The 57,671-nt window shown below is 39.0% G+C and carries 59 protein-coding genes and 1 tRNA gene (2 of these 60 cut by a window edge); 22 read left to right on the top strand and 38 right to left on the bottom strand.

What is annotated here, in order from left to right; genetic code table 11:
* Positions 1 to 187, top strand: the final stretch of a protein-coding gene (locus HPC41_RS17730; RefSeq protein WP_172395339.1) for a DUF6695 family protein. The gene continues 899 nt to the left of window position 1, outside the view; 187 of the gene's 1,086 nt are visible here — the last part of the coding sequence; the start codon falls outside the window, past its left edge; the stop codon is at positions 185 to 187.
* A gap of 459 nt (positions 188 to 646) precedes the next feature.
* On the top strand, positions 647 to 991 hold the full coding sequence (locus tag HPC41_RS17725; protein ID WP_172395338.1) for a hypothetical protein: 345 nt from the start codon (positions 647 to 649) through the stop codon (positions 989 to 991).
* A 144-nt stretch (positions 992 to 1,135) separates the two neighbouring features.
* Here HPC41_RS17725 and HPC41_RS17720 read toward each other — a convergent pair whose 3' ends face one another.
* The 9 genes from HPC41_RS17720 to HPC41_RS17680 all read right to left on the bottom strand — a co-directional run bounded on the left by HPC41_RS17720 (position 1,136) and on the right by HPC41_RS17680 (position 10,135).
* A complete protein-coding gene (locus HPC41_RS17720) occupies positions 1,136 to 3,289 on the bottom strand; it encodes a mechanosensitive ion channel family protein (protein WP_172395337.1) in 2,154 nt (717 codons plus the stop codon).
* A gap of 29 nt (positions 3,290 to 3,318) precedes the next feature.
* Positions 3,319 to 3,528, bottom strand: a complete 210-nt coding sequence (locus tag HPC41_RS17715) for a hypothetical protein (protein WP_172395336.1) — start codon at positions 3,526 to 3,528, stop codon at positions 3,319 to 3,321.
* A gap of 233 nt (positions 3,529 to 3,761) precedes the next feature.
* On the bottom strand, positions 3,762 to 4,373 hold the full coding sequence (locus HPC41_RS17710) for an alpha-ketoglutarate-dependent dioxygenase AlkB family protein (RefSeq protein WP_172395335.1): 612 nt from the start codon (positions 4,371 to 4,373) through the stop codon (positions 3,762 to 3,764).
* Positions 4,374 to 4,755: 382 nt separating this feature from the next.
* Positions 4,756 to 5,421 carry a sigma-70 family RNA polymerase sigma factor gene (locus HPC41_RS17705; protein WP_172395334.1) on the bottom strand — a complete coding sequence of 222 codons (666 nt, stop codon included), beginning with the start codon at positions 5,419 to 5,421 and terminating at the stop codon, positions 4,756 to 4,758.
* Positions 5,418 to 5,807 carry a hypothetical protein gene (locus HPC41_RS17700; RefSeq protein ID WP_172395333.1) on the bottom strand — a complete coding sequence of 130 codons (390 nt, stop codon included), beginning with the start codon at positions 5,805 to 5,807 and terminating at the stop codon, positions 5,418 to 5,420. Before HPC41_RS17700 ends, HPC41_RS17705 begins: the two co-directional genes overlap by 4 nt.
* A 396-nt stretch (positions 5,808 to 6,203) precedes the next feature.
* The gene (locus HPC41_RS17695; protein ID WP_172395332.1) at positions 6,204 to 7,670 is read right to left on the bottom strand and encodes a sigma 54-interacting transcriptional regulator; all 1,467 of its coding nucleotides are present in this window, start codon (positions 7,668 to 7,670) and stop codon (positions 6,204 to 6,206) included.
* A gap of 65 nt (positions 7,671 to 7,735) precedes the next feature.
* The gene (locus HPC41_RS17690; RefSeq protein WP_172395331.1) at positions 7,736 to 8,857 is read right to left on the bottom strand and encodes a vWA domain-containing protein; all 1,122 of its coding nucleotides are present in this window, start codon (positions 8,855 to 8,857) and stop codon (positions 7,736 to 7,738) included.
* A 151-nt stretch (positions 8,858 to 9,008) separates the two neighbouring features.
* A complete protein-coding gene (locus HPC41_RS17685; protein WP_172395330.1) occupies positions 9,009 to 9,332 on the bottom strand; it encodes a nuclear transport factor 2 family protein in 324 nt (107 codons plus the stop codon).
* Between the two features lie 11 nt (positions 9,333 to 9,343).
* Complete coding sequence (locus HPC41_RS17680; RefSeq protein ID WP_172395329.1) at positions 9,344 to 10,135, bottom strand: SDR family oxidoreductase; 792 nt, start codon at positions 10,133 to 10,135, stop codon at positions 9,344 to 9,346.
* Positions 10,136 to 10,259: 124 nt separating this feature from the next.
* On the opposite strand from HPC41_RS17680, the gene HPC41_RS17675 reads away from it, so the two are divergent.
* A complete protein-coding gene (locus HPC41_RS17675) occupies positions 10,260 to 10,643 on the top strand; it encodes a winged helix-turn-helix transcriptional regulator (protein WP_172395328.1) in 384 nt (127 codons plus the stop codon).
* Between the two features lie 598 nt (positions 10,644 to 11,241).
* On the opposite strand, the gene HPC41_RS17670 is transcribed toward HPC41_RS17675, so the two are convergent.
* From HPC41_RS17670 to HPC41_RS17635, 8 genes are all read right to left on the bottom strand, one after another.
* Positions 11,242 to 11,526, bottom strand: a complete 285-nt coding sequence (locus HPC41_RS17670; protein WP_172395327.1) for a hypothetical protein — start codon at positions 11,524 to 11,526, stop codon at positions 11,242 to 11,244.
* A 560-nt stretch (positions 11,527 to 12,086) separates the two neighbouring features.
* Positions 12,087 to 13,100 carry an alpha/beta hydrolase gene (locus HPC41_RS17665; RefSeq protein WP_172395326.1) on the bottom strand — a complete coding sequence of 338 codons (1,014 nt, stop codon included), beginning with the start codon at positions 13,098 to 13,100 and terminating at the stop codon, positions 12,087 to 12,089.
* A complete protein-coding gene (locus tag HPC41_RS17660; protein WP_172395325.1) occupies positions 13,084 to 14,124 on the bottom strand; it encodes a pectinesterase family protein in 1,041 nt (346 codons plus the stop codon). The genes HPC41_RS17665 and HPC41_RS17660 overlap by 17 nt, the downstream gene beginning before the upstream one ends.
* Before the next feature lie 30 nt (positions 14,125 to 14,154).
* Positions 14,155 to 15,801, bottom strand: coding sequence for a glycoside hydrolase family 43 protein (locus HPC41_RS17655; RefSeq protein WP_172395324.1), 1,647 nt, complete (start codon positions 15,799 to 15,801; stop codon positions 14,155 to 14,157).
* A complete protein-coding gene (locus tag HPC41_RS17650; protein ID WP_172395323.1) occupies positions 15,779 to 15,994 on the bottom strand; it encodes a hypothetical protein in 216 nt (71 codons plus the stop codon). The genes HPC41_RS17655 and HPC41_RS17650 overlap by 23 nt, the downstream gene beginning before the upstream one ends.
* A gap of 189 nt (positions 15,995 to 16,183) precedes the next feature.
* On the bottom strand, positions 16,184 to 17,194 hold the full coding sequence (locus HPC41_RS17645; protein WP_172395322.1) for an NAD-dependent epimerase/dehydratase family protein: 1,011 nt from the start codon (positions 17,192 to 17,194) through the stop codon (positions 16,184 to 16,186).
* A gap of 63 nt (positions 17,195 to 17,257) precedes the next feature.
* Positions 17,258 to 17,830 (bottom strand): Crp/Fnr family transcriptional regulator, encoded by a 573-nt coding sequence (locus tag HPC41_RS17640; RefSeq protein WP_172395321.1) that lies wholly within the window; start codon positions 17,828 to 17,830, stop codon positions 17,258 to 17,260.
* Between the two features lie 377 nt (positions 17,831 to 18,207).
* A complete protein-coding gene (locus tag HPC41_RS17635; protein ID WP_172395320.1) occupies positions 18,208 to 19,863 on the bottom strand; it encodes a carboxylesterase/lipase family protein in 1,656 nt (551 codons plus the stop codon).
* A gap of 584 nt (positions 19,864 to 20,447) precedes the next feature.
* On the opposite strand from HPC41_RS17635, the gene HPC41_RS17630 reads away from it, so the two are divergent.
* On the top strand, positions 20,448 to 20,678 hold the full coding sequence (locus HPC41_RS17630) for a hypothetical protein (RefSeq protein WP_172395319.1): 231 nt from the start codon (positions 20,448 to 20,450) through the stop codon (positions 20,676 to 20,678).
* Positions 20,656 to 20,862, top strand: a complete 207-nt coding sequence (locus HPC41_RS17625) for a hypothetical protein (protein ID WP_246250831.1) — start codon at positions 20,656 to 20,658, stop codon at positions 20,860 to 20,862. Before HPC41_RS17630 ends, HPC41_RS17625 begins: the two co-directional genes overlap by 23 nt.
* Before the next feature lie 141 nt (positions 20,863 to 21,003).
* Here the strand turns inward: HPC41_RS17625 and HPC41_RS17620 are convergent, their stop codons facing one another.
* From HPC41_RS17620 to HPC41_RS17610, 3 genes are all read right to left on the bottom strand, one after another.
* A complete protein-coding gene (locus tag HPC41_RS17620) occupies positions 21,004 to 22,452 on the bottom strand; it encodes an arylsulfatase (protein WP_172395318.1) in 1,449 nt (482 codons plus the stop codon).
* 259 nt (positions 22,453 to 22,711) lie between these two features.
* Positions 22,712 to 23,107 carry a nuclear transport factor 2 family protein gene (locus HPC41_RS17615; protein ID WP_172395317.1) on the bottom strand — a complete coding sequence of 132 codons (396 nt, stop codon included), beginning with the start codon at positions 23,105 to 23,107 and terminating at the stop codon, positions 22,712 to 22,714.
* Position 23,108: 1 nt separating this feature from the next.
* Complete coding sequence (locus tag HPC41_RS17610) at positions 23,109 to 23,477, bottom strand: hypothetical protein (RefSeq protein ID WP_172395316.1); 369 nt, start codon at positions 23,475 to 23,477, stop codon at positions 23,109 to 23,111.
* A gap of 129 nt (positions 23,478 to 23,606) precedes the next feature.
* Between HPC41_RS17610 and HPC41_RS17605 the strand changes: the two genes are divergently transcribed.
* Both HPC41_RS17605 and HPC41_RS17600 read left to right on the top strand, forming a co-directional pair.
* Positions 23,607 to 24,614 carry an AraC family transcriptional regulator gene (locus HPC41_RS17605; protein WP_172395315.1) on the top strand — a complete coding sequence of 336 codons (1,008 nt, stop codon included), beginning with the start codon at positions 23,607 to 23,609 and terminating at the stop codon, positions 24,612 to 24,614.
* A 548-nt stretch (positions 24,615 to 25,162) separates the two neighbouring features.
* Positions 25,163 to 26,266: a 3-oxoacyl-ACP synthase III family protein gene (locus HPC41_RS17600; protein ID WP_246250829.1), complete on the top strand. Its 1,104-nt coding sequence runs from the start codon at positions 25,163 to 25,165 to the stop codon at positions 26,264 to 26,266.
* A gap of 192 nt (positions 26,267 to 26,458) precedes the next feature.
* Here the strand turns inward: HPC41_RS17600 and HPC41_RS25610 are convergent, their stop codons facing one another.
* Positions 26,459 to 26,581: a hypothetical protein gene (locus tag HPC41_RS25610; RefSeq protein WP_281358831.1), complete on the bottom strand. Its 123-nt coding sequence runs from the start codon at positions 26,579 to 26,581 to the stop codon at positions 26,459 to 26,461.
* A 704-nt stretch (positions 26,582 to 27,285) separates the two neighbouring features.
* Between HPC41_RS25610 and HPC41_RS17595 the strand changes: the two genes are divergently transcribed.
* Positions 27,286 to 27,648: a hypothetical protein gene (locus tag HPC41_RS17595; RefSeq protein WP_172395314.1), complete on the top strand. Its 363-nt coding sequence runs from the start codon at positions 27,286 to 27,288 to the stop codon at positions 27,646 to 27,648.
* 15 nt (positions 27,649 to 27,663) lie between these two features.
* Here HPC41_RS17595 and HPC41_RS17590 read toward each other — a convergent pair whose 3' ends face one another.
* Complete coding sequence (locus HPC41_RS17590) at positions 27,664 to 28,032, bottom strand: VOC family protein (protein WP_172395313.1); 369 nt, start codon at positions 28,030 to 28,032, stop codon at positions 27,664 to 27,666.
* A 228-nt stretch (positions 28,033 to 28,260) separates the two neighbouring features.
* Between HPC41_RS17590 and HPC41_RS17585 the strand changes: the two genes are divergently transcribed.
* Positions 28,261 to 29,532 carry a metallophosphoesterase gene (locus HPC41_RS17585; protein WP_216660812.1) on the top strand — a complete coding sequence of 424 codons (1,272 nt, stop codon included), beginning with the start codon at positions 28,261 to 28,263 and terminating at the stop codon, positions 29,530 to 29,532.
* Positions 29,533 to 29,629: 97 nt separating this feature from the next.
* On the opposite strand, the gene HPC41_RS17580 is transcribed toward HPC41_RS17585, so the two are convergent.
* Positions 29,630 to 30,685: an NAD(P)-dependent alcohol dehydrogenase gene (locus HPC41_RS17580; protein WP_172395311.1), complete on the bottom strand. Its 1,056-nt coding sequence runs from the start codon at positions 30,683 to 30,685 to the stop codon at positions 29,630 to 29,632.
* 356 nt (positions 30,686 to 31,041) lie between these two features.
* Complete coding sequence (arr, locus tag HPC41_RS25830; RefSeq protein WP_420240184.1) at positions 31,042 to 31,455, bottom strand: NAD(+)--rifampin ADP-ribosyltransferase; 414 nt, start codon at positions 31,453 to 31,455, stop codon at positions 31,042 to 31,044.
* 511 nt (positions 31,456 to 31,966) lie between these two features.
* Between arr and HPC41_RS17570 the strand changes: the two genes are divergently transcribed.
* Entirely contained in the window at positions 31,967 to 32,539 is a 573-nt protein-coding gene (locus HPC41_RS17570; RefSeq protein WP_172395309.1) for a dihydrofolate reductase family protein, read from the top strand.
* A 73-nt stretch (positions 32,540 to 32,612) separates the two neighbouring features.
* Positions 32,613 to 33,179: a YceI family protein gene (locus tag HPC41_RS17565; RefSeq protein ID WP_172395308.1), complete on the top strand. Its 567-nt coding sequence runs from the start codon at positions 32,613 to 32,615 to the stop codon at positions 33,177 to 33,179.
* Positions 33,180 to 33,230: 51 nt separating this feature from the next.
* On the opposite strand, the gene HPC41_RS17560 is transcribed toward HPC41_RS17565, so the two are convergent.
* Positions 33,231 to 33,977, bottom strand: coding sequence for a DeoR/GlpR family DNA-binding transcription regulator (locus HPC41_RS17560; RefSeq protein ID WP_120257019.1), 747 nt, complete (start codon positions 33,975 to 33,977; stop codon positions 33,231 to 33,233).
* A 110-nt stretch (positions 33,978 to 34,087) separates the two neighbouring features.
* Between HPC41_RS17560 and HPC41_RS17555 the strand changes: the two genes are divergently transcribed.
* Entirely contained in the window at positions 34,088 to 34,639 is a 552-nt protein-coding gene (locus HPC41_RS17555; RefSeq protein ID WP_172395307.1) for a 5' nucleotidase, NT5C type, read from the top strand.
* A 56-nt stretch (positions 34,640 to 34,695) separates the two neighbouring features.
* Here HPC41_RS17555 and HPC41_RS17550 read toward each other — a convergent pair whose 3' ends face one another.
* Positions 34,696 to 35,895: an MFS transporter gene (locus HPC41_RS17550; protein WP_172395306.1), complete on the bottom strand. Its 1,200-nt coding sequence runs from the start codon at positions 35,893 to 35,895 to the stop codon at positions 34,696 to 34,698.
* Between the two features lie 707 nt (positions 35,896 to 36,602).
* On the opposite strand from HPC41_RS17550, the gene HPC41_RS17545 reads away from it, so the two are divergent.
* On the top strand, positions 36,603 to 37,487 hold the full coding sequence (locus HPC41_RS17545) for an AadS family aminoglycoside 6-adenylyltransferase (protein ID WP_172395305.1): 885 nt from the start codon (positions 36,603 to 36,605) through the stop codon (positions 37,485 to 37,487).
* Positions 37,488 to 37,653: 166 nt separating this feature from the next.
* Positions 37,654 to 38,190 (top strand): hypothetical protein, encoded by a 537-nt coding sequence (locus tag HPC41_RS17540; RefSeq protein WP_172395304.1) that lies wholly within the window; start codon positions 37,654 to 37,656, stop codon positions 38,188 to 38,190.
* Positions 38,191 to 38,211: 21 nt separating this feature from the next.
* On the opposite strand, the gene HPC41_RS17535 is transcribed toward HPC41_RS17540, so the two are convergent.
* The 7 genes from HPC41_RS17535 to HPC41_RS17505 all read right to left on the bottom strand — a co-directional run bounded on the left by HPC41_RS17535 (position 38,212) and on the right by HPC41_RS17505 (position 43,210).
* Positions 38,212 to 38,469 carry a hypothetical protein gene (locus HPC41_RS17535; RefSeq protein ID WP_172395303.1) on the bottom strand — a complete coding sequence of 86 codons (258 nt, stop codon included), beginning with the start codon at positions 38,467 to 38,469 and terminating at the stop codon, positions 38,212 to 38,214.
* A gap of 214 nt (positions 38,470 to 38,683) precedes the next feature.
* On the bottom strand, positions 38,684 to 39,484 hold the full coding sequence (gene dapB, locus HPC41_RS17530; protein WP_172395302.1) for a 4-hydroxy-tetrahydrodipicolinate reductase: 801 nt from the start codon (positions 39,482 to 39,484) through the stop codon (positions 38,684 to 38,686).
* A 30-nt stretch (positions 39,485 to 39,514) separates the two neighbouring features.
* Complete coding sequence (locus tag HPC41_RS17525; protein WP_172395301.1) at positions 39,515 to 40,315, bottom strand: class I SAM-dependent methyltransferase; 801 nt, start codon at positions 40,313 to 40,315, stop codon at positions 39,515 to 39,517.
* A gap of 97 nt (positions 40,316 to 40,412) precedes the next feature.
* Entirely contained in the window at positions 40,413 to 41,207 is a 795-nt protein-coding gene (locus HPC41_RS17520; protein WP_172395300.1) for a hypothetical protein, read from the bottom strand.
* 57 nt (positions 41,208 to 41,264) lie between these two features.
* Positions 41,265 to 41,483 (bottom strand): hypothetical protein, encoded by a 219-nt coding sequence (locus tag HPC41_RS17515; protein ID WP_172395299.1) that lies wholly within the window; start codon positions 41,481 to 41,483, stop codon positions 41,265 to 41,267.
* Positions 41,484 to 41,571: 88 nt separating this feature from the next.
* Positions 41,572 to 41,991 carry a hypothetical protein gene (locus HPC41_RS17510; RefSeq protein WP_172395298.1) on the bottom strand — a complete coding sequence of 140 codons (420 nt, stop codon included), beginning with the start codon at positions 41,989 to 41,991 and terminating at the stop codon, positions 41,572 to 41,574.
* Between the two features lie 334 nt (positions 41,992 to 42,325).
* Positions 42,326 to 43,210, bottom strand: a complete 885-nt coding sequence (locus HPC41_RS17505) for a bestrophin family protein (protein ID WP_172395297.1) — start codon at positions 43,208 to 43,210, stop codon at positions 42,326 to 42,328.
* Between the two features lie 239 nt (positions 43,211 to 43,449).
* Here HPC41_RS17505 and HPC41_RS17500 point away from each other — a divergent pair, with 239 nt between their 5' ends.
* Positions 43,450 to 44,040: a methyltransferase domain-containing protein gene (locus HPC41_RS17500; RefSeq protein WP_172395296.1), complete on the top strand. Its 591-nt coding sequence runs from the start codon at positions 43,450 to 43,452 to the stop codon at positions 44,038 to 44,040.
* Position 44,041: 1 nt separating this feature from the next.
* Here HPC41_RS17500 and HPC41_RS17495 read toward each other — a convergent pair whose 3' ends face one another.
* The gene (locus HPC41_RS17495; protein WP_172395295.1) at positions 44,042 to 45,574 is read right to left on the bottom strand and encodes a SulP family inorganic anion transporter; all 1,533 of its coding nucleotides are present in this window, start codon (positions 45,572 to 45,574) and stop codon (positions 44,042 to 44,044) included.
* Between the two features lie 167 nt (positions 45,575 to 45,741).
* Here HPC41_RS17495 and HPC41_RS17490 point away from each other — a divergent pair, with 167 nt between their 5' ends.
* Positions 45,742 to 47,331: a DUF3943 domain-containing protein gene (locus HPC41_RS17490; RefSeq protein WP_172395294.1), complete on the top strand. Its 1,590-nt coding sequence runs from the start codon at positions 45,742 to 45,744 to the stop codon at positions 47,329 to 47,331.
* On the opposite strand, the gene HPC41_RS17485 is transcribed toward HPC41_RS17490, so the two are convergent.
* Together HPC41_RS17485 and fbp are read right to left on the bottom strand one after the other, a co-directional pair.
* A complete protein-coding gene (locus tag HPC41_RS17485; RefSeq protein ID WP_172395293.1) occupies positions 47,328 to 48,776 on the bottom strand; it encodes a L,D-transpeptidase family protein in 1,449 nt (482 codons plus the stop codon). The two genes, HPC41_RS17490 and HPC41_RS17485, sit on opposite strands and share 4 nt — an antisense overlap.
* A 118-nt stretch (positions 48,777 to 48,894) precedes the next feature.
* Positions 48,895 to 49,902 carry a class 1 fructose-bisphosphatase gene (gene fbp, locus HPC41_RS17480; protein ID WP_172395292.1) on the bottom strand — a complete coding sequence of 336 codons (1,008 nt, stop codon included), beginning with the start codon at positions 49,900 to 49,902 and terminating at the stop codon, positions 48,895 to 48,897.
* Between the two features lie 269 nt (positions 49,903 to 50,171).
* On the opposite strand from fbp, the gene HPC41_RS17475 reads away from it, so the two are divergent.
* The 6 genes from HPC41_RS17475 to HPC41_RS17450 all read left to right on the top strand — a co-directional run bounded on the left by HPC41_RS17475 (position 50,172) and on the right by HPC41_RS17450 (position 56,161).
* The gene (locus HPC41_RS17475) at positions 50,172 to 50,405 is read left to right on the top strand and encodes a hypothetical protein (protein WP_172395291.1); all 234 of its coding nucleotides are present in this window, start codon (positions 50,172 to 50,174) and stop codon (positions 50,403 to 50,405) included.
* A gap of 290 nt (positions 50,406 to 50,695) precedes the next feature.
* Positions 50,696 to 53,527 (top strand): heavy metal translocating P-type ATPase, encoded by a 2,832-nt coding sequence (locus tag HPC41_RS17470; protein WP_172395290.1) that lies wholly within the window; start codon positions 50,696 to 50,698, stop codon positions 53,525 to 53,527.
* Positions 53,528 to 53,609: 82 nt separating this feature from the next.
* Complete coding sequence (locus tag HPC41_RS17465; RefSeq protein WP_172395289.1) at positions 53,610 to 53,888, top strand: LapA family protein; 279 nt, start codon at positions 53,610 to 53,612, stop codon at positions 53,886 to 53,888.
* A gap of 140 nt (positions 53,889 to 54,028) precedes the next feature.
* Positions 54,029 to 54,101 (top strand) — tRNA-Lys (locus HPC41_RS17460).
* A 248-nt stretch (positions 54,102 to 54,349) separates the two neighbouring features.
* Positions 54,350 to 55,570 (top strand): site-specific integrase, encoded by a 1,221-nt coding sequence (locus HPC41_RS17455; RefSeq protein WP_172395288.1) that lies wholly within the window; start codon positions 54,350 to 54,352, stop codon positions 55,568 to 55,570.
* Between the two features lie 54 nt (positions 55,571 to 55,624).
* Positions 55,625 to 56,161 carry an ORF6N domain-containing protein gene (locus HPC41_RS17450; protein ID WP_172395287.1) on the top strand — a complete coding sequence of 179 codons (537 nt, stop codon included), beginning with the start codon at positions 55,625 to 55,627 and terminating at the stop codon, positions 56,159 to 56,161.
* Between the two features lie 194 nt (positions 56,162 to 56,355).
* On the opposite strand, the gene HPC41_RS17445 is transcribed toward HPC41_RS17450, so the two are convergent.
* On the bottom strand, positions 56,356 to 56,586 hold the full coding sequence (locus HPC41_RS17445; RefSeq protein WP_172395286.1) for a hypothetical protein: 231 nt from the start codon (positions 56,584 to 56,586) through the stop codon (positions 56,356 to 56,358).
* Between the two features lie 7 nt (positions 56,587 to 56,593).
* Positions 56,594 to 57,671: the 3' portion of a hypothetical protein gene (locus tag HPC41_RS17440; RefSeq protein ID WP_172395285.1), read on the bottom strand. Its footprint extends 185 nt past the window's final position; only the last 1,078 of its 1,263 coding nucleotides appear in the window; the start codon falls outside the window, past its right edge; it ends in the stop codon at positions 56,594 to 56,596.

Here is a 57,671-nt window from a genome sequence, read left to right as displayed (position 1 = left end):
TGTATTAGGTAAAATAAGCGAACCGATCGAACTATCACAACCGTTTGAAATTTCGTATGATAGCAACTTACTTTTTACTCATGTCAAGCAAAGCGGATGTAAAATTCGTATTAATCACGTACAACGGCTTCCTAACGAACCTTTGTCTAGGCTAAAAGAATTTATTCTTAAAAAGGTTGAAAAGTGAAATTTCCAGTGATTGCCTTCCACCAAATAAGGATACGGCCGTGTATTATTGTTCTTTTTTAAGCTTCAAAGCTATTGAAAACTTCGGATCAATTTCATATTACAGGACAAAGGACATGATTTCCAAAAAAACAAGGCTCACCTAATTGCATATAGTTCATTATCAACTATTTGCTCTCCTAATAGATTCACATACACGCTCCGTGGATATAGCGAAATTGCTTTTAGCGCCCAGGTCTATCTTATGCTCATATTTTTTCATCTTGATTTCAAGATGAGGAGTACAAATGCCCCAAATCAAGCATATATCTTTGCCCCGAAAGTGAGACACATTTATATCCAGCAAATGCAATAATTATCAGCTATTTTATTTCAAGTATAAAATGGCTCGTATTGCGTAGTTAATCAGTTAACTCTAATAGGCTTAGTGAGGTTCTTTATATAAAAAGATTTATAGACTATGAACAAAAACCAAATAACGCAAGATCAGCATCAAGGTATGCAGATCATTGCATTCGCGATTGTATCACCAACGGGTCCTGAGGATCTTCCGAACGATGTACCAAATAGTCCAGAAGAAGAATTTCCTGAAAACGAACCCGATGAAGCTCCCGAAATGCCTGATCAGGATGATTTAGGCTTTGACGAAGAGGTAGGAATTGAGGGCGAAAATGCATTTCCTGAAATTGATGAACAGGAAATTGATGATCAAGAAATTGGCGAACAGGAAGAAGCGAATGACGCAGAGGGGCTTCCAGTCCAGCCTCCGACACCACCCTCAGACTTAGATGAAACAACTATCTAGAGCGACATCGTATTATCTGACACCGCATATGGGCTAACTTTAATATTAGCCCATTGCTTATTCTTTAAATCCATAATCGCTTATATCGCAAGAAAGAAGTGTATTTTGACGTTTGGTTAGCCTTATAATTTTATAGGCAAAACGCTATGCTGAGGTAACTTTAGAATCATGAAGCATCGCTTGAACTTTTACTGCTTCGAGAAATTTACTTCGAAAACGTTCTATTTGCTGTACATTCTGGATGCCAACTTGAATTGATACAACATAGGCATCCGCTGTAATATCTTTTGTAAGGACTTTTATCGGAAGGTTGCGGTCGATCTCCTGAAAATCCACGATTGTGTCTGCCAGCCACTTTTTCCATTCCGCGATGTCGCGCCCTGTAACAATGGTGAGTTGAAGATTCAATCGGATATCTGATTCTTCAAATGTCCAATTGACCAAGCGTCCCGATAGGAGATCTCCATTCGGGATAATCACCTGCGATCCCTGATCAGTAAGTAAGGTGCTAGATCGGATGCCTACCTGCATTACTTGCCCTTTTTTGTCGGCCAGCTCCACATAATCGCCAACTTTAAAAGGACGCTCAAAAACCAAGATCACTCCGGATACAAAATTATTAATAATATTTTGTAAGCCTAAACCTATACCAACACTCAGCGCCCCCAGGATAACAGTGAGTTTATCAACTCCTAGCCCTAAAATACGGATTCCTATTAGAAAACCAACGATAAAAATGAAGACACGCACAAGAGGCAATAGTGCCGTTCGCCGTTGATTTGCCTTTGCTTCTGGCTGATCAAGCAGGTCTTTTAAATTCTTTTGAATCCAGTTGGCTGTCCATACAACAACTAAGGCCAAGAGCACATCGCCATAGGAATAAGTAATACTTCCAATTGTATGATTGCTATGCAGTAAGCGATCAAAAAGTCGGCGGACTTCACTCGTAATATGTAAGGTATTTGCCCAAACGATAATGACTAGAATAGTAGCAAAAAGCCCAATCACGCGATGAAGCGCCGCGATCATCTTTTGCTTATCAAATCGGTTGATAAAACGGCCTTCTTTCGCATTCTCATATGAATTAAGCAAATCATGGGACAACATATTCCGAAAAGCAGGCAAGGATAATGCCTGTAAAAACCCTACTCCAGCAGCTATACTGCATGTACGAGCCAAATTTAAAAATCCGAATACATTAAAAATGACAGCTAATATACTTACGACAACTAGTCCCCAACGGGCAAGGGGGCGAAGATGATCAAATGGGACTTCTCCGTCAGTTTTCTGTCCTAATGTCCACAGTAGACGGACCCCAGCCAAATTGACCAATATGACAGCAGCCCGCGTTATCCAATCGTTATCTAAGACTGAATTAGCGATAAGCAAGGCGATGTAATAAAAGAAGGCAAACTGCATCATTTTGATTTTGGAATCAGATAGCTCAGAACGAATCAGCAGATACAAAAAGCCAAAAATCAGCAAATAACTCAATTCCAGTACAAGTACCGGTACTCTAAAGGATGTGAGCGGCAAAAGAATCAGAAAGAAAACAGCGAATTTAAGAATAGGTATCCACCAAGGTTGGTTTCTATGCAACGGGAGTTTCTCTCCTGCCCCGATTGCGCGCTTGCGCATTTGATAAAGCCAGTAAAAATAAGCTATACCCAAAATCACGAGTAAAAAACGTCCGTCCCATGCGCTATCATAATAACGTTGCGATAGGCCATCCTGCTCCAGATTCTTTTGTATAATATTTTTCCAGCGATACCAAAATACCATACTTTGCTGCGTCTGAACAACTTTTTGCTGTTGCTGCGTTTTGGTACTTAAATCCTCCATATCCAGTAGCAGCGATTCAATATCCCGCTCTAAAGTAGTTACACTATCCTGGACAGTTTTCCACGCCGATGCTGTTGAGTCTTGCGGCACGGTCTGCTTACGAAGAACGTTTACTTTTCCGCGCAAAGTTACGACGGCTGGCTTCATCTTGTGGATATAGCTTTGAACTTGCGCTGGCGCTGCTTTATTCGCCTCACGTCGCTGCCAGGCGACCCCGCGTTTGACGCTGTCAAAAGTTGTATAATATTGATCTAACTCCGTACGCCACTGCTCCAAATAAGTTCTTGTGGTGGCAAGCGGATTGTTGGGCAATGAATCACGGATACTTACCGAATCAGTAGACCTGGAGATAGAATCGGGATGTTGGGCGGAAACAATAGAAAAAAAGAAGCTAAGCTGGAATATCCAACTTAGCCTTAGTACTGGGCAAATTATAGAACTTATATCCTTTAGCATATTCTTTTTTAGCTTCACATCTCTGTTCTTTAATCGGGTTTAGCCGGAGAAGGTTGCCTTTGTAAGGAATCGGTACTATCCCTTCCTAGAGAATCATTGGAAGTTACACCTATATGCCCCTCGTCAACGCTAGTTGAAGAGTCATAGCTACCATTTGCTTCATTCCCTTTGTTGCTACTATTATCACATCCCAACAGTCCAAGGGAGGCGGCTAATATCAATAAACCAATCTTTTTCATATATTTTTCAGTTTAAGTTTTCAAACTATTCGAAGATTGAACAGTATAAAAAAAGGAAAGGTTGTCACAAATTATATTTTGGGTAAAAATAGCTAGTTGCAGTAAAAGTACGTATACTTGATCGGTCGGTTCATTATTTGGGCACGCTCGAGCCTCCTGCCTAATCCAGGCCATTTTGTAATCGAATTTCGGATCTGGGAAAGGGTTGCCATTGGGTAAATAAAGACAGCATATCAATTGGTTTCTGTGATTAAACGAAAGGTTAGGTTAACACGGGCTTTCATTTTTTTTGAAGATTTTGCGATACAATGCTCCCACTTTTCTTGTAGATGGCCTTTCATAAGCAATAATGATCCATGTTTTAAAAGCAGCGAATATTTCTTTGTATGATCGTCGACTTTTCGAAAATCAAAATTGCGGGCCTGTCCAAGGCTTACCGATCCGATGACAGGTTTGTTACCCAGTTCACTCTCTCTGTCGCGGTGCCAGGCAACAGAATCATTGTTGTCACGATATAAATTCAATAGGACTGTATTGAAAGTGCACTGGAATTGTTCTTCAATCTGTACTTTCAATTCCTTTAAAGCCGTAAGCCAAGGGTTCACAAAAATGGTTTTCCCACTTATTTGATAGGTCTTACGCTCGTCACCATACCAAGCAGTCAACCTCGGTGTCAGTATCCTTCGATCGTACATCTTTTTTGAAGTCTGCTGCCAAGGTACTTCCCTCATCAACAAATTAAACAGATCATCTGCTGCTTCTTGCGAAAGGAATGTCGGCTCGAAGTGCAGTAGCTCTTCGGGAAAATTATATCCTTCATTTTCAAATAAGCTTAACTGATCCATTTCTCTTAATGTTTATCGATAACAATTTTATAACATCGATTTATTGATGCCCTTTCTCGCCGAATATTTGTTTTTTTATCACATCCTATTCTGCTTTGATAGAACAACCGGAAACAAAGAGGGTTTGCCCTTTCATCAAGAAAAAAGATCGTACCGGCCAGCAAAAGCTTTACAACAAATTACACATTGATTACCACTATCTAATAATTTCGGCTTCTCGGAAACAACAACATTTTGTCTTGCATCAGCTGATTGAAAGACCAACAATGATGAGCGCTCAGTGTTTCATCATCGATTTAAAACGGCTGTTTAACCGATACGCACGTGATGTCGAAAGGGAGCCAAGAGTAAAAAACGGAGAAATTTCTTTATTTTTTGTTCCTTAAAATTTAACAGAAATAACTGGGGATATTTCCTTAATTTTATGCATCACACGCGATACCATAGCATCACAGTAGATCAGATTAAATCCAAAAATTTCTTCTTTGAGATAAAACTTTTCAATTTCCTTTCGCAAATAGGCTTTAGCCCTATTTACACGGACTTTCACATTACTTTCGCTGATTTCTAAAAGTTCTGCTGTCTCATGAACGCTTAATCCATTGATTTCTCTTAGCGTAAATGCAGTCCTATACTCCTCCGGAATATTGAGCAGACTTTTTTCAATCACTGAATTTAGTTCTCTGTTTATCACAATATTTGACGTTTCGGTATTATGAAAATTTTCAATAACCTGACAGTTATTTTCAAGCGACTCCATGTGTTTTGAATACCATTTTTGGGTCTTACGATAGCATTGATGCAGCATTATTTTGGAGATCCAGGTACGGAAAGTTGACCTGCCTTCAAATTGATGAAGATGAGTAAATGCTTCGATATAGGTATCTTGCATCAGGTCTTGTGTATCTTCATGGTTAAAACGATACATTCTCCCGATCCGGTACAAGTACGGATTATTCCGCCGAATAATTAATTCAAAAATAGCTGTTTCTTTATTCAGAACCTTTTCAATTAATTCCTTATCAGTATATTTTACGTCTGTTTTCATCTATTATCAGTGATCGAAGCTAATCTCGTCATAGAAAAAGCTGAAATTGCCATTACTAAATCCCTCACGGCAATATCCGCAAAATTCCAGCCAGCTAGTAATGTCAATGCAATTAAAATTAGCCATGCTGAGACTATTAAACCTCCTACACTAGGTTTTACAAATACTAAAATCCCAGCGATAATTTCAATAATCCCAACAATTATCATAAATGTCGTCCCTGAAAAAGGTAGCATACCGAGAATAGAAGGATTGATATACTGTGTCCAGTCACACAGTATATGTGTGAACTTATCAAATCCCGCTACCACAGGAACGATGGTAAAAGTAAGTTTTAAAATATTGAAAACGAGTTGGACATTTTGTTTTAGTTGTATAGTTTCCATTTGATTTATTTGTAAGGGTTAAACCTATGCTTCTAAAACAATTGAGTATGGCTAAGCAAAAAAGGTTACAATTTTAAATATTATATGTTAGTTCTGCAAAGCTAATATGAGGGGCTTACTTCCTTTCCATTTTTCCGTTACCTGATCAATATAAAATAACCAGTAAACTTAGGTGAATTGTATTTTACAATCTGACCAACAATTAAAGACTATATTGTTTTCGAAATTAGCTTTTACATTGGCATTCGCCTAGCAAAGGAAAGCAAGATAACTTTTTACTAAATTGAGTTATCTTGCTCCTGTTTCAGAGAATCCATTAAGTCCTGCTTGGATAAATTAGGTCAAAACTTCCTTGATGTGAAGCCTTGCATCTTAGTAACCTTCCCTGTCAGTTTACTAAAAATTGTTTCTCAGATATCCATGAAAGTTGTCTTGAAACTGAAGACCATTGCCTAGTCTATATTTACTTAATTTGTTGTTTAGGGATAATCCCCAAAGTATAAATTCAATTAGAAAATATTGATCTTCGGGCTTTGTTTGAGGCTGGTATTGCTGTATCAATGCGTGGATTGGTGTCACTTTATCCAACACAAGCCTGTAATCTGTTTCAGAGAGTTCGTCGGACAGTTCAATACCCTCCGACTCTGAGAACCAACGCACAATATCATCATACGGATAGCGTTCGTTTTCTTTTTCCAGTTTCTCGACTTTGGGAAACAAGATGGGGAATAAACTCTTTACAGCATTTTCGATTAACTGCATAGCGACAGTAGCTGCACCTTCTTGTTCGCCTTCGTAAACGAGCTCCACTTTACCCGTTATTGCTGGCACGATCCCCATAAAATCACTTAGGCGTACAGCGGTCGATCCAATGTTATTTCTGAGCATGCGCAATTCAGCACTACTTAATAAGTTTTGGAACGCTGTAATGCTCATACGTGCGCTGACACCGCTTTTCTCGTCAACATACTCACTATCTCGAGCCTCAAAACTGATCTGTTCGATTAACTCACGCGCCAGTTCAGGAACGTATATATGTTCCTTTTGTGCGGCTTCTAAATTAGCCTCTTGAGCAGTAATTGCCTTCGCTATCTCTATTGACGTAGGATAATGTGTTAAGATCTGTGATCCTATCCGGTCCTTCAGCGGCGTCACAATACTTCCTCTATTGGTATAATCTTCCGGATTGGCGGTAAACACAAACTGTATATCTAACGGAAGGCGCAACTTAAATCCGCGAATCTGGATGTCCCCCTCTTGCAATATATTAAAAAGTGCAACTTGAATCCGGGCTTGAAGGTCGGGCAGTTCATTGATAACAAATATCGAGCGATTTGCGCGTGGAATCATGCCAAAATGAATCACGCGATCATCGGCATAGCTCAATCTCAAATTGGCCGCTTTGATAGGATCTACATCGCCGATTAAATCAGCTACAGTCACATCTGGTGTAGCAAGTTTTTCGGCAAAACGGTCACTTCTATGAAGCCAGTTTATTGCTGTATCATCACCGCTTTCCTTCAAAAGTTCCATTGCATACCGGGATATAGGTTGATAGGGATCATCATTGATCTCTGAGCCTTGTACCATTGGCACATACTCATCCAGGAGATTAACCATAAGCCGTGCTAAACGTGTCTTAGCCTGACCACGGAGTCCAAGGAAATTAATATTGTGTTTGGAGAGAATAGCTCTTTCGAGTTCGGGAATAACCGTGTCCTCATAGCCATATACGCCTGTAAACACAGTTTCTCCTTTGCTTATCTTTGCAATCAGATTTTGCCGTAATTCTTCTTTTATCGTCTTCGGTTTGTAACCTGAAGCTTTCAATGCACCAAATGTTGTAATCTTCGTATAATCCATATATTCTTATAATGAGGCGCAGAAACCACGCTAGATTAGTATCTTATTATCGTTAAAGTAATGTTTTATCGTATCCTTTTTCTACGATTTTCTTCGTAATCTTCAAAAATCATCTGCCCCAAATCTCCAAGTCCTGTGTAATAAGCCTTACCCTGATTTGACGCCGTAAATTCGTCAACAAATAACTGTAGATAGGAATCTGAAGTAATCATAAAGGTGGTGATGGGGATGCCTAACTTTCGAGCCTGTGCTGCCATGCTATAGCACTTGCTGGTAATAAATGGATCTAAACCCATTGGATTCTTATAATAGGTACCGTCCGGCATGTTTAAACAGCTCGGTTTGCCATCGGTAATCATAAATATTTGCTTGTTTGCATGTCGCTTCCGTCTAAGTATATCCATCGCTAACTGTAAGCCAGCAACGGTATTTGTATGAAACGGCCCAACCTGCAAATATGGTAGGTCTTTTATAGATATAGGCCATGCATCGTTACCGAATACGATGATGTCAAGAGAGTCTTTGGGATACCGTGTGAGGATAAGCTCTGACAAGGCCATGGCCACTTTTTTTGCAGGTGTGATCCGGTCTTCCCCGTATAAAATCATGCTGTGGCTGATATCGATCATTAACACCGTACTCATCTGCGATTTATACTGCGTATCCTCTACAACTAGGTCATTTTCTGATAATGCGAACTCTCCTATCCCATGATTAATCTGTGCATTCTTAAGGCTCTCCGTTAATGCGATTTTCTCTAAGCTATCTCCATACTGATAACTTCTAAAATCACCCATATTTTCGTCGCTCCGCCCTTGGTGATTCGTCCTATGATTGCCAGAATTTCCTTTCCGCATCTTTCCAAAAATCTGTTCCAATGCATTCTGTCGCAAAGCTTTTTCCAACTTCGAGGTGATGTCTACGCTGCCGTCGCCACCAAACTCCAATCTCTCCCTGATGTATCCTTTATTCTTCAGATCTGCAATAAAATCATCTATCGTGTAATCTGGAGTAGTCAGTTTGAACTCTCTATCCAATTGACGTAACCAATCAATGGCCTCATCAAAATCGCCCGCAGTATGCGTAATCAGCTCTTTGAAAATACTAAATAATTTATCAAAAGGGGTTTGAAACGGCTCTTCATATTGCTTAAAGAAAAAACCTCTATTTCGTTTCGTGCTTTTCATGCATTCACTTTTATTTTGATGAAGAAGCTATCCGCATAGTTGAAATCGGAATAGCTTCATTAAGTGAATTTACGAAATAATAATCCTTATTAAGAGCCTGACGTTCGTATAACAGAAAAACTGATTATCGCATGACAACAAACGATCCCATTTACACCGTAATCGTTAGTGATTGAATCAATCCTTCGACAAATTCGAGATCGTAAGTAAAAATCAATGGACTACCAGGAAATGTCCCTGATATTTCAATTTTTAATACACCTTTATTTTCATCTCCTTCAAAACTGATTGGTCTCATAACCGGATTATATTTTTTATTACCTTCAATAATCCATTGAGAGATTTTAGCTCTCCCTATATGTACTCTTCCTTCATCTAACATGATTCCTGTTTCACAAAAACAATTGGAATAAGCGACACTATCAAATTTATTTTGTGCAGTAATGAGGTTTGCTATTACTTGAGGTAAATCCATATCTTTACGAATTAAGTTGTTGGGATCGTTCCGCCATCTATGATATATTCCGTTCCCGTTAGATAGCCTGCTCGTGGAGATACAAGAAATCCTATTAATTCTGCTATTTCCTGAGGCTGAGCTGGTCGTCCATAGGGAATTCCTCCTAATGCATTCATTACACTTTGTGTTGCTTCTTCTAGTGAAATATTGGAGCTTTCTGAAATTCGTTCCATCATTCTTATGGATGCATCTGTCATAATCCATCCCGGTGAAACGGTCAATACACGTACTCCCTTGGGGGACACTTCTTTTGACAACCCCTTACTATAGTTAATTAATCCTGCTTTTGCAGCTGCATAAGGAAGTGTCGAATCATAAAGTGGTAATCTTCCCTGAATAGAGGCTATATGAATTATTACCCCCGTTTTCCCTGTTAGCATTTGAGGTAAAAAGGCTCTATCTAAACGGACTGATGCCAATAAGTTCGTTTGAATTGCTTCTATCCAATCTTTATCATCCAAAACGGCAAATCCTCCCGCCCGAGTTTCAGATCCTCCCATATTGTTAATAAGGATATCTAGTTTACCAAATCTGTCCAATAGCGCGGTGGACACTTTGGCCGTGCCTTCTGGCTTACTTAGATCCGCAGAAATAAAATGCAGATCGTTAGGTGACTCAGGTTTGTTCCGTGCTGTAATGATAACGGTGGCCCCCGCTTCTTTTAACCGCTCTGCAATAGCTTTACCAGCACCTTTGGTTCCGCCGGTTACCAAAGCAATTTTGCCGGATAATTCGTTGTAGTACTCAAATTTTTGTTCCATTTGCATTTTCTTTTGAACAAAGTTCTTGTATAATACCGGTCTGTACAAGTACGGAATTACGAATTGCATAGGGATAAATTTTTCCCCTATTGTGCCAATTCGAACATAGGGTTAACTTTGCAATATGTACGAAAGAAAAACAACACCAAACTTAAATTGCGGCCTCGATCTCATAGGTGAAGTCTTGTATGGCAAGTGGAAAATGCGTCTCCTTTGGTTTATCAACGAAGGATATCAGCGACCGAGTGAATTACAGCGAAAGATACCTGATGCTTCAAGAAGGGTATTGAATATCCAGCTGAAAGAACTCGAGGAACACGAACTGGTCAGCAAAAGGATACATCCTGTCCTCCCACCAAAAGTTGAATATAGCCTGACGGACTTCGGTCTGTCTCTAATCCCCATAATCGGTGCGCTCGGACAATGGGGAGATAAAAATGATCATAAACTGAGAGAAGTAATCACGAAGGCTTTACATCATCCCATTATATGTGAAAATATCGACTGATAAAATTTTATTTTCTTATACTATTACCTTACAAATCAATTTACTATTGATTGCGGACAATAATTTGTTAAAGTTATTTACAAATATGGTTTATTAGGGACCAATGACGTTGTCACCATAGTTGATCACGGATAGAATATGTATGAAGTATCCTTTTGGCAGTGAAAATTCACCTAATACTTCTCCGATTAAGGCAAGCTCATTTCTTGGCACAAATGTGGTTGGGCTCCAGCTATCACTGGAATTTGGAGAAAATTGGCTGAAACCAATTAACGAAAGGTTAGGTACCAAATTTCCATATCTTAATCACCAGCAGCTTGAGGAATGCAATATAATTTGCCAAAAAGTAAATCAAGTGGCTCACCGGTATATAACTGATAATCCAAATTATTCGGATTCAGGGATTAAGTTTGTAGATTTCGATAAATTTAGACAATTTATGTTCACTAAGTACGGTTGGTTATCGAAAACAAATCTACAACGTCTTTACAGCCAAAGTTGTTATTATGCCCAATAAAATATGGCGTGCTTGTTACTTAAATTAAGGTTACATATAATAAATAAGGCATTCTCAATATTCATTTGAGAATAAAAAAGACTATTTCGCCTTATCATTTTCAAATTTTTTGTAATCGGCATCAAGCTCGTCAAATTCATCATCCGAAACAGACATTTTTTGGCCATCTGCTATTCCCGCTATCCGATTGAAGATATCGACTGTTTTTCTGATAATTTCTTTTGGGAATTCATTTAACTTACCCTCTTCAATAAGTGATCTAAAAAACTTTAACTGTTTTGTATAAAAAGGTTCATCCTGATCCAAAATAGCATCATGGATCTTTCTTAAGATATCTACATGAAAATATAATTCGCTCTTTTCCATCTGTTTAAACTATTTGTTTATCAATTATTTCTTGACCAAAGTATTCATACTGCCGCCGCCAATTTCAGTTGTAATGATATAACTTTAACAATTCCTATGACAAATTAGTTCCTATAAACTGGAATTTAATACCGTGAGCTTTTGCTTAACCAATATATTGGGGAGTATGTATCCTGCCTCAAAGAATGAATATTTTTTTAAGGCAGGATTCATCGACATGATTTTCTGTTATTTCCAACCTGGGTTTTGAACCAAATTTGCATCCCTACCAACGCCATACTGCAGTATGCAAGCTCGCACACGTATCAAATTGAGATACTTTAAAATATCAGCATGGTTAATAATGAAATTGATTATCGAACTTTAAGATTCATATATTTTACCTTTTTCTATCATAATATCATAAAGTGACGTCTCTGGAACATTAAATTTTCCATTTTGGATTTTTATTAACGGCTTTTTGACTTCTACTACTTATTGTTTTTGTCCTATATAATGAAATTTGATCGTGAGCGAACGGGAAACATATGCATCAGCGATAAAACAGTTCGATAATTTTTTCAAATATCTTGGTTATTGAGGTTTATATTTTGTAAAAAACTGTCTATGTGATCAACACAGCTATCTACCCAGGGATGAAAAAGCCAAAATGGGTGTACTTGCACATCAATGGTATGCACTTCATATGCAATTCTCCAGTGTTTAAGCATTCCAACAAGCTCATTTTGTCCTGCGTGAAACCTTGGAAATCCGCTATTGATAAAAAGCATGGGGATACGTTTATCCGCTCTAGCCCAGAAGATTGGTGAAGCTTCTTTCCAAATTAACGGTTTTTCGATAAAACTTCCACCGAGCCAAAAGACATCCGGAGAATCGCTTTTACGGACTAAATTTAGTGACATGGGGGCCATAAAATCAACGACACCATCCAGATTTACAATGGCTCTAATACGCGTATTATACCCTGCATTATGCGCAGGTTCAAAACGCTCAACGTCGGCAGTTAAACCAACCAAGCTCGCTAATTGTCCTCCAGCAGAGCTCCCGGCTAGGACAAGACGGCTGCTATCAATGCCAAATTCATCGGCGTGTTCTTTTATCCATAATATAGCAGATTTAATATTAATCACTGCCTGTGGATATTTAGCTTCTAACGACAACTGATATTCTACCGGAATACATACATAACCTTTACGTGCCAATAATTGGGCAATCGGAATATCCATCTCTTTATTTCCCGACCGCCAGCCTCCACCGTGTATCCACAAAATAGCGGTTCGCTTTTCTTTATCGCTGGGTCTAATAATGTCCAAATGCAAATCCCTATCTCCATATACTGTAGCTGGCAAATGTGCATACACAAGGTTCCTCCATTCTATCAACCCTCTCGAATTATCAACTGCAGGTTTTATGTGGGGATGTTCCTTTTTTATTTGACGCCATACACGCAAGGTATTATAAGTTGTATCTTTTGGAATCAACTTTTCTTGCGCCTGCACAGGACATCTTGATAATAAGAAACAGATTATGCAGCTGCTGGTTAATACAATCGCCAGACTATCTTTCCGTTTCATTGAGCATCTTTTTAATGTTCCAATCTCCCATTACCTTTTCTAACTCATACTCACCGCGTTTAGCAGCAGATAGCTGGTGTGACCAAGCTGTTCGCTTCGAAAGATCTTTAGCTCCACCGCCCCTAGAGCCTAATTCAGCATAAAAAACGGTTTTTTCTTTCTGAGGGAACAGTTTGTCCCCCTTCCATTCATTCCAACCTTCTGGAACAATATGCTCCCCTAAATAACAGTCTATTAAAACAGTACGGGCATAGGGACGCCAAGGTCTTCCCAAAAATACTTTACTGACAGACGTATCCGATCTCAAAAAATCACACTGATGAAAGACATATCCATAAGCTTGTCCAATCGGCGTAGATGCGGCTGTGACGTAGGAATTTCCTAAAGAGATCATCTTGCAATTTGCAAAAAATGATGTCCCAGGACCAAAAATAAAATCTGTAGTTCCACTGATATAACAATTGGAGAAATAACTTCTACTGTTTCCTTTGCCAAGGTATAATGTATCCTGAAATCCCAATAAACGACAATTTACAACGGCGATACAATCGCCTTCCAGATGAAGAGCTACAGCTTGCCCCACAGGTCCGGCTGCATTCTCGATACTGATATTCTTTATTAAAACGCCACTGGCCCTTACCAATAATGTATAACTGCTGAATGTGCCCAATTTGGTCTGTCCTGTCTCATCCGGACATGCTTTTATCTTACCCGCATAGTCATCAAATACAATTTTCGTTTCCATGGCGTCTTCTCCAACAAGTTGAAGATTTTCCAAATAGGCTGGAATTACTATCTTTTCGTGGTAAACGCCTTTCTTTACCAAAATTCGGACGGAATGTTCACCACGGAAAGCGCGCACCGTATTGATTGCTGCTTGTATACTTTTAAAATCTCCATTTCCTTGTTTATCTACCGTAATCACTTCCGTTGGAGCGCATCTTACCTGCCCGCTACACAGCAATAGCAGTGAAAAAATTAAACATAAATAAAATAGTTCTTTTATTGCAATACGTTTATTCATCCCTTTGTTGTTGATTATTTTTGACTGTATTTATTTGCTTATTCGAAACCAATCTACCTCCGCATACCCACTGTCATTAATCTGTTTATCCCGACTAGCATACAAGCCAAGAGTAGCACCTATCCATTTCCCGGGTTTAGCTTGGAAGGATTTCTCTACCTCCAGATACTTTTTTCCATCAGTACTATACGACCAGCTACAATTATGTCCATCTTTGACCTGTACACGCAGGTAAACAAAATCATCTGACAAATCAGTCAACAGCCGTGTGCTTTCTTCGTTACCGGCATAAGATTTCATACAACTTCCATAATATAGATGAAAGACTCCATTATCTCTACGAATAAAAAGTTGGCTATAATCCTCACCCACAACTACAAAACCTGCTTTTTCTGCTAAATCTTTTTCATTTGGTCGTAGCCGAATCTTAGCCGTTGCAACGAAATTATCAGCAGGAAATTTTTGTGTCAGAATATTTGGCAGAGCCATTAGATTTTTGCTCCCATGAGGAAGCTGCTGACTATAGAGACGCAGGCTTCCTTTCTGTGACGGCATTAACCAATTACCGTCAGGATTAGCCTGCCATTGCCATTGCAGACCCAAGTTAGGCGTTTCAAATTCGTCTGACTCCTGTGGATTTACTTGTGGGAACAGTTGCTTGCCAACATTCGGCTTTGTATAGGTCATAACTGGTGTGCCAATGCCATCTCCATCTTTATCTTCTCCTATGACCGGCCAATCTGCTCTCCATACCATGGGTTGTAAATGCACAACACGTCCCATGGCATCCTTGTCCTGAAAATGAAAAAACCAGTCTTCGCCACTAGGTGTATCCACCCAGGCCCCTTGATGAGGGCCATTTACCGTTGAGTTGTTCTGCGCCATTACAATCTTGCGCTCATAAGGTCCATATATATTTTTTGACCTTAGGATAAGTTGCCAGCCTGTTGCTACACCGCCTGCTGGAGCAAACAAATAATAATACCCATTTCGCTTATAAACTTTCGGTCCCTCTATGGTTGGATCCAGCTCGTGTCCATCATAGACTATTGTGCCCCTGTCCAATACACTTGTTCCCTCGGTGTTCATCTGAGCGATTCCAATCACACTCTTCAGGCCCGCTCGGCTACCCGCGTAGGCATAAGCTAAATAGGATTTGCCATCCTCGTCCCAAAATGGACAGGGATCAATTAATCCTTTTCCTTCAAAAACCAAACTTGGCTTGGACCATGCCCCTCGAATATCTTTCGTCTTAATCTGGTAAATGCCAAAATCTGGATCGGGGTAATAGATATAAAACTCATCATTGTGGTAACGTATCGACGGCGCCCATACTCCCCCACCATGCTGTACTTGATTAAATACCGATTCAGGGACCTGTCGCTTTAGAGCATGCCCGATTATTGTCCAGTTAATCATATCTTTTGAATGAAGAATAGGCAATCCAGGGCTATGATTGAAGCTAGACGCAATCATGTAATAGTCCTCTCCAACACGTATAGCATCTGGATCTGAATAATCCGCATTTATTATAGGATTTTTAAACTTTCCATTACCCAAATCGGGATTCCAGACCTGGGAGTTATAGTATTGTCCAAATGTAAAAGAAACTGAACTCAACGTGAGGTAGCCTAATAAAGCTGTACGTTTCCATCTATTTTTCCAAATGTCTACCATAAAATTTGTTTATAAAGGTTTCTATTGTAATTCGATTTTTCTGCAAATTCATCCCAGCTTCAGATTCTCCAGCATCATTTTTTTGACCTGAGTACCCTTCTTTTTGCTTCATGTCTGAAGCTTTACCTCCTATACTCCAATAAGCCATAGTCCCAAAATAGCCTTCTTTTGACTCCTCAATAAAAAAGAACAAAAATTTTGAATTTTTATCAAAATAGAGAAACGATACCTTTTATACTATGAACAGGAAACTGGTTATCACACCAAGATAATTATTATTTAGATTTTCCGTTCGAGATTTCTACGCAATCGTTCTCATTAATAATCCTATTCATCGGTCGAATACCTCGCGATGCCAATACAACTAAAATCATAAAGCATGCTAAAGCAGCTCTTTGTGCTGCATAAGATAAGCAAGTGCTTCTTTAACTGCTTGTTCGCTACTTTTTGGATTAAATCCTAGTTCCATTCGAGCCTTAGAAATATCAAAGTCTTGTTGGAGACCAGAAAACATAGCAATATCTTTAATGGTGATCAATGGTGGGTTCCCCTTTAGCTTTGCAATAAATTGCATTAGTCCGGCAATCGCGTAAAGCACAAACTTAGGAACAGCGGCCGGAATACTAAGTTTTAGTTCAGGATAAAGTTTTTGTGCTAATTTGGTGGTATCTGTAATACTCATACACTTTTCATTGGTAAGTATATACCGTTCTCCCGTTTTCCCTTTCTCTGCCGCTAGGTAGCAACCTTCGGCTACATCTTTTACATCTACCCAATTAAGAGTAATACCAGTGTCTACCGGAATCTGTTTGGTCAAAATCAATCGTAACACGCTGTAGGAAACATTTAGAGGAAGAAAGGCCTCACTGCCAATCATCGCTCCCGGCATTACGGAAACCAGTTCTACACCGAGTTCTGCTGCCAATTTAAAAGCCAGTCTTTCTCCATCATTCTTAGAATTATAATAGGCATCCCTGCGATCAGAGTTGTAACCATTACTTTCTTTAATTGGCAAATTATTGTAGTCCAAAGCTGCTATGGAACTCACATAAATGATTCTTTTGACTCCAGCCTCAGCAGCAGCTTCAATAGTATTACGTGTTCCTTGCATATTCACCTCGTAGATCTCTTGCTGAGGATCTTTAGCCCATAGCTTAAAAGCTGCACCTACTGCATAGAAGGTCTCAACGCCATTAAGTGCTCGTACGAAAGAAGCTTTGTCAGTAATGTCTGCATGGACGACTTCGCAATTCAGCTCTTTGAAACAATTGTAGTTTCTATTATTACGCACCGAAGCGCGTACGTCAAAGCCTTTTTTTATTAATAGTCTTACTAGATTGTTGCCCAAATGTCCGTTAGCGCCGGACACCAATACCAAATTTTTATTTGTCATGTGTATGGTTTTAAATGATAAGGCAAAGTTCCACCTCGTAAATTTAAAATCGCTTCACAAATGTTACTTAATGATATTTCTGCGGATACGACTCAAACTTTTAGCGTTCATACCCAAAAAAGAAGCAATATACTGCATTGGTACATTGTGTAATAATTCCGGATGCTCTGTCATCAATTTCAGATATCGTTTGTCTGCAGTAAGAGTTGCAAGCTCCTTCGACCTTTGCTCATTATACGACAATGACTCCTGAAACACATAGATGCTAAAATCTTTGAATGAAGGTATTTGTATTAAAAGGTCTAGGTTTTTCTTGCTAATGCGCAATAATTCACATTCGGTAATACATTCTAGATTTTCATCTGATCGGGTTTGACTATTGAAATTTATATACGAGGTGATAAAACCCGGCGGGCAGTTAATATGTGTAGTCACTTCATCACCCTTATCATTATAATGAAACAAACGAACAAATCCCGATACAACAAAATATAAATATGTTGGAATCTTTCCCTCCTCTTCGAGGATATGGTTTTTGGAGCACAAAACGGGTTCCGTAAAACGCTTGCACAGATCCTTTTCCAAATCAGAAAGAGCCACATGTTGTGTAATAAGTTCGATAAACTTTGCGTGCATTATTGCTATTAAATTGCTTCTCTAGTATTTTTTACCGATCAATATCCCTTGTATTGACAGTTGTGCAAATTAGCAAAAAGGTTGCTCATTGCAAGTAACTGTATGATCAAAAGGATTGCGCGAAAGCATTTAAACTGCCTAAGCGATATCTTCTATTTTATAAATGCAATTGAACGCTGCAAATCACCATTCCATTGCATGCAGCAAACAAACATTTCATAGAATATGATAACTCAAACTAACGCTAAGTATTTAGCAAAGAAACTTAAAAGCGCATTTCCCAGTATTCGAGGTTTTAGCGTTTCAACCTTTTTGGAAATCATATGAATTTCTATTTTTTGCCATATTTTTCTTTTTAACCAGGTAATACTAACAATCTACTTACCCACCTTAGCCTGATGTTCCTTTTCGACAAATAAACCATCAAGAAAAAGATACCTATCTCTAAATTCTTCAGGAGATGCCTGTGCCTCAACATTTAAGTTAAGTATATTCATAAGCTTGTCTGTAGCTGTGGTTTTTGGCCATATAGCAAGATCCCCCCCATTGGGATTGCCGGTTTTAATGAAATTCATAAAATAGCCCTGTCCGAGCTGTGATACTTTGTAATCTTCTTCCGTCCAAGCAAAAACATCATTACTCTTCAGGTTTCCCAATAGGTATTCGATATCGCTGGCATGAGAAGCTCCCAGTAGAGCTGGCGGCAGGTTCCCTTTGTCCGTAGCATTGGCAGATTTTTTACTTATCCCTCCAGCAAGTCCTGTCTGCACATCGCTATAGGCTGGGCTCATCGGCGGGCGTGCCTTGCTAAACGTATAGACGTATACTGGCTGACCGCTATTCTTTCGTTGTAGCTCGAGCCACTTCCAAGTACTATAAACAATAAAATTATCGCTGGCCAGGGCAGTGGCTGACTTAATAACCTCATTTTCTGTTTTTCCGGGATACAATTTGAGTACGTCATCAGCTTTAGCGCCGAACTGCTCTCGTACTAACCTTTCATAGTTGTCCGGTGATGGATAGGATTTTCCCATGAAGGCAGCATAAGGAGCTTCTGTAGAGGTCCAGCCGGCAAGCAGAGGAACTTTCGACTGTTCTCCCTCTTCAAATATCTCAAGTGGTGATTTAGGAAAAAAATAGCCGTCTACGATCAAACGTGTCATAAAAGCACCGGGCTCACTTGCGCGGTCTAGTAGTTCATTTGCAGGAATTTTACGCAACTGACTAAGGTTTTGCGCATTTACCTTGGTGGCAAATGCGATACCTTGTTGTTCTTGTTCTACAAGGGAAACAGTACCATATCTCAAATTAAAAACACTTCCACTTTGACCAATGGCACGCTTAAACAATCCCTTAGAAAGAGGACTACCCATCTGGGCAGATACAGACATACTTCCAGCTGATTCCCCACCAATAGTAATTTCATCAGGATCCCCACCAAAAGCAGATATATTTTTTTGAACCCATTTTAATGCAGCATACTGATCTAAAAGACCATAATTTCCCGAGGCATGTCTCGGTGATTCCTTGGTCAATTCTGGATGGGCAAAAAAACCAAAGATTCCCAAACGGTAATTGACTGTAACAACAACTATCCCTGCTTTGGCAAAACTCTCGCCATCGTAACGGTTTTCTGATCCATCTCCCGCATTGAAACCACCACCATAAAAATAAACTAAAACGGGAAGTTTACCTGTGATTCCTACTTTTGGTCTCCAAACATTCAGGTAGAGGCAATCTTCACTTATGCCCGGTGAGCGAAATCTCATATCACCATAGATTGGTTTCTGCATCGGTGAGCTTCCAAAACCATCCATCTTACGAATTCCTGTCCAATGATCGGCTGGTTGTGGCTCCTTCCAGCGAAGATCTCCTATGGGTGGTTTTGCATAAGGAATTCCACGAAATGTTTCCACTCCACTGGACAACGTAATTCCTTCTATAGCTCCCTCGTCAACCTTTACCTGCGGCTTTTGAGCAAAAACAAATGATATAGCCAGGCAAGCGGCAATGGTAAAAAAAGTCTTTATCATAATAATATTCTTTTTAACTCATGCTTTAATATTCAGCAGGTTAAAATACTAAATAAAATTAAAACAAATGCACTAAAACCCGACTGGATGTTGCAATCGCCTTGATAATTGTTACGGTCCATCTCTTTATATTTTATATCTTAAAAGAAACAAAGGTATACATGCTATTTCTTAGCTTTGTAAACGGCCTAAGTTGATTTTCCATCCTATAGCCTTTTGAAGTTTGCGTCTTTACATCCTACCAAACAAAAAAAAGAGCGTACCCAATTGCAGAATACACTCCTTTAGCAGGCTATAGGAACTTTGATAATATAATAGGGGTATTTAACCGTGAGCCGTCACGGCAACTTCAATCCCTTCTTGTCAAAGTATTAGCTTCTCATCGTACTGTTGTTTTACAAATGGTATTGTCGCTAAGTTTGCTAAACCTAATATCGAAGAAACCTGAATGATATGGCTGCTTTTCTGATTCCTCATGATTGGTAAGTAGTACTGCTTGATTAAGCCATCAGCAAGCGAATATTACTATTGATTCTGAATTACCAATTACTCTTGCTACATTTGTTTTCAAAATTAAACACAATATGCCAAAAGAAACAAAAGCGGGCCTTTATCAAGGAACCATAGAAAAAGATGCGAATGGAAATTACTTTTGTGGCCCTTATCTATTGGATTATCAAACCGTAGAAGCTTATTTTAAATTAGGTGATCGGGTCAGCTTAAAGAGTATCATCAAAAATACCAGCCGTAAGAGTATGGAAACCTATCCAGAAAAATCAATGAAGTTTTCATTTGCAACGGAAAATCACAATTAAAGGTATTATTGCTTATCGTAATATCTTTCCCCAGGTTATCGCGCTTATCGATAGTGGACGTATGCCAGTGGAAAAACTTGTGACACGCAAAATAATCTTAGACAATATCGTTTCGGAAGGATTTGAAGCTTTGGTTAATGATCCCACCGAAGTCAAAATATTAATTGACATACAGAAAAATTAACGCCATTAAGATACGGACGATACGAGAATAATAAGCAACCTATAGAAAAAATAATGTCATACATATAAATCTGGCCGCTTGGATGTCCCAGGCGGCCAGATTTATTCCGTTTGCCAAATCTTTTTGTAAATGACTTATTTTTTATTTAGTATTAGCCGTCAACGGAAAGATAGCACTCTCTACATGCGCTTTCTCAATCAAGCGTTGCAATTGCTGTACTTTTTTCGGATTGCTGTTCGCTACATTGTTCTGTTCTTTTGGATCTTGCCTGAGATTGTACAGTTCCTTAGCCGGAGTACCAGTAGTTACTTTCTGCAAAATGAGTTTCCAGTCGCCTTTTCGTAAGGCCTGACGTCCACCATCTTCATGGAATTCCCAATAGAGATAATCATGTTGTTTTTGTTGTTTGTTGCGCCCCAATAAAGTAGGGACAAAAGAAATCCCATCTGTATATTTGGGTTTATCTGCCTCAGCGAGTTCGACCATCGTTGGCATAATATCCCAAAAAGCTCCCAGATAGTTTGATGTCTTTCCCTCCGCTATTTTCCCCGGCCAGTAGGCGATGAACGGTGTCCTGATACCCCCTTCATACAAATCGCGCTTATTTCCACGCAAACCTCCAGAACTATTGAAAAAATTAGGATCTGCTCCTCCTTCTTTATGCGAGCCGTTGTCACTTGTAAATATGATGACTGTATTGTCAATCAACTGGTTTTGACGTAGTTTTTCTACAATTTGACCAACATAAGCATCCATGCGACTTACCATACTTGCATACATTGCATGCGGTTTCTCTACACTAGCATAACCTGGAACAGTTGCCTTTGGGCCGTAATCATTTCCTTTATGTGGTTTTTCATCAAATGAATTGGCATACTGCTGATAATACCCATCTTCTGGGCCAGAAAGTTCGGCATGGGGCAGCACGGTAGGTACGAAGAGGAAGAAAGGTTTGTCTTTATTCGCATCAATAAAGGCGAGGGTTCTCTCTTGGATCAAAGCCGGTGCATACTGGCCTTTTGCCAATAATCCATTACCTTCAAGCTCAATACGTTCTTTATTATGCCAAAGGTGGGTAGGATAGTAACGGTGGGATTGACGTTGGCAATTGTAACCATAAAACTCATCAAATCCTTTCTGATCCGGAGCCCCAGTGGTATTCACCATTCCTAAGCCCCATTTTCCGAAAGCCCCAGTCGCATAACCCGCTTTTTGCAATAACATCGCAATAGTCTGCACCGAATCTGCCAGCGGTTGCTGCCCCTCGGGTTCGATTTCCTTATTCCCCCTAACGTAAGTATGGCCAGTATGCTGTCCCGTCATTAGGGCAGATCGTGAAGGAGCGCAGACAGAGGTACCTGCATAAAAGTTATTGAACTTCATCCCCCTACGAGCCAATGAATCTATATGTTTAGTCTCAATTTTTTGTTGACCATAGACACCAAGATCCCCATAACCAAGATCATCTGCCATAATAAAAACAATATTGGGTCTTCTATCTTTATTCTGCGCATATGTGAATCCCGTGATAACCAATAAGAAGACTGCTATTGCTGTCTTCTTAAAATCGAATAATTTTAATAAGTTCATGTGTATCTAAGTTAAGTAAACGAATAGAATTTGTACACAAGAAATCGCTAATTTAGCTGAGAATATTTTGTCAAATCTCAGCTAAACTTTGAAAATATTTATTCCGTTACGCTAAAAGCAACGATATTGTCCTAAATACAGTATCAGGATATTACCGACACATTGATAAATAACTCATCGACTCTAACTTCATATTATTGTTCCAAAATCATAATTAATACGGTTATAAAAATAGTTAGAGACCAAGTTGATCTCAATTTTATTGCAGCGCTTCTGAAACAGCATAACTATCTTCTAACAAGGTGTATTCAACGATTTTGTGATTGTGTATCTTCATGTGAATAAAAAAAATGGAGTCGACCAACTTTCCCGTTTCCAACATCTTGGAGGTGAAATTTCCTTTTATAATAACCTGATCTCCATTGGTCAATATCGTTTGTATTTCGGCAGTCACGGGTTCTACAGCTGACCACAGCAATTTGAAAAGTTGTCTCACCTCCGGTTTTGAACGTCTCCTTCCCAACCATTTTATCTTGGATGTATTTCCAGGAATTTCAAGATCGAATTCGTCTGCAAAAAGATCTACTAGATTGTTTAACTCTCTTCGCTGCAAATACCCTAAGAAATTAGCGATAAATATGTTTATATCTTGCATCTCAAATCCTGTTTAAGTTTTTACTTTGTAAATAAGCCATCATCCCAACCCATCCGGCAACGGCCAGGATCATGAAAGATCCTATTGTACTGATGGTAGAAAACAAGATGATAATCGCAATAGCACTAGCAATTACCCAAATGATATCCAGTGTGATGATAAACTTGGTCCAGCCTATCGGGATATTTCCCTTCATAGCCGTGGCAAAAACAAATAGTGAAAACACGATAAGGAAAATACCCACCATGATAAACGGGGTATTATCCCCTATTTCAAATAACTGTGTAAATACAGATGGCAGAGTGGCCAATAAAACTCCTGTCATTCCTGAGCTGACCGCATTAGTCAGCAGTACATTTTTTAGTGTCATAGTTTCTCTTTTTTTGTTATTTCAAAAGTACTGCAGTATTCATAGCGTTGAGTTACCTATAGACGACAAGGTATTGACATTATACGACAAACTGATACAGGTTATAAAACATATCAGTACATTTACAACATGAATTACAAACAGATCATGTTGCAAGCCTTAATTGCTTTTTGTGAGGATCGAGGTTTGGATAGCACTAAAATTGTCGCATTATCGGGCTTTTCAATTGCTCAGTTAATGAATAGTCGCAAATTTGCGATTACTGATCAGCAGATCGAAAACCTATGGAAGAATATTGTCGAACTTTCCAAAGATAAACTGATAGGCCTACATTTTGGAGCAACCATGCAGTTGGCAGCCCTAAACACTGTAGGACAGATCATTCAGACAAGCAGCACCGTGAGAGATGCACTGCTTCAAGTACGATCGCTCATGCATTTCGTCACGGATCTTTATTCAATGGAAATAGACTTAAGTCAGAAAACATGTGGAATCACATACCATAAAAATGAAGGTTTTGATCATTTACCTACTACCCAAATGCAAATCGGAGACTTCTTAATCGCGCTCACAATCTATGAATTAAAAGGGCTACTTCTTAAAAATCTGAAACCTTCCATGGTAGGCCTACCTAATTTCGATAGAGAACACCATTTGGCTTATGAAACAATCTTACAATGTCCGGCCAGAAAATCAGCTCATTATATCGTTGAATTTCCAAAGGAATACCTGGATTTTCAAATTATTACCGCCAATTACGAGATACAGACTTTGCTAATCAACCAAATAAACCAATTACAAAATCCAAAGGAGTTGTCCGGATCTCTTTCCAAAAGAATATTTAACTATCTTATTACCAACTCCTACCTCTATTCCCTCTCAATAGAGGCTGTAGCAGGAAACTTCAATGTAAGTGTAAGGACTTTACAACGTAAGCTCAAAGATGAAGGTGCGTCATATTTACAAATTGTTGAAGAGGTTCGCAAGTCACTAGCCATACATTATATGCGGAACAGCACTTCCTCTGTAAAAGAAATATCAACCATTTTGGGTTATGCGGAACCGAGTGCTTTCGTTCGCGCCTTTAAAAAATGGACTAGAAAAACACCTACTGACTATAGAACATCTTGTCACTAAGCCATTCGCATCTTGTAAGTAAATGCTCTTCAATAACCTGCTACGAAATTGTAAATTGATGTACGATTCACCTGTCTGCTCACTACATTGACATTTCCAAGTCCAACAAACTATTGCTTACCGTGTTCTTCTTTTTTCGTTGTCACAAATATCAAACTGGGATAGTGTAGTCATTTTGCGCATTCAAAAAAAGCTTATATCTAACTTATTTTACAATTATACAATGCAGCAGCTAGTATTTAGGTGGACATGAAACCATCACTATTCAATTCCGTTATTCTTAATTTAAATGGAGTAAGCATTTTTTCTAAGTACAAACATTTTCAGTGTGTATTTGTTCGCTCATTATAAATTTGATATCTATTTTAGGCAGATAGTTTGAAAAAAAAATATAGTTTAAAAGCGAGGACAATTTTCCTTTTTATTTAGCTTGTATTGGATATTATAATTTTTTTTAGTAAATTAAATAAAGGAAGGCTCAGTAAAAAAAGTGTGCATCGAAGCCATATATCACTGGGCATAGAAAAGCAACCGCTACGTTTTCCACGATGAATAATATAAATGATAACACGAAAATTGAGAACGGAAGGACATTTATGAATATGAAAATTATTGGGTCAGGCAGCTATCTTCCGGACAATGTAATAAACAACTCGCATTTTGAAGATCGTATTTTTTTGGATGAAACTGGTGAACCGATTAAATATCCAGAATCCATTATAGGTAAGTTTAAAGATATTACTGGAATTGCGGAACGCCGTTACGCAAGTAAGAATCAAGTGGCGTCTGATCTAGCTTTTATCGCAGCAGAGCGAGCAATCTCAAATGCTGAAGTGGATAAGGAAACGCTTGACTATATCATAGTTGCACATAACTATGGCGATGTGCAGTACGGAACAACTCAATCGGATACCGTACCAAGTTTAGCCACACGTGTGAAGAAAAAATTAGGAATAAGAAATCCAAGTTGTATCGCTTATGACCTTCTATTCGGCTGCCCAGGATGGAACGAAGGGATGATACAAGCAAATTCATTTATTAAATCGGGAATGGCAAAACGCTGTATGGTCATCGGCACCGAGACACTCTCGCGTGTCGTGGATCCATACGATCGTGATTCTATGATATATGCTGATGGCGCTGGTGCAGTTATTGTCGAGGGAACTACTGGCGAAGCAGGATTGCTGTCTTTTGAAAGTGCAACTTATGCATATGATGAGGCTGATTATCTTTATTTCGGAAGTTCCTTTAACAGCCAGCACCAAGAAGGTACGCGTTACATTAAGATGAAGGGACGAAAAATATATGAATTCGCATTAAATAAAGTGCCATTAGCAATGCAAGTTTGCGTGGAGAAAGCGAATTTAGATGTTACTTCAATCAAAAAAATATTAATTCATCAGGCTAATGAGAAAATGGATGAGGCTATAATTTCACGATTTTATGGCTTATATCATATGCAAGCACCTAAAGGCATCATGCCCATGTCAATCCATAAATTTGGGAATAGTAGTGTGGCAACAATTCCAACCCTATATGATTTAATCATACAAGGAAAGATTGAAGATCATTCACTTGAAAAAGGCGATATAATTTTGTTTGCCTCAGTAGGTGCTGGGATGAATATTAATGCGTTTACTTATAAATTTTGACGGCCTATGGATCCTTTACACTCTCCGCTGATTAACCACTGGTTTTCAACCTGTTAATGAAGTAAATATAACGAACGAAATATATAATATTAAAAAAGCGAGCAAAAGCATGGTCTAATACTCCATCCTTTATACTCGCTCCAAATTAATAATCTACCATTATTTTAAGCTAAACAATCTTCTAAAAATTGCTTATTTCTTTTTCTTTCGGAAGATATTATCTGTTAAATCTTTGGAAACTGAGTCCTTCTCTTTCTGATAAGAGGACTGCGTTTTCTCCTTTGTGCTTTTTTCCTTTTTTTGATCTTTACTCATGATCTATAAACTTTATATTGTGATGGATACCCAATAAGCATTAATATATTAAAGTTATGGGTGTTACTTTATTGCGGTTGGTTCTAAACAAAAAATTTCGAAATTGTGTAATTGAGGAAATTTAAAGATAAAACAAGAAGTTTTTATCATATTGGGTTTACCGAATGGGTTATGTAAGTAGTAAACCTTCTTCTTAAAGATACAAATAATAATTGACATTAAACCATTTACAAGAAACAATTGATAAATAGCATATGTCGACTTCATTCTCACCCAAGAAACAATCCTACTATATGGTACGATCAAGTTGTGGTATAATTTCTTAACATAAAATTACTTGCCTTAGGGCAAGTAGCGTAACAAAAATTTCATTTAGTTTTATACCACAAATCCACTTTTCTATGCACATCTTTTTTTCAGTGTTCACGTTGTCATGCATCATTTTATTTGGGCTGGCCTCCCCTAATAAAATGGTAATCATTCCTATTATAGTATGGACATTGGCGCTCTCCGCAGTTTCATCGCTAAACGTTTTCCTAGCATTTCCGCCCTCTTTTATACTTATTTTGGTAAGTATTCTCTTACTCAGTATAAGCTACTACAGATTATCAAAAAATGCCAATTCAAACGTTTACTACCTATTAGGTATTCATATCTTTAGAATCCCTATTGAGTTCACTATTTTCCAACTTTTTAAACATAATATGCTTCCCATCGAAATGACTTTTCTTGGATGGAATTACGATCTTTTTTTCGGTATCACTGCCATTTTATTTTTAGTATTCAGTAGTTTAAATCCAAAAACACTGAAATCTGTGCTTTTCAAAGCCTGGAATATTCTGGGAATCTGTTCGTTGTTGAAGGTCGTCGTTATTGGCATATTATCGTCGCCATTACCTTTACAGGCAATGGCTTTTGATCAACCTAATATCGCTGTTTTGCAATTTCCATATGTCTTTCTTCCGACCATCATTGTGCTCATCGTTATTTTATCTCACTTTCATCTTTTGGGATACGCAAATACCATTGAAAATCAACAAAATACATACAATCGAAAAATAAAATAACGTTCAACTAAGTTATTATGGAGTTTCTTGTAAATTGAACACTGTACCTGCAGGATCCGTAATCCAATGCATATTTTCGGGTAGTTCCTCGATTTCGTCACAAGTTTCCACCCCATTTGACAATAGATAATCGGTCGCTTCAGCTATATTAGGAACAGTAAGCTGCAACCAAGTTTCGGAATGGGTATAATTGTCAACACAATCTAGCCAGATAATATTATTTCCAAATTTCACCTCATGGGTGCTAGAGACAGTTGGATTATCGATAGGCTTCTCCTCGACTTGCAATTTCAGGATATCTCTGTAAAACGCTACTGTCTTTTCGTATTTACTTTTAGGAATCTTTATAGCGATATTAATCCCTGCTTCAAATTTTGTACTCATTTTTTTGTTTTTGATTAAAGACAAAATAGTAAAATAATTAGTCGAAGTGCTTGTCCTATGACAAGATCTAATCCAAAGTACCTCTAATTATAACCTAAGTTTTAGTATTCTATTCGAATATTTTGTTATCGCTCAAAACAAATGACACGAAGATTTAACATAAAAATAGTACTTTAGGTATATCAATCTGTTTTCGGGTTTATTCCCAATTATGAGGCAAATTTTTATATGATTCCACAGTTATACGCTTACCTAAAAATTATCACTATATTGCTTCTCCTAGATATTTTAATATACTTAAGGCTACGCCGGCTGACTGTAAGGAGATCACATTTATTATTTGGTGACATCATCTGGTGGATACTGAATATCGCCGCATATGCAAGTATATTTTTGAATTTATTTTTTGAATGGAGCAATTTTTTTACCGCTTTATTCACGTTCTTTCCTATTTCCTTATTACTGGGAAAAATGCTCCTGCTTTTCTTTATTGGTGCGGATGTACTATCACTGATTTTTAAAAATATTAGCAAACACTTAACAAAAAAAAGGACAGTAGCAGATCCACATCCCAACAATAAGCCTATAGGGAGATCCGATTTTATTCTCAAAAGTGGAATTCTTCTGAGCAGTATTCCCTTAGTCGCATTGACCCGCGGATTTATGTTTAATCTCTATGACTACGAGATCAAACATATTGATTTAATTTTATCAAACCTTCCAAAATCTTTCGAAGGCATTACCATCGCTCAAATCTCGGACATACATGCTGGTAGTCTCTATGATTCTAATGCGGTAAAAAAAGGTGTTTACCTTTTACTTTCTCAAAAACCTGATATGATCTTTTTTACCGGTGATTTGGTAAATGACTTCGCTGAGGAGATGGATGACTATCTATCCATATTTGATAAATTAAAGGCTCCATTGGGCGTTTTTTCTATTTTGGGAAACCATGATTATGGGGACTATCATTTTAATAGATTTCATTTTAATCGTGAGCCTAAATTGACGAAAGAGCAAAACTTGGCCAATGTAAAAGATATCCATCGTAAACTTGGTTGGCATCTTCTACTAAACGAATCTAAGGATATTAGCATAAATAACGAAAAAATCACGATCATTGGTGTGGAGAATTGGGGTGTAAACAACTCGCACAACTATGGAGATCTTGACCTAGCTATGTCTAAAGTAGCCCCCTCTTCACCTATCAACTTATTGCTTTCACATGATCCTTCTCATTGGAGAGCTGAAATATTACCAAAATATCCAATGATCGATGTTACCTTCAGCGGACACACACATGGTGGACAATTTGGTTATAGCAATCCCGATCATCAATGGAGTCCAATTAAATATACATATCCTGAATGGGCCGGACTGTATCAGGAGAAACATCAATCACTTTATGTGAACGTTGGTTTTGGTTACCTAGATTATCCAAGCAGAGTGGGGATAATGCCTGAGATTACGATATTCCACTTAAAAAATAAGGTGTCATGAACAAGGTATCATGCTATAATTCATGAATTATAGCATGATACCTCAAAATTAAATGCAGATCAATGATAACTTTCGATCGATATAAAGATCGCGGTCATTATTTATCCAGTGATGCCATATCGATAACAAACCGGTATTTTACATCGCTGTCCAATACGCGTTGGTAAGCCTCATTTACATAATCGATGTCAATCAATTCTGTTTCCGGAAGAATATTATGTTTTGCACAAAAATCAAGCATGTCTTGTGTTTCCTGTATTCCACCAATACTGGATGCAGTTAAAATTTTATTTCCCCCCATAATAGAGCGTCCATTGATTTCCATTGGTGCTGCTGGGATACCGACACAGATATATACACCTTTGGTCTTTAACAGTCCTAGATAGAGATTGTAATCATGCGGTGCAGAAACCGTATCAATTATAAAGTCAAAATAAGTAGAAAACTCCTTCAGCTCCGAAGATTCATGCGTATTTAAAAATTTATGGGCACCTAAGAGCGCCGCATCTGCTTTTTTTCGGGGCGAATGGCTAATCATCGTCACCTCTGCTCCCATGGCAACAGCGATTTTCACAGCCATGTGACCTAAACCGCCTAAGCCCAAAACACCAACTTTATGTCCCTTGCTGATATTCCATCTTTTCAATGGTGAGTATGTGGTAATCCCCGCACAAAGTAAAGGGGCCACCTTCTTGATATCAAGCGACTCAGGCACATGCAAAACAAAATTCGCATCGGCGACAATATTGTTGCTGTAGCCCCCATATGTACAGGAGTGATCGTGCATCACATCCGTACTGTTGTACGTCCACACCGTTTTCTTCTCCGAACAAAACTGTTGCTGATCCGATTTACAATTGTCGCATTCACCACAGGATGCAACCATACAACCTATACCAGCGAGATCACCTTTTTTAAACTTGGTCACCGCGCTGCCTACCGCACTGATGCGGCCAACGATCTCATGCCCCGGAACAATCGGATATTGCGTCCCACCCCATTCGTCGTGGACCTGATGAATATCAGAATGACAGATACCGCTATACAAGATATCGATTAACACATCATTTGAACCAAGTTCTCTTCTTTCAAATTCCCAATATTCAAGCGGAGAATTATTGTCTTTCGCCGCGTAACCTTTTGATTTAATCATTCTTTTGTACTTTTATAAAACACCAATCGGATCTAAATCACCTATTCCAATAGATAAGATCCTTTCACTACGATGTGCGAAGTTAATGTGAGACCATCCCAAATAAAGAATCTTTCAAACATTATTGACATTGAACAAACAATGAAAACACAAAAAATGTTCTCGGGTCAGCAGTATTGAATAGTCAATTTGATTCCCTTCAAATTTTAATCCGTTTCAAAATCAACCTTCTAATCCTAATGACTTTCATGAGCTTTCTTTATGGGTCCAGGTAAGCTTTTCTCCGTCCATTCGCTGTTTGCTCGTCCACAAAAATTTATTTAAGTTAGATCGGTCGCCCATTAAATACTACAGATTTAGTTAATTATTTCACCGTTCCCTGTGATCAGCCGCTCACGAAATCTTTGAAGATCTTCCGGGCTCGGTCTGTCCCAGTCTTTTACTTCACCAACAATTTTCAAAGCAGCTGTGGATCGGTATGAGCGCGTCGGATTACCCGGGAATTTTTTATCTGTTAGATTCGGATCATTTTCAAAGATGCCCATCGGTCCAATAATATAGACACGTTCGCGGCCTTCTCCTTTTGCCAAAGCAGCAGCGAGTCCGGCACCGTTAACTAAACCAGTAAAATAAATATGATTCATGGTCAGTTCAGGCTGATAATTCGAATTCCCGCCAGCAGTCAATAGATCGCCTACTTTTAGGTCAGCTTTGGTGCCATGGTAAAAAGGCCCGGTATCCGATGGTTTTTCGTTCAGGGTTGCAGCCAACTCAGCATATCCAACTGACTTTTCGCTATCTCCCAGATCTTCGTAGCATTTGGCAAGCTTCAGATACAGGTTTGGTAGCGCACTCTTAACTGTATCGTCATTTAGTTTTAACGCATGTATCAAGGCCTTTTCGAGCCATGTTAATCTGTCTGAAGCAGTTTTTTGCTGCCGGGCTACATAATAAGCTGCAAGAAAGTGTTCGTGATGGTTCGTAGCTTCATTCCAGGCCTGCAGAAATAATTTAAGGGCTTCTTCTGGCTGTTTAGTTTCTTCCATGTTCATTCCCTGAAGACAAAGTTTAACAACATTGTTGAAAGGTGAAAATTCCATATATGCACTATTTTTGATTGCATCGCCGAATTTACCGTAGCACATGGAGACTTCAAATCCACATGTAGAGGTATCTTATGTATTAAAGTTACACATTCCACCCCTTATATTGTCGCGATTGCACCGCATTCGCATTTCTAAACTTCACTAAATTTGGATTAATAATCAAACACTTGAGACAATGAGAAAGATCAGAATTTTCGAACACATCTCGCTTGATGGCGTCATCGAACATGATGGAGATTACATTTACGGTGCATGGACAACAGCCTATAGAAGTCCCGCGGGAGCGGAAATGCTCTTTCAGACTTATGGACCTGACTTTGACCTTCTTTTGGGCCGTCAGACCTATGATATCTTTAGCAGCTTCTGGCCCAATGCAGGCAATTTTCCAATGGCCAATGCAATAAATGCTGCTACGAAACACGTCGCAACTCACCGTCCCGACAGTTTAATCTGGGGACCTGTAAAAAATTTAGGCACCCACATTGAAACTGCAATTCATACACTTAAATCAACAGACGGTCCCGATCTGATCGTTGTAGGAAGTTCCACACTGACCTCCCTTTTACTTGAACGAGGTCTCGTCGACGAGGTCGTGCTCATTACTTACCCGGTTCTGCTGGGGCATGGCAAACGCTTACTGTCAGACAAGGTAAATGCGCAAAAACTCGCTTTTATCGATTCAAAGGCAACCCCTACAGGTATTTTCATTAATAGATATCAATATATTGGATCACTAGAAAGACAATAGTTCACTAAGACAGATGTTATTTACATGAATATGTCTCGTTTCTTGTATATTTGATTTTAAACAAATCATTTCTATGAAAAGAACCTTATTATTCATGGCTATTATCTGTAGCTCCACCTTTGCCTTTGCGCAAAAAATTACGTACAAAGTCAATACACAAACGTCAACGATCAAATGGGGGGCAAAGAAAGTCGTCGGTGGTCATGTCGGTACCATAGCCTTGAAAGAGGGAACGATCCAAACTGATAAAGGTAAAATTACCGGAGGTGGATTTACCATTGATATGAATTCTATGGCTTGTACTGATGCGCCAAAACTAACTGGTCATCTTAAAAACGAAGATTTCTTTGATGTGTCTAAATATCCAACGGCAAAATTCGTTATCGCCAAAGTGGATAACAGCAAGGCTACTCCAATAATCACAGGTAATCTTACAATCAAAAACAAAACGAAAGCCATATCTTTTCCAGCAAAAGTAACCAGCACCACCGATGGGCTTTCGGCTGAAGCATTGGGTGTGAAGGTAAATCGACTGGATTTTGATATCCAATATCGTTCAGCCAGCTTTTTCTCTGACCTCGGAAATCGGGCTATTGAGGACGAATTTACATTGGACATTCAGATCAAAGCCGCAAAATAGCTATGATAACAAACAATGATGTAGCAAAAAAACTGCGACATCATTGTTTGTCTAAAGCAGCTCAATCCCCTGAGCGATATATTTACGCATCTGAGGGCTCGTTGATTCATGTTCTGTCACAATGATATCAAGCTTTTTGGTTTTATCGATGATAAAGCTTGACTCAGTATCAAACTTATCGGAAGTACACAATCCAACGATGCGAACACTCTGTTTCATCATTGCCCGTTTCGTTTCAGCATCTTCCTGATAATTACAGGACAAATTTTCAGGAGTAATTGAACAAACGCCCAAAAAGTATAAATCAGCTTTAAAATTGGCAATGCTTTCCAACGTAGTATTGCCAAAAGTGGTAAAGGCGGACTTATAAAGTCGGCCTCCCAAAAATATGATATCGATCAAAGGATGGTCTTCGATCACACTCGCGACAGGAAAACTATTCGTAATGATAGTGACTTTAAGATCCTTTGGTAAAATTTTAGTCAACTCCAAGATAGATGTACCCCCATCGAAAAAAAGCACCTGATCATCTTTTATTAATGATAAAGCTTTTTGTGCAATAATCTTTTTCTGTTCCAACCCTGCTTTCTCGCGATCACGATAATGATATTTTTTTTGCACAATGCTGTGAGCTCCACCCCGTACTGCGCGAAGAAGATCCCGATCATTCAATTCCTTGATATCTCTCCGTATGGTATCTTCGGATACCGAAAGCTTTTTGCTCAAGGTTTGAAATGAAACCGAGCCCTCCCTATTGGTGATATCTAAAATGGTTTGCAGACGATCGTACTTTAGCATAGGAACAAATATATAGATTTACTAGAATAAAATGAATTGCAAAAATTTGCTATAATTGCAATATTTTGCAATTATATAATTACATTTGTGCAATAATAAAGATAAAACTTATGATAAAAAAGACAATTTCCATTGATATGGACGGTGTACTTGCAGACATCCAACGGCACTATCTTTCACATTATTTTGAAGAAACGGGTATACGGATAAATGAAAACGATATCGTAGGGCTGAAGGAAGCGGATTGTTTACCTGATCAGACGGCAGTCTTACGGTATTTGCATACACCAGGTTTTTTCCGCAGTATTCCTGTTGCACAAGATGCACAAGACGTGGTGAAGGAATTACAAAACTATTATGAGATTTTTGTCGTATCTGCCGCAATGGAATTTCCCAATAGTCTTTTAGAGAAACGGGAATGGTTACAAGAATATTTTCCATTTATCTCGTGGAAGAACATCGTATTCTGTGGGAATAAAGGTATTATCGACACCGATTTTCTTATTGACGATCATCTAAAGAATCTAGACAGTTTTTCTGGAAAAGGGCTTATGTTTAATACATTTCACAATGTCAATGAGCACCGATTTGAACGGTTGAAGAACTGGACTGATGCACATCGTTTTTTTGTTGCTGACCTGCAAAATAAAATGTTCAACTGAGTATTTATAGCTGGCCAATCACAAGAGGTAATTGCCCAGCTATAGTTTGCAAGAATTTATTTTCTAGCCTGGAATTTCCAATAAATCCAATAAGACACGGAAAGTGAAAGCATAAGAAAAGCAACGACGATAAGCGAGACTGAAATTCCATAAAATTGGGCAACTCCACCCAACAAGGCGGGGCCCAACAACTGTCCCGAGTGCCCCAATGTTGACATAACCGGAATACTTGCTGATGCCCCAACCCCTTTTAAATTTCCGGCATGACTAAATAAAATCGGAACAATATTAGCGGCACCAAAGCCCAATAGGATAAATCCGGCTAATGCACCCCAATAAGAAGGTGATAAAACAGCTACCAGCAAACCGAATACCGCTAAGAGTCCCCCTCCGACCACAACAACCCGATGATCTAACCGGACAACAAGTACATCGCCAAAAAGTCGCATTGTTGCCATGGCGATGGAAAAGGCAGCATACCCTATCCCCGCAATTTCAAGCGGTGCATTTTTTTCCTCATGCAAAAATACCGCACTCCAATCCAACATTGAACCTTCGGACAGATAAGCACAAAAACAGAGCATGCCCAGAAATAAAACATGCAAATTGAACCAACCAGCCCATTTGGACTGACCTGCGGCCATTTTCTTGTCATCATGATGACTATTAATGCGTATTTCATCATCATGCGCATACAACCTACGATACATGACGAACATAATTACAACGATCAGTAAGGAGATCAATAACATGGCATAGGTAGCCTGAAACCCTAACTTTATCAACAGCCCTAATCCGAGCGACCCCGTTAATCCTCCCACACTAAAGATACCGTGCAGACCGGATAAGATCGGCCGATCAAAGAGTTTCTGGATAAGGATTGAGTGCGCATTTGCGGAAACTTCTATTCCTCCCATACACATACCAAAAAAGAATAGTGTAATCCCCATTGTTATGATGGAATTAGCAATTAACAACATCGGCAGTATCAATGCGAGCGTGATACCCGAAAGAAAGATAATTTTTCTTGTTCCAAATTTATTCAGAAGGATGGTTGAAAATGGCATAATAAAAAGAGCTCCGCCGCCGATAAGAAGCATCAAAAGTCCCAATACACCATCATCTATTCCAAGCCGTTGCTTAACATAAGGAACGACAGGTGCCCAACTGGCGAGTCCCAACCCACACACAAAAAAGATAAACCTGACAGCATTTCTCGCTGTATCCGGACGAATGGGTAATGATTTAATTTCCATATAATTTGAGATAAACTAAAATAGTATAGCGATAGACTTGTCTAGGCTTAGTCGTACAAAACTATCAATAATAAATCAAAATAGAAGCATATTATTGCATAATATTGCAAAAAATGCAAATTAAAGCAATAAAACAACCAGTCCCATTAAATAATACTGTCATTAGTAATCGTTTACAATTTTTATTTCAAGGACTAATATCTTCATACATTTTTTGGCGCATTAATCTTCAATCTCTATTTTTGCTATAATTGTGATTTATACCTAAATTGCTATTAGAAAGTGAATTCTTTCCAACAAAAAGGCTTGCGTCATCCGGTATGGGCAAAACGTTTATTTTACCACATGAACTATAAAACGATAGGCTATTTTCTTTTATCAACACTAATTATAGGGTCACTCTATACAAATGGTTGGTTTAATATATCTTATACATTCCGACAGCTTATAGGGATTATATTCATCATAGCTTACTTTGCAGAAACGGTCTTCTTCATTCGTGCACCTATTTTGAGAGATAAACAAATAAAAAAACATCTCTTGATAAGATTAGGTATCTTAATACTAATTGGCCTTATTATCATTATTTCTCAATTTTTTCGTATATTTTTAATGTTCGCCGTTCCAACACCTTTGCGATGCCAACGGCCGTAAGTCGTGCTTCTTTAGAAATGAACGGGATTATTCTCCATAAATAAACTAAAAATATGCAAACTCGAGCAGAAAAATTACAGCAGATTATGGATTGGGCAAAAAACAATACGGATATTCGGGCAGTTCTCCTAACGAGCTCCTTAGTAAATCCACTGGCACCAGTTGATGAATTAAGTGATTTAGACATCGAACTTGTATTTGATGACAATACCACGTATGTCGCCGATAAGAATTGGCTAAATAACTTTGGCTCTCCTATAGCCATGATTGAAGAGGATGAAAGCTACTTTGATAGCAAACATGCCATGAAAATGGTTTTATATACAGATCACATAAAAGTTGATTTTAAGTTATATAGTAAGCCTAATTTTTTGGAAGAGGTACGCCAAAGCCCGTTATGTGAAGATTGGGATATTGGTTATCAAGTACTCCTTGACAAAGAGGGGATAACGGAAGCGATCCAAAAACCCTCCTATCGGGTGTCAATCATAAAAAAACCTACCGAGCAAAAATTCAGACAGCTACTCAATGACTTTTGGTGGGACTGCACCTATGTAGCCAAATGCCTCGTCAGAAAGGATATTTTTTATGCGAAATTTATGTCCGAGGACAATATACGTACCGATTATTTGGTACCATTAATTGAGTGGTATATCGCGAGCCAGCATGGCTGGAACATTACAACCAATAAACACGGGCGTTTATTTGAGAAATATTTGACCCAGCAGACCTGGGAGAAAGTAATCCAAACCTTTTCAGGCAGCGATATAAACGAAAACTGGACGGCATTATTTGCAATGGCAAACCTCGTCGCAGCCATCGGCAGGGAGCTTGCACGTAAGTTAACCTATGAATATCCCGCAAAACTTGAAGCGGATGTCAGAATATATCTCAATGCTCTAAAGACAAAAGAAATATCTTGCAGCTCATCAATATAGCGATAGTGGTACCTAAAAATACATCGGGCGCTTAAGCTTAGTTATTTGTTAATAACCGGAATCGAGAACAATATCAGCCTATTTTGCAATTCTTTTCTTTTTACTCATTTAACTGATTTTTTAATATCTTTAATTATCATATTTTCAAAAATTTAAAAGTATCGTTATGACAGTAAAAACACTAACATTGAATATGTTCTTTTTGCTATTGACCTTCAGCGCATTTTCGCAAAACAATGCAGGTTTAAATTCGCTATTAAATAAGAATTCAGAATTTATTTTTCCGCAAACAGCACAGAAGATTGAAACCGCATTAAACACGAAGACCATTTACTACGAAGATGCAAATGAAGAAAAATACGCTAAATGGCTAACAAAATCCGGGCTGGAACTGTATGCTAGTCTTGGAAAAAATAATGCTATTAATGAAATATTTTTTGACATTCCGGACGATAAACCGCTCATCGTAGCGGGACTTCCTTTCGATCTTGTAATCAACAAAACTACCTTGGAAGAGAGTACAGCGAAATTTAGTAAATATGCTGCTAGAAAACAAAAAATGGAGGAAGGAAGCACATTTCCGGACGGCACGAGACTCACCTTTAAAACAGGAAAGCATTATGCTACACTAATTTTTGACAAAAATAACCTACTCCGTTTTTTAAGTCTTACAACCGAGCTCATCACGCCGGGGGTAAATTAAGCAAGCTAACTTTGATATAAATCAAAGTCTATACCGGAGAGAGATGGCTCGCCAGATGTGATTTGCCAGATCCTGATCTAAATCATGTTGCAGAAAAAACCATCTCTCTTTTTTCTTTACCAATGTCTGTAGCCCGCCATCTAACAATACTTGCAGCTCTGTTTCCTCTTTTGTAGGGCTTTTTTTTAAAAGCTGAACCTGAAAATCCTTTTCCTTAAATGTAATGCGAAATATCTGCCCTTTGTAGGATGTATTTAACTGTCCGATCGTCTCTTCCATGAAAAGCAACTCAAAATTTAGTAATCTATCAAAAAAATGCTCAGCTTATCTAAAAGCATGTAAACCAATATACCGTTACCGCCAATCTAACGCTAGACTATCGCTAGGCTTTCATGTGTGAATTAAGCATGTAAATATACAAAACAGAAATATATAATACTAATTTTTTTAGTTACACACAAAACATCATCCTTGTGGAAAAACGCAACAGCAATTAAATATCCATAACTGTGTCAAGTCCCCGCTTCAAGCCGGTAAAGGTGGATAGCTTCTGGACGGCTAGAAAAACTCCCTTTATATAAGGCTCTGCTCCATTTCCTGCATCATGCCGTAGGATCAGCTTCTCATCCTTTTCACCAAATATCACCTCTACTCCGAGGATATGGCCCGGTAATCGCACCGAATGTACCTGTATACCATTTATACTTGCACCGCGTGCATCTTTCCGTCCGATGGTATCTTCAATTGCTACTGTCAGATCAGGTGTCCGAATCGCGGACAAACGATAAGCGAGCTCAGCGACAGTTCCACTTGGTGCGTCAGGCTTGTCTCCTGAGGCGTAATCTATAACTTCAAAGTGAGGAACAAATTTAGCCGCAATCTCGGCAAACTTTTGTAGTAGCACGGCCGTAATTGCAAAATTACCTGCAGCCAGAATAGCGGTACTATTGTCAGCTGCAACCTTCGCAATTTCTTTAAAATCCGAATCAGACAATCCTGATGTTCCCAATACAACCCGCTTACCCCGGTTCAATGCAGCAATCACATTGTCTTTTGCAATTTCTGGTTTGGTAAAATCAATCATAACGTCAAAATCCACTCGGTCAAGAGCATGCTCCATAGTATCAAACAATGGAATTGGGCCCCGCTTTAATTGTAAAATTTCAGCCAAATCAGCCCCATTTCGGGATCTGGACAAGCCCCCCACCAATTGTAAATCGTTTTCCTCTACGATCCTTTTACTTAGTTCAGTCCCCACCCATCCTGTTGCTCCTGCGATAAATACCTTAATCATAATTTTTCTTTTGATTATAAAAAACAGACATTATTCTTTTATGGCCACAACAGCATAAACCATTGGAATCTTGTCTTCTAGCTGGTCAATCCGATATTTATTCTTTTCAAATTCAATAGTCCCTTTAAAACAATTATAAGGGGAATAATCAAATTCGTCAAGTTGTGTTATACGGAGTCCATTTCTGATCAAATTATTGACCACTTCGCTTATGCTATGGTTCCACATCACATATTCCTGTTTTATAGCTGAATTTTTATCCGCATAGGTGCCAGTTGCTGTCTCTACAATAGCTCCTGAATTAAAATACCTATAACCAACCTTCTCAAAATTATCATCGAACATCCAAACAACGGGATGGAATTCAACAAATACAAATTTCCCATTGGGCTTCAAAAATCTGGAAACAACCTGTGCCCATTTATTCAAATCTGGCAACCAGCCAATTGTACCATAACTCGTAAAAACAAGATCAAATTGCTGATCTAGATGATTCGGTAGATCATATACGTCACAACAGATAAAGTGGACATTAGCATTTGTCTGTTCAGCTATTTTTTGTGCACTGTCTATTGCCTTATCGGATAGGTCAACTCCCGTCACCTCCGCGCCAAGCCTACTCAGTGAAATGGTATCCTGACCAAAATGACACTGTAAATGCAAAATAGTTTTGCCCTCAAGGTTATCGAACAAGCCCAGTTCAATCTCATTTAAGGAGTTTCTCCCCCGCAGAAAGCCGGGAAGGTCATAAAACTCAGAATTAAGATGTGCATCTGTTCTATTGTTCCAGGACATTCGGTTTATATCCAAATAATGTTTTTCCTTATTCATAGCCTAAATCTACCTTTTCTATCCAAATAATTTACACGATCAGCCTATTCTTATAGAAGAATAACCGCTTTTAACAGTAGTTGGCACCTTTAATCCCTCATTGTTTTAAAAATATCGAATTTATGATAGAATGCTTGTAACGCCCCAACCTATTTTTATCAATTAGCTTAAGTTTCTTGTCCGTGCGGACAAATGTTAAGCCCGTAAAATCGTAATAACTCCAATATGACCGTGTGTAAAAATGAAAAGAGCGAAAAGGGATGTGATCAAAATCAAAAAAATAACTTTCCTGCGTTTGCAGACTGTCGATAATTAAAAGTTTATTGCTTCGAGGTTTTTCAATAACTAAATACTGATGCAATGGGATCTTATCTTTTGCGGTCTCTATCGCACCAAAGTCTCCATCTATTTCACAGGTTTTCACCCTCAGCTTTTCAAATTCTCCATTTTTAAACTCAAACACCTGATAATATTGCGGTTCAGCAATATTGTCAAAATAGATTTTGACACTACTAGTATCAATTTTCTCATGCGTTTGATACAAGGGCAAAAATTCTGCGTTCGTAGACCAATCCGTTTTAACATCGATCTGAGACGGCATTGAAGAAAAAAAAGTTAACGTATCATTTTTGATTGCAAATGTACCCCTGGATTGATTTTCATATCCCACATCCTCACCTGCTTTTAATGGTAAGTTTGTTTCCTTATAAAAATAACTGTGATCCAGGAAGTTTAAAACCAATTCATTGGTTGAGTCACTCTTATATTTTACAATTCCGGTGTCATCATCAGTAAAATGTACGGTACTGTCCCTGAATTTCTGAGCATGGTTCCCACAGGATTGTAGTATGAGTACGAACAGCAGTATTTTGTAATTTTCGAGTGCCAGCATAACAATCAAATTTTAAGTTTTAATATCACTCTATACCTGATTCAATAGGAAAAACAATTACTTCACTTTTTCGATAATATTATCCGATGGACCATCTCCATAGTACGCCGGTTTCTGCTCAGCTATTTTAGGATGGCCATTTTCATCTTTCTCTAATTTTTTGATTCCCGTTCTCGGCGGACGCCTGGTATCCAGCTCCATTTCGAAAGATATCGTAATTTTATCGTTAACGCCAAGACTATTCCCTTCTTTATCAAAAACCTGCAAATCGTGCAAATAATAATACAGTTGTGTACCTAATGAATAAGTAATCCTAGAAATACCATGTAAAACATATAATAAGCAATAATATTTGGCAATAAAATCAAAAGATCCCTTCCTGCTCCTTATCCTCTCTTTTTTCAAAATAGTTTTCCAGATCTTGCTTTGCCGAAACTGGAAGGTAGTGAATATACTGCTGACCTATTTTTGTTATTCGCAATACAAAATATAACCTTAAAGAATCAAATATGCGAAAGAATTCAATATCTTGAATAGCAATGTTTTTCCCGCTCACAATGATTTGGTTTTCCTCAAAAATCATATCATCTGCTCTGGATTTTATTTTTGATACAAATAATGAATACGGGAAACCTATGACTACAACTGCATTCCATAAAGGATGAATATTGCGAATTAGTAGTGTGCTAACGAGCATGATCACAAAGAAAATTAAAGCCGCATATAAGCTATATCGAAGTACCCGGTCAAAGTTGTATGCCTGAGTCTGTAAGTGCCGTTCCATTTTATAGGTATAAAACTAATACGTTTGCAACACAAAAAATGAATTTATTTACAATTCGCGCTGTTCCCTTTACAATATGACCATTTTCATGATTTTTCGGTTCCGTACCAGAGATTTCAAAAGCTCCCAGAGTCCGTTGGGCATCTCGGTAGACGCAACGGAAAGAATCTAGGAAACAGCAAAGTCAAGTGGAATAAATAAAAAATAGGCCCGATCAAACGAAAATAGTTCAGATACGAAAACTTTATAACCGGACAGACAGCAGGATAAGTTAGTCCTGTTATAAAGCTATCGGTTTTAAAAACGTGTGGTGATAAAATTTGTAGCGGACCAGTTAAAGAATGTAATAATATTCCTCCGCAGGTGTAGTTGGCTTTTGCGTAGGTTCACCAATAGCCTCCAACAAATTCATCTCAATGGTCTGGCAGATCGTTGTCATCGGCGTATCCATGGGTTTATTTTCAAAAGGATCTTGCATTAAGATGGCAGTACGTTCGATAATAATAAAAATAATGGGAATTCCGATCGTCAGCAGCATTTTGACCAAGATAACATCATCATTCAGGCTAAAGGGTAATAAGAGCGCAAATAAATAAATCAAGAAATGGATCAGTTTACCATAAGACACTGGAAAGACTGTGTTTTTTATCCGTTCGCAACGCCCCATTGAATCAGAAAATCGTGTTAAAATCTCATCCACAGCAACTTGTCTAAATTCAGTGATCAACCCCTCTTGGGCCAATAAGCGTAAATGCTTTGCATGGGCAGTTAAAATTCCGTAAGCCACATTTGTATCATTGATCTGATAACTTTCCAAATATTCTCCTACCCGTTTTGAATGGGATTCTTTTCGCAATGATTCGCTCAAGGCATAATTCCATATAATCTGCCTTTCGACAAACATTTTTAGGTGTATGTCCTGATCTCTGGTAATAAAAGTTTGCAGAAGACGTATTAAACTACGCGAATCGTTGACAATTGCTCCCCATACAATACGTGCTTCCCACCACCTATCATAAGATTGTGCAGTTCGAAATGCTAACAGAAGCGATATTGCTGTACCTACAATCGCAATTAATGACAATGGAATCTGCAGTGTCAAAAAATCTTTATGCTTCGCCAGCAGCCCGACCAAACAGCCGAAAAAAACTATTCGAATCAAATCTGTCTGAATGGCCTTTAAAAAGTATGAAACCGAAATTCTCCTATTGAGTAACATATCACTAATGGTCTTTAGTTGAAATAATACTTTATATAAATCCGAAAGTTATTTTTTTGTTTTACGACAGGACAAACAAAACGTTAAAAAGCTGCAATAAAGCGTATTATTTTCACTTCTTTCTCCAGCTCTTCATTGACATTATCGAAACATTTTTCCAGTAAAAAATTAAAATAACAACGTGTTACACAAGATTTCCTTAAATTGTATCCATTTGCTTTTAACAGGTGTAAGTTGCTATGGATATATTGGATTTGAATAAAGATTATTGGGACAATCGCTATAAGAACATGGAGATCGGATGGGATATTGGTTATGCATCACCAGCGATTATAAAGTATGCAGAGACCGTAATTCCCAAAGATGCATCTATTTTAATTCCCGGTTGTGGCAACGCGCACGAAGCTAAGGCACTTCTGGAGAAAGGCTTTGAAAATATCACCTTGCTTGATATCGCACCGACATTAGTTGATCAGGTTCAAAAAGCATTTGGTGTAATTCCGCAGCTTCAGATTATCTGTCAGGATTTTTTTCAGCATGAACAACAATATGACTACATTTTGGAGCAGACCTTTTTCTGTGCGTTGGATCCTGCCCTACGGGAAAACTACAGTAGCAAAATAGCTTCGCTGCTCCAACCGCGCGGTATTCTCGCAGGTCTATTGTTCGATAGAGAATTTCCTGTACAGCCCCCCCCATTCGGTGGAAACAAATCTGAATATCAGCATTTGTTTCTTTCAAGCTTTGATATTTTAAAAATGGAGACCTGTTTCAATAGTATACCGCAACGACAAGGAACTGAGCTTTTTATCGAATTAAGGAAGAAATAATCTATTTTCCGGGCATGACTTGATAAGTTGGGTCATCCTTAATATTAACGACCGCAATTCCCGTTGCGTTTTTGAGGAGGGAGCGACAATCTTCACTGAGATGCCACAGTTCCACTTTCTTCTGTCGCGAAGCATAACGCTCCGTAATTTTATTTAGCGCATCCACAGCAGACATATCCACGACCCTACTTTCTTTAAAGTCCACAATGATATGATCAGGATCCTCCTGAATATCAAACTTATCCAAAAAATTTGCTGTGGACCCGAAAAACAATGGTCCATATATTTCATAATGTTTTATACCTTCTAGGTCAACATATTTTCTCGCCCGTATACGCTTCGCATTATCCCAGGCAAAGACCAATGCAGAAACTACGACACCGACAAGCACAGCCAAAGCTAAGTTGTGCAAGAGCACTGTTATACCGGCAACAAGAATACCAACGAAAATATCCGGTTTCGGGAACTTATTGATAATCCGAAAACTCACCCATTGAAAAGTGCCAATAGCGACCATCATCATCACACCGACAAGTGCTGCCATGGGGATTTGCTCAATAAAAGGTGCGCCGACCAGTATAATCAATAAAATTGTCATTGCGCCTATAAAAGCGGATAACCGCGTCCTTGCACCTGCATTCAAATTCACCAAGGTCTGTGCCACCATCGCACAACCACCCATTCCACCAAAAAATCCATTGATCGCATTTGCCAGCCCTTGCGCAATGGATTCACGGTTAGCATTTCCTTTACTAGCAGTGATTTCGTCGACCATATTAAGAGTCAAAAGCGATTCAACAAGTCCTACTCCCGCCATGACCAAGGAATATGGGAAGATTAATTGCAATGTGTCCCAGCTCCAGGGGATATTAGGCAAATGAAAGTGAGGGAGTGATCCGCTTACCGATGCTATATCCACCACTTTCTTCGTTTCGATACCTAGTAATGATACCAGACCAAAAACAACCAAAATAGCAATTAATGAAGCGGGAACCGCCTTTGTGATCCGAGGAAAACCGATAACAATCAGCATTGTCAATAAGGTAAGCCCCCCCATAATATATAAAGTCGACCCCGACATCCAGACCATATCCGTTCCGTTGCTCGCCTTAAATTGTACAACCTGCGCCATAAAAATAATAATGGCTAACCCATTCAAGAAGCCGTACATAACAGGTTGTGGGATCAAACGGACAAATTTTCCCCATTTGAAAAGACCAACAAAAAATTGTAGTATGCCCGCCAAGATCACTGCCGCAAAAAGATAGTCAATACCATGACTTGCTGCAAGCGCCATCAGAACAACGATAGTTGCCCCAGCTCCACCAGATACCATACCCGGCCTTCCCCCAAAAATAGCAGTCACGAGTCCCATTAAGAAGGCAGCGTAAAGGCCCGTTAAGGGTGGCAAACCAGCTAGTATCGCAAATGAAAGGGATTCAGGTATCATCGTCATGGCTACCGTCAAGCCAGCAAAAAGTTCGTTTTTAAAATTGACGGACCGTATGTTAAAAAATTCAAAGGTATTGTTCATATTGAAATCAGTTGAACATTATAAAACGTTGCAAAGGTAACAATCCATACCGTATATCAGCAACTTGCAGGTTGCTAAAGAGAGAAAGAATCGCAATCGGAAAAACAGTTTTACCCTGTATTTGTTATTCAGTACAACTCTTATTGCAAAACAGCATATTGACCGATATGAAACTATACCTAAAGCCTTATTGTTCTATTTTATTTTTCCTTTTGAATGTATTTAAGACCTTTTTTTGTGCATTGATCTTTTCCTATTTTCCAGCGATGGCCACTATTCAAACGAATCAAAATAACGTTCAATATACAATCAGAGATACAGCACATAGGCTTGGTAGGATGTGCCTAAAATCATCAGCAGATAGTGTCAATCAGCTCATCAGGAACACAAATTCAAGAGATAGTATCGCCGTGTCGAGACAACAGGCAAAATGGATTTCCGATCAGATTCATGCCAAATTATCCGACAGTACCTTAAATTTTCAAAAGAAAAACTTTCTACGCGCCGGAATAGAATGGTTTTCTATTCAAGCTATACCGGCCTCGGTCAATTATTTCATTCGAAAAGATCCAGTCTCTCATATTTCTTTCAAAAATTTCTTCAGCCATTTAAAGTTTTCGGCCTGGACTTGGGACGATAATCTCTTCGCCACCAATCAAATCGCCCATCCCTACCACGGGCAGTTCTATTTCAATTCATTCCGATCCAACAACTTTAGCTTCTGGCAGTCCTCAATAGCGACTGTGGCAGGGAGCTACATATGGGAGACAGCAGGCGAGACAGAACCACCTTCGGTCAACGATATTATTAATACCAGTTTTGGCGGAACGATTCTCGGCGAGATGACACACCGCCTTTCACATCATATTCTTGCCAGACCGAGCCTCACGAAAGGACAGCGAAATAAAAAAGAAATATTAGCGATGTTGATCAATCCGATCAACGGCTTAAACCGTCTACTTGACGGCCGTTGGGGAAATACAGCGAAAGGCATCGTCATCGATAGCTCTCAGGTTCATACAGAAGCCGAATTAGGTATTCGAAGATTTGATGCCAAAGAGCATAATGTCATCAGCCGGGGAAAGAATGATATCTATGCCCGCATTAAACTGATTTATAACAACGAATATGCCGACAGAAAGAAACCTTTTAACGACTTTATCCTCAATCTTGAAATTGGATCTGATGACAGCTCAATCGTAAATGCTGTCAACATATATGCCTCCCTTTATGGGAATCGTATATTATCCGATTTAACCGGCACACATCGTGGTATTGTATCAGCTCACTTTGATTTTTTGCGTAATGAGGCTTTCTACTATGGATCGCAAAGCATCAATTACAATGTTTTTTCCAATTTTAACATCGGTAAACACACCAAACTGACTACTGTCTTGGGGGGTGGACCAGTAGTTCTGGCAGCGGTACCTGATCCATATCTTCATTTTGGAGAAAGCCGTACCTATGATTATGGTCCAGGAATGGATGTGCGTACCGCAGCAACATTAAATACGCTTAATCGCTTTAAATTTGGAATAGACTACCGTGGCGGTTATTTTGTAACTATCAGTGGCAATAAATCCCATCATTATCTTCATACTGTATCAACCAGCGCTTCGGTACGAATCTGGAAAAACTTTGGCATTAATCTCTACTCAGGATATTTCAGGCTGGAAGGTCGTTACCGGGACCATGACAAAGTGAATAAAGATTATCCTTTTATACGTTTGGCCTTGGCTTATAATTCAGAATATTAATTTGCCCAATATTTCTTCAATGCATCTTTCAGACGCGGGTCATAGCCATAAATATCAGGGTAAGAAACGATTTTACCGTCATCATCAAGCCAAGTAGTATAATAAGTAAGGTATACAGGCATCTGACGTTTCAACGTTACCCACCTCGATTTGGAAATGGAGTCAGTTGTAATTTCTTTTGCGATCTTCTCGGCTTGCTTCTCGTTATTCACCAAGTAGCTGGCCAAGTCAACGGGTTTTTCAACACGTACACAGCCGTGACTCACAGCACGGTTGGTCTGCCCAAACATTTGTTTGGCAGGTGTATCATGGAGGTAGATCGAATAAGCATTTTCAAATAGAAATTTCACATTCCCCAAAGAATTATCTGATCCCGGATTTTGCTTAAAACGGAATTTCTCAACCGAATCCGCATGCCAATCTACCGTACTTGGATCAACCTGCTTTCCCTTATAGTAAGCCACCATATTACGCGAGGCCAAATAATTTGGATTATTCCTTACACTGGCCAATAATTCTTTTTTTACAATACTGCTCGGGATATTCCAAACCGGGTTGATCTGCATCGCATCCAGAATACCTTGCATGACCGGGGTTTCGTGGTTTTCACCTTTGCGCGTATAGGCAGGGTTAGCAGTTTCACCAACACATACGTTCATCAATTGACTGGTTTTACCATCTTCCATAATATGTAAGCGTTGTTCAGGAATATTGACAAAAACATATTTCTCCGGAAAAGACGTCCCCATCCAGCGTAATTTTTCCAGTACCATCAGTACGTTAATCCTTTGTGTGTTATCCAGATTACCATTTTCCAACAAACGCTGAAATTGAATGTAATACTGATTTTTCGGCTGAATATTAGCCATCAAGGGGCCCATCTGCACACTGTCCAGCATGTGAATCACCTTTGCATAATTCATGCGATTTTGCGGCACAAAATATCTTCCGTACAGGCGCTTCGGATTAACCACACCGTATTTCATACTGCTGACATAAGCCACAAAACCATCTGTCCCCAAAAGATCGAGCTTGGCTAAAAGCGGATAGGACTCAGCGACATCCTTTGGTTGCAGTTTGCGCAGCGAAAATAACGTCTCTTTTATCTCCGCAGTGTGGAAGTAACTGCTACGTATCCCATGTTCTTCACTTTGTTCAAAATAACTCAATAGGGTATCAATGCTTCCGTCAAATAGATGTTCAGCGATTAAAGTCATTCCTGCAGTAGAATCAGACAATTTCTTCATCCAGCTCGGGTTATGCAGGTTGCCTTTCTGTTTACCATACACTTCCTGAAACACCTTCACATAGGCTGTTGTATCAAACTCCTTATAAGATTTTTGTTCAAAACCTTGTGCGAGCACATCACCATAAGTGGGCGGATTCTCTTTGCAAGAAAAAAATACTATTGAAACGAAGGAAATAAAAACTAAAAAACGTGACATACTACAAATAATGAAAAAAGAAATGGCTTCGCAATAATGAAGCCATTTTCTGGAACAAATATAAATAATTCTTATTGGCAAACGAATCTTCCCTGTCATCGAATCACTACATAATGAATTACTGATGTTTTAGAAGGAAATCCTCAAGGAGTTTCACCATTGCCGTATTCCCTAAAAATGCCGCTGTTCGTTGGTGTAGTGTCTTGGGTTCAATATCTAAAATACGTTGGTATCCATTCGTCGCCCTCCCTCCTGCTTGTTCAATAATAAACGCTATTGGATTACATTCGTACATTAATCGTAATTTCCCGTTCGGGTGTGCTGAAGTCGTCGGATAAAGAAAGATCCCCCCTTTCAGCAAATTGCGATGAATGTCAGCAACCATCGACCCAATATAGCGCGATGCATAGGGACGTTGGGTAGCTGCGTCTTCCATTTGACAGTATTTGATATATTGTTTGACACCGTTGGGGAATTTGGAGTAATTTCCCTCATTGATCGAATAAATATTCCCCGCTTCAGGAATCTTCATATCGGGATGAGACAGGCAGAATTCCCCGATGGAAGGATCTAAAGTAAAACCATTCACCCCTTTGCCCGTTGTATATACCAACATGGTTGAGCTTCCATAAATGACATATCCTGCGGCAACTTGCTGGGTTCCGTGTTGCAGGATATCATTGCTATTACATGACACACCTGTATCCGAAAGCCTGCGATAAATAGAAAAAATTGTCCCTACAGAGACATTAACATCGATATTACTCGAACCGTCCAATGGATCTATACAAACAATATACTTTGCGTTTTTTGAAACCCCAGATTGCATATAAACTGGATTTTCATGTTCCTCCGAGGCAACGACACAGCATTCTCCACCACTTTGCAGTGCTTTAATAAATTGCTCATCGGCATACACATCCAACTTCTTCTGTCCCTCTCCCTGCACATTAATCTGCCCTGAATCCCCCAAAATATCAACCAATCCAGCCTTGTTGACTTCTCTGTTAACAATCTTTGCTGCTATACCGATATCACGCAAGAGCCTAGACAGCTCACCTTTTGCATATGGAAAATCGGCTTGTTTTTCAATAATAAATTGTCCTAGTGTTGTTATACCACTCATAATAGTGTTTATTGGATATTTTTTGTTGTACAAAGCTAAAAAAGTAAAATAGATTTTAGCAAAGCTATCTCCCTGTCCAGCTAAACTTTAGCTCATAAAATACGCAATCGATTGCGCATATCGTTGAAAACTTCCTTCTGCTAAAACGATTATTAACTACAAAAAGATAACAAAGCGGTAAAAGAAGTAGATATCTTCTAAATCCTCAGAAATAAAAAAAAACAAAAAATGATAAGTATTTGGTAATTTTAGCAAAATATATTGATACAATGCAACAACTTATACAGCTCGTTGAAAAGGAAAAACTAAGTACTCAGCCCGTTACACAACATACCTTGATCATTGATGATAAGCAAGTTATTCATGGGGCACTTTTTTTCGTTAAAACAGCACGCAAGACTTTTAAAATAATGGTTCCTGCTCCTTTTTACGAGGCTTTGCTCGATAATCAATTAACCATACAACGCTTAATAAAACATCCCGAAGCCATGCTACTTTCCTGAGGGATCATTTTACCAAAAAAGAACATCATATTAACTCATCCACGCACAATTTTTGCGTCAAATTTATCACATCTCCGCTTTTTGCATTTGCAACAGGTCTAATTGTTGGGAAACAAATAACTCCATTTGTTTGTTTATTCCACATGGTGCATCACGGCAATTGGTGATCCAATACACTGATTTTCTTATCGTAATGATGGATCAGCGGATGGAAATATTACAAAAAAACATTGTAAAAGTACAACATTAGCCGAGCGATAAGCCTTAAATTTATTGTATAATAAAATGCTATGCAATACCAATATAAACTTTCAGGCATGTCCTGTAATGGATGCAGAACGACCATTGAAAACGCGATTAATCAGCTTCCCGAAGCCCAAGCTAAGGTCTCGCTAGATCCACCATTGTTGACGATAGAATCTGAGCAGGAAATTTCAGCAGATCAGATCCAAGGGATGCTATCTAGATTGGGTAACTACCAAATCAGCGAACAAAGCGAGCCAAAACTTTCCTTACATAAAGCTAGATCCTCAGCGCTGTCCCCCACAGGCAAGTACTATTGTCCGATGCACTGCGAAGGAGAGAAAACATATGACCTACCAGGACGTTGCCCCGTTTGCGGCATGTATCTCGTACCAGTCGAACAGATTCGAAGTGAACAACAGCATGGCCATACAGGCCATTCGGATCATTTCGGAAGATCTGCTGCAAACAAAACAATGGAGCCTGAACAGCGGCGACATACCACCGCAGAGGATCATAATCATCACCCCAAGCATGGATCTTCCACACAGGAGCACGATCATCATGGGCATATGCATCAGCACAATGAACAGTCCGTTGCCGCAGTGTCCAAGCAGCAACATACGGGTTCTGCAGGAAAATACTACTGCCCGATGCACTGTGAAGGCGACAAAGTTTATGATCAACCGGGCAGCTGTCCGGTTTGCGGAATGAATCTTGAAAAAATTCCTGAATTGAACAAAATAACACAATATACCTGTCCGATGCATCCCGAAATTGTCCGGGACCAGCCTGGAAGTTGCCCGATCTGCGGTATGGATCTTGTTCCAATTGCTGGTGGAAACGACCACGAAGAGGACCGGACATATAAAGATCTCCGCCTGAAACTGTGGCTTTCTATTTTGTTTACAGTTCCAATATTTGTTCTCTCCATGGGGGAAATGCTTCCGGGTAATCCCATTGGTAAAATTATACCGCCAGATTTGTCCGGTTGGATACAATTATTATTATCCCTACCCGTCGTTTTCTATACCTGCTGGTCATTTTTTCAGCGTGGCTGGGTTTCTTTTAAAACCTGGCGTTTAAATATGTTCAGCCTGATCGCCCTTGGAGCGGGTGCAGCATTTCTCTATAGTCTTGTAGGTTTATTCTTTCCCCAGATCTTCCCTACTGACCTAAAAAATCATCATGGTTATATTGCCTTGTATTTCGAGTCGGTCACAGTCATTTTAACCTTAGTACTTCTAGGTCAGGTGATGGAAGCCAAGGCACATTCAAAGACCAATTCAGCGATCAAAGAACTCATTAAACTTAGCCCATCGGACGCTACCCGGGTCGAAAATGGTGTTGACGTAAAAATTGGAGTTGATCAGATTCAGATTGGAGACACCCTGAAAGTCAAACCCGGAGATAAAATACCTGTAGACGGTCAGATCACAAATGGTACAACGAATATTGACGAATCCATGTTGACAGGTGAACCCCTGCCTGTCGAAAAACAGGAAGGCGACAAAGTAAGCTCAGGTACGATCAACGGTGAACGGCTTTTTTTGATGAAAGCCGAACGCATCGGCTCAGATACCCTATTGGCTCAGATCATCCAGATGGTCAATGATGCCAGTCGAAGTAAAGCACCGATACAACGTCTTACGGATAAAGTCTCTGAAATATTTGTTCCAATAGTGATCGTTATCGCTTTGTTGACATTCTTTGTCTGGTGGATATGGGGCCCTGCACCATCATTAGCGTACGGATTTGCCAACGCATTGGCTGTTCTTATAGTTGCCTGTCCTTGTGCCCTTGGTCTGGCAACACCGATGTCTGTCATGGTCGGGGTCGGCAAGGGGGCCAAAAATGGCATTCTGATCAAAGATGCGAGTGCCTTAGAAAAAATGAACCAAGTAGATGTCGTATTAACGGACAAAACAGGAACAATAACCGAAGGTAAGCCCGCCGTTGATGACATTCAACCCACAGGAATCAGCAGCATCTCCGAAATACTGTCTTTGGCAGCTTCGTTAAATAGCAACAGTACCCATCCACTTGGTCAGGCCATTATTAAACGAGCAAAAAAAGAAGGAAATAAAGTTGAACAACAGGTTGCCAATTTCGAAAATATTGCCGGGCAAGGCATTAAAGGCGAGCTAAGCGATCAACCGATTGCCCTAGGCAACCAATTGTTGATGGAAAGTATGGAAATAGATATTCCCGAGGAGATACGCAATACTGTAGCGCAGGCGCAATCCGATGGAAAAACAGTCTCTTATCTGTCAAAAGGCGGTGATTTACTTGGCTATTTCAGCATTTCTGATCAGATTAAAGCCTCCTCCAAACAGGCCATACAGTACCTGCTCCAACATGATGTGGATGTCATAATGCTCACAGGAGACAATGCACATACGGCAAAATCTGTCGCCGAGCAAGTTGGGATCAAGCATTTCAAAGCAAATGCATTACCAAAAGATAAATTACAAGAGATACACCGTTTACAGGAGCAAGGACATGTTGTTGCGATGGCTGGTGACGGCATTAACGACGCTCCTGCCCTTGCACAGGCCGATATCGGTATCGCAATGGGGACAGGAACAGATGTAGCCATACAAAGTGCATCGCTAACCTTATTGCAGGGCGACCTAACCGGCATTGCCAAAGCCAAAATACTGAGTCATAAATTACTTCGAAATATCAAAGAAAATTTAGGCTTTGCTTTCATATATAATATTCTAGGTATCCCATTGGCAGCAGGGCTTCTCTATCCAAGCTTTGGCATCCTATTATCCCCGATGATAGCTGCAGCAGCAATGAGCTTTAGTTCCGTTTCGGTGATTTTAAATTCCTTACGCTTAAACCGCGCAACGATTGGTATAGATAAAAACTAAACAAAAGAAAGCCGCTTGTTAGCATTGAAAAATAGATAATAACTATATTCGCGATTCCTAATGACATATATTTATCATCATTATGCGCAACATATTTTTAATACTTCTGACGGTCATCGTAACGCTGGTTTGTGTCAAGAATTCACAAACTGTAAATATTGACCTTTTTATTGAGGGCAACATAGCGTTATGGAAACTCATCCTGACCTTTTTTGTAATGGGTATTCTCTTCGCTTTTTTATTAAAGGGTGGTAAAAAGAAACAACAACGGGAAAATACAGCATTATCAGATCAATTAGAAGAGGAATATCAGGAACCTAAGTCCAAATTATCCGATGAAGATCGGGACTTTCTATCATAATGACAAAAAATAAACTGCTAAAAATGAAGGTTTAAACACATTAAACCCATTTTTATTATATAAATAGTTGTGAGAAAAAGAGATTAATCCTATCTTTGCATCACTTCAAACAAGGAACGGTAGTTTAAAAAAAGAAGTATGATTCCGTAGCTCAGCTGGTAGAGCAATACACTTTTAATGTATGGGTCCTGGGTTCGAATCCCAGCGGGATCACAAAAGATAGTATCAAAACTACGTAAAAGCTTGCAAATCAAATGATTGCAAGCTTTTTTATTTTACCGGAAACACCAAAATATGCAATAAATCGCATAAAAAAAGTGAGTGATTCGGTGAGTAGTTTTACAGAGTGGCATACTCACTGGAAATGATGTAAGTTATTGACTTACAGAACGTTCAATCATTAAACGACTTGATACGATTAGACTGCAAGGCTAACTTTGTTAACTTTAAATCAGTCGATTATGAAAACTAATTTCAGTCTGCTCTTCTACCTGAAGAAACCAAAAAATTATGTTAAAGGTGCTGTTCCTGTTTATCTAAGGATTACCGTTAACGGAAAACCTGTGGAAATGTCCGCCAGCAGAAAATGTGAACCGGAATTGTGGAACACCAAAGCGGGTCACATGATCGGCACAAAAGAAGATGCCAAAACTTTAAATTCCTATCTCGACAAAATGAAAGCAGGTGTCACCGCTGCCCATACTTCTTTATGCGTAGAAGACGCAGACATATCCGCTGAAAGCGTTAAATGCAAGTATCTGGGCAAGGCCGAAAAAATGCACACTATTATGGAGGCCATTAAAATTCACAACACAAACATGGCCGCACTTGTAGAAAAGGAAGATTATGCGGAAGGCACTTTGAGGCGGTTTAAGGTACTGGAAAAGCACGTTAAAGAATATCTTTTACTGAAATACCGAACAGGTGACCTCAATATCCGAAATATAGACCATGAGTTTATTGATGGTTTTGATTTCTACCTGCACACTTCAAAGGATAATGATACCAATACAGCCAGTAAGCACCTTAAAAATCTTGGAAAAATCGTCCGTATATGTCTTAGAAACAAATGGATCATCACCGATCCCTTCTTTGGTTATAAGTTGAAATCAAAACTCGTACAAAGGGAATACCTTACTGCGGATGAACTGCAAAACATTGCCGGCAAAAAATACAGTACCGCAAGACTTTCACAGGTTCGAGACTTTTTCCTGTTTAGCTGCTATACGGGGTTGTCCTATGCCGATGTGCAAAAACTCAAACAAACCGACATACGTATAGGTATTGACGGGGAAAAGTGGCTGTTCAGCTATCGTAAAAAAACTGGTACGCCTGTAGCCGTCCCGCTTATCCCAATAGCCGCTGATATTCTAGAAAGGTATAAAGATCATCCTTTCTGTGTCAATCAGAACAGGGCGCTGCCGATTTCCAGCAATCAAAAAATGAACGAGTATTTGGTGGAGATTGCCGCACTATCGGATATCGTCAAGACACTCGGCAACCGGATCGCCAAGCGCACTTTTGCCACTACAGTTACCCTTTTGAATGGTGTACCTATTGAAAGCGTATCAAAAATGATGGGACATACCAATATACGCACCACCCAACTTTATGCAAAAATGCTGGATGAAAAGGTAAGCAGCGACATGGCACCCTTAAGACAAATTTTTGCCTCAATTTAATTCCTTCCGGTCGGCAGCTCATGTGCCGACCGCTTTTAAATACACGCTAATAGAATGGAAACAAAGATCAAAATTTCTGATGAACTGGTTATGAACCAGATTTACATTATAAGAGGGCATAAAGTGATGCTGGATTCCGATCTGGCTGAACTATATGGAGTGGAAACCAAACAGCTAAAGCGGCAGGTAAAAAGAAACGCAGAACGTTTTCCCGAAGATTTCATGTTTGAGCTAAACACGGAGGAACAGAAAATCTTAAGGAGCCAATTTGGCACCTTAAGACACGGGGCGCACTCGAAATATAACATCACGGCCTTTACCGAACAGGGCGTGGCAATGCTTTCCAGCGTGCTAAACAGCACAAGGGCTATTGAGGTAAACATCCAGATCATCCGCATTTTTACCAAAATGCGCCATGTGCTGTCCGACAATACAGAGATCAGGCTGGAAATTGAAAAGATTAAAGGAAAACTGAATAACCAAGACAAAAACATGGAGATCGTTTTCCGCTACCTAGACGAACTGCTGGAGAAACAGGAACGGCCAGCGCCGAAAAGGACACGAATTGGGTTCAAGCCCGACGAACTGTAGTTTTCTGTTACTGGCTTCTCCGTATATGCCAAAAGCGGGAACAGCAACAGCCAAGAGCGGAGGCCGTTCCGCAGGCCGCAAATGCGGGACGGCCAATTTGCAGGCATTATTCAAGTAAATCCTATTTATGGTTTTTGATTGATAATATCGCTATTTATTTAATTCAATTTTTTTGGTAAATACATAACATAGGTTCAGCAGTTCCACCAATTGATTATAAAAAATAACATATCTGTTAGTTCCTCGCCTTCAGGAGATTCAGCAGCGAAATGAATCCATCCCTCGTATAGCTCCCAAAGCTTAGTACGGGATTCGTGAATCGGATGGTTCACGAAAAAATAAGTAATTGACGGCACAGGATTATCAAGATCCTCATCGGAGATATCAATGGGTTGATAATTTAAAGCCTTTAAAATTTCTTCCATAACCTCTTTATTTATTGATGAAACGGTATACCATTCTTAATTGATCTACAAAATTTTTGAAATCACCCTCATAGTGTTTCTTTAGTACTAAGAGCTGAAATTGGCTTTGCTGAAAATAACTGACCAGTTGACTATCATCAACAGAGTTCAACAGCACATAATTTCTCGGGCTGTAGCTCAGCATAGCAAAAAAAGCGGTATTGAAGTAATATTGTAGCGGATGTATTTTTCCTTGAAACATTAGTCGAAGTTCTAGTTTATAATAATCGCCCATATCTTTCCATAGAAAACAGATTTCTGGTGTTTCATTATTAAAGGCGCATGGCGTCATATACGATCTTCTTGGCTTGCCTTTTACATTACGCATTCCATATGTATAACTGTAGTGTGTGTACAACCTTCCTGAAAGTAAAGGAAGCGCCTTTTGCCAGAGCTCAAAAAGCTGATTGAAATTATTTTGGTTCTGTTTCCGTTTTTCAGAAAGCTTATGAGCGTCTTCTTTATATTCTGGGTTAGCAACCAAGGCTATTTTCTTCATGTCGAAGCAAATCTCAACGAGGTTTTGTTGTTCGTCCGAAAGATCGATTTCAGAAAGTTGCATTTCATTAAGCACGTATGTTGTAAAGCTTCTTACCTCGGTTTTAGCCTTGTTCAAAATCCCTGTATAAGGAATTAAAAAGGGATAATGATTTGTTCGGAACCTTTCATTGTTGTTATCTGCTAAACAGAAACCCAACACCTTGTGTGTTTTTCTAGGTGGCTCTTCTTGAATTGAAGGAACTGCTTTCCGTAGCTCCACTATATTTGCAGATACTATAGGAAGTTGTTTTCCCGGCTTATATAGGCCTTTATACCTCACTTTTGACGACACATGCAAATTATCCTTCGACTTATGGATCATCAGGTATTTAGATCCCCCTGTTTCCTGATCAAAGAATCCCGGCCAATAATAGTCCTCGAAATCATATTCAGTGTGGTAGTACATCAGCTGGTTAAGCGCAAAATAAGCGTATCGGCTCAAATAGTTTTCATGGGTATCGACGCTGCAACTCACCAATAGTTCGGAGGTGGTTACCTTAAGGTAA

It is taken from the genome of Sphingobacterium prati, from assembly GCF_013167215.1.
GTDB classification, from domain to species: Bacteria; Bacteroidota; Bacteroidia; order Sphingobacteriales; family Sphingobacteriaceae; genus Sphingobacterium; species Sphingobacterium prati.
The sequence above is the reverse complement of the archived record's forward strand: the minus strand, read 5'-3'. Positions and strand labels throughout refer to the sequence as shown.

Bases quoted from the DNA above. Each gene is read 5' to 3' on its own strand.
- HPC41_RS17725 (WP_172395338.1), top strand. From the start codon at position 647: ATGAACAAAAACCAAATAACGCAAGATCAGCATCAAGGTATGCAGATC.
- HPC41_RS17720 (WP_172395337.1), bottom strand. From the start codon at position 3,289: ATGCTAAAGGATATAAGTTCTATAATTTGCCCAGTACTAAGGCTAAGT.
- HPC41_RS17715 (WP_172395336.1), bottom strand. From the start codon at position 3,528: ATGAAAAAGATTGGTTTATTGATATTAGCCGCCTCCCTTGGACTGTTG.
- HPC41_RS17710 (WP_172395335.1), bottom strand. From the start codon at position 4,373: ATGGATCAGTTAAGCTTATTTGAAAATGAAGGATATAATTTTCCCGAA.
- HPC41_RS17705 (WP_172395334.1), bottom strand. From the start codon at position 5,421: ATGAAAACAGACGTAAAATATACTGATAAGGAATTAATTGAAAAGGTT.
- HPC41_RS17700 (WP_172395333.1), bottom strand. From the start codon at position 5,807: ATGGAAACTATACAACTAAAACAAAATGTCCAACTCGTTTTCAATATT.
- HPC41_RS17695 (WP_172395332.1), bottom strand. From the start codon at position 7,670: ATGGATTATACGAAGATTACAACATTTGGTGCATTGAAAGCTTCAGGT.
- HPC41_RS17690 (WP_172395331.1), bottom strand. From the start codon at position 8,857: ATGAAAAGCACGAAACGAAATAGAGGTTTTTTCTTTAAGCAATATGAA.
- HPC41_RS17685 (WP_172395330.1), bottom strand. From the start codon at position 9,332: ATGGATTTACCTCAAGTAATAGCAAACCTCATTACTGCACAAAATAAA.
- HPC41_RS17680 (WP_172395329.1), bottom strand. From the start codon at position 10,135: ATGGAACAAAAATTTGAGTACTACAACGAATTATCCGGCAAAATTGCT.
- HPC41_RS17675 (WP_172395328.1), top strand. From the start codon at position 10,260: ATGTACGAAAGAAAAACAACACCAAACTTAAATTGCGGCCTCGATCTC.
- HPC41_RS17670 (WP_172395327.1), bottom strand. From the start codon at position 11,526: ATGGAAAAGAGCGAATTATATTTTCATGTAGATATCTTAAGAAAGATC.
- HPC41_RS17665 (WP_172395326.1), bottom strand. From the start codon at position 13,100: ATGAAACGGAAAGATAGTCTGGCGATTGTATTAACCAGCAGCTGCATA.
- HPC41_RS17660 (WP_172395325.1), bottom strand. From the start codon at position 14,124: ATGAATAAACGTATTGCAATAAAAGAACTATTTTATTTATGTTTAATT.
- HPC41_RS17655 (WP_172395324.1), bottom strand. From the start codon at position 15,801: ATGGTAGACATTTGGAAAAATAGATGGAAACGTACAGCTTTATTAGGC.
- HPC41_RS17645 (WP_172395322.1), bottom strand. From the start codon at position 17,194: ATGACAAATAAAAATTTGGTATTGGTGTCCGGCGCTAACGGACATTTG.
- HPC41_RS17640 (WP_172395321.1), bottom strand. From the start codon at position 17,830: ATGCACGCAAAGTTTATCGAACTTATTACACAACATGTGGCTCTTTCT.
- HPC41_RS17635 (WP_172395320.1), bottom strand. From the start codon at position 19,863: ATGATAAAGACTTTTTTTACCATTGCCGCTTGCCTGGCTATATCATTT.
- HPC41_RS17630 (WP_172395319.1), top strand. From the start codon at position 20,448: ATGCCAAAAGAAACAAAAGCGGGCCTTTATCAAGGAACCATAGAAAAA.
- HPC41_RS17620 (WP_172395318.1), bottom strand. From the start codon at position 22,452: ATGAACTTATTAAAATTATTCGATTTTAAGAAGACAGCAATAGCAGTC.
- HPC41_RS17615 (WP_172395317.1), bottom strand. From the start codon at position 23,107: ATGCAAGATATAAACATATTTATCGCTAATTTCTTAGGGTATTTGCAG.
- HPC41_RS17610 (WP_172395316.1), bottom strand. From the start codon at position 23,477: ATGACACTAAAAAATGTACTGCTGACTAATGCGGTCAGCTCAGGAATG.
- HPC41_RS17605 (WP_172395315.1), top strand. From the start codon at position 23,607: ATGAATTACAAACAGATCATGTTGCAAGCCTTAATTGCTTTTTGTGAG.
- HPC41_RS17600 (WP_246250829.1), top strand. From the start codon at position 25,163: ATGAATAATATAAATGATAACACGAAAATTGAGAACGGAAGGACATTT.
- HPC41_RS25610 (WP_281358831.1), bottom strand. From the start codon at position 26,581: ATGAGTAAAGATCAAAAAAAGGAAAAAAGCACAAAGGAGAAAACGCAG.
- HPC41_RS17595 (WP_172395314.1), top strand. From the start codon at position 27,286: ATGCTTCCCATCGAAATGACTTTTCTTGGATGGAATTACGATCTTTTT.
- HPC41_RS17590 (WP_172395313.1), bottom strand. From the start codon at position 28,032: ATGAGTACAAAATTTGAAGCAGGGATTAATATCGCTATAAAGATTCCT.
- HPC41_RS17585 (WP_216660812.1), top strand. From the start codon at position 28,261: ATGATTCCACAGTTATACGCTTACCTAAAAATTATCACTATATTGCTT.
- HPC41_RS17580 (WP_172395311.1), bottom strand. From the start codon at position 30,685: ATGATTAAATCAAAAGGTTACGCGGCGAAAGACAATAATTCTCCGCTT.
- HPC41_RS17570 (WP_172395309.1), top strand. From the start codon at position 31,967: ATGAGAAAGATCAGAATTTTCGAACACATCTCGCTTGATGGCGTCATC.
- HPC41_RS17565 (WP_172395308.1), top strand. From the start codon at position 32,613: ATGAAAAGAACCTTATTATTCATGGCTATTATCTGTAGCTCCACCTTT.
- HPC41_RS17560 (WP_120257019.1), bottom strand. From the start codon at position 33,977: ATGCTAAAGTACGATCGTCTGCAAACCATTTTAGATATCACCAATAGG.
- HPC41_RS17555 (WP_172395307.1), top strand. From the start codon at position 34,088: ATGATAAAAAAGACAATTTCCATTGATATGGACGGTGTACTTGCAGAC.
- HPC41_RS17550 (WP_172395306.1), bottom strand. From the start codon at position 35,895: ATGGAAATTAAATCATTACCCATTCGTCCGGATACAGCGAGAAATGCT.
- HPC41_RS17545 (WP_172395305.1), top strand. From the start codon at position 36,603: ATGCAAACTCGAGCAGAAAAATTACAGCAGATTATGGATTGGGCAAAA.
- HPC41_RS17540 (WP_172395304.1), top strand. From the start codon at position 37,654: ATGACAGTAAAAACACTAACATTGAATATGTTCTTTTTGCTATTGACC.
- HPC41_RS17535 (WP_172395303.1), bottom strand. From the start codon at position 38,469: ATGGAAGAGACGATCGGACAGTTAAATACATCCTACAAAGGGCAGATA.
- dapB (WP_172395302.1), bottom strand. From the start codon at position 39,484: ATGATTAAGGTATTTATCGCAGGAGCAACAGGATGGGTGGGGACTGAA.
- HPC41_RS17525 (WP_172395301.1), bottom strand. From the start codon at position 40,315: ATGAATAAGGAAAAACATTATTTGGATATAAACCGAATGTCCTGGAAC.
- HPC41_RS17520 (WP_172395300.1), bottom strand. From the start codon at position 41,207: ATGCTGGCACTCGAAAATTACAAAATACTGCTGTTCGTACTCATACTA.
- HPC41_RS17510 (WP_172395298.1), bottom strand. From the start codon at position 41,991: ATGGAACGGCACTTACAGACTCAGGCATACAACTTTGACCGGGTACTT.
- HPC41_RS17505 (WP_172395297.1), bottom strand. From the start codon at position 43,210: ATGTTACTCAATAGGAGAATTTCGGTTTCATACTTTTTAAAGGCCATT.
- HPC41_RS17500 (WP_172395296.1), top strand. From the start codon at position 43,450: ATGGATATATTGGATTTGAATAAAGATTATTGGGACAATCGCTATAAG.
- HPC41_RS17495 (WP_172395295.1), bottom strand. From the start codon at position 45,574: ATGAACAATACCTTTGAATTTTTTAACATACGGTCCGTCAATTTTAAA.
- HPC41_RS17490 (WP_172395294.1), top strand. From the start codon at position 45,742: ATGAAACTATACCTAAAGCCTTATTGTTCTATTTTATTTTTCCTTTTG.
- HPC41_RS17485 (WP_172395293.1), bottom strand. From the start codon at position 48,776: ATGTCACGTTTTTTAGTTTTTATTTCCTTCGTTTCAATAGTATTTTTT.
- fbp (WP_172395292.1), bottom strand. From the start codon at position 49,902: ATGAGTGGTATAACAACACTAGGACAATTTATTATTGAAAAACAAGCC.
- HPC41_RS17475 (WP_172395291.1), top strand. From the start codon at position 50,172: ATGCAACAACTTATACAGCTCGTTGAAAAGGAAAAACTAAGTACTCAG.
- HPC41_RS17470 (WP_172395290.1), top strand. From the start codon at position 50,696: ATGCAATACCAATATAAACTTTCAGGCATGTCCTGTAATGGATGCAGA.
- HPC41_RS17465 (WP_172395289.1), top strand. From the start codon at position 53,610: ATGCGCAACATATTTTTAATACTTCTGACGGTCATCGTAACGCTGGTT.
- HPC41_RS17455 (WP_172395288.1), top strand. From the start codon at position 54,350: ATGAAAACTAATTTCAGTCTGCTCTTCTACCTGAAGAAACCAAAAAAT.
- HPC41_RS17450 (WP_172395287.1), top strand. From the start codon at position 55,625: ATGGAAACAAAGATCAAAATTTCTGATGAACTGGTTATGAACCAGATT.
- HPC41_RS17445 (WP_172395286.1), bottom strand. From the start codon at position 56,586: ATGGAAGAAATTTTAAAGGCTTTAAATTATCAACCCATTGATATCTCC.